At 65.5% G+C, this 56,438-nt stretch carries 49 protein-coding genes, 1 pseudogene and 1 riboswitch (1 of these 51 running past the window's edge); of the genes and pseudogenes, 15 read left to right on the top strand and 35 right to left on the bottom strand.

The window, feature by feature from the left end; genetic code table 11:
* From B0E41_RS15825 to B0E41_RS15805, 5 genes are all read right to left on the bottom strand, one after another.
* A protein-coding gene (locus B0E41_RS15825; RefSeq protein ID WP_077332123.1) for a branched-chain amino acid ABC transporter permease crosses the window boundary here: on the bottom strand, positions 1 to 862 show its 5' portion. The gene continues 431 nt to the left of window position 1, outside the view; only the first 862 of its 1,293 coding nucleotides appear in the window; its start codon is at positions 860 to 862; the stop codon falls past the left edge of the window.
* Positions 863 to 868: 6 nt separating this feature from the next.
* Positions 869 to 1,891 (bottom strand): branched-chain amino acid ABC transporter permease, encoded by a 1,023-nt coding sequence (locus tag B0E41_RS15820; RefSeq protein ID WP_077332122.1) that lies wholly within the window; start codon positions 1,889 to 1,891, stop codon positions 869 to 871.
* Between the two features lie 232 nt (positions 1,892 to 2,123).
* Positions 2,124 to 3,356, bottom strand: a complete 1,233-nt coding sequence (locus B0E41_RS15815; protein ID WP_077332121.1) for a branched-chain amino acid ABC transporter substrate-binding protein — start codon at positions 3,354 to 3,356, stop codon at positions 2,124 to 2,126.
* Positions 3,357 to 3,489: 133 nt separating this feature from the next.
* On the bottom strand, positions 3,490 to 4,719 hold the full coding sequence (locus B0E41_RS15810) for an ABC transporter substrate-binding protein (RefSeq protein ID WP_077332120.1): 1,230 nt from the start codon (positions 4,717 to 4,719) through the stop codon (positions 3,490 to 3,492).
* A gap of 149 nt (positions 4,720 to 4,868) precedes the next feature.
* A complete protein-coding gene (locus B0E41_RS15805; RefSeq protein WP_077332119.1) occupies positions 4,869 to 6,512 on the bottom strand; it encodes a 3-(methylthio)propionyl-CoA ligase in 1,644 nt (547 codons plus the stop codon).
* 200 nt (positions 6,513 to 6,712) lie between these two features.
* Between B0E41_RS15805 and msrB the strand changes: the two genes are divergently transcribed.
* Genes msrB through B0E41_RS15790 form a run of 3 tightly spaced genes read left to right on the top strand, consistent with a single transcriptional unit; the run spans position 6,713 to position 8,291 of the window.
* Complete coding sequence (gene msrB, locus B0E41_RS15800; RefSeq protein ID WP_077332118.1) at positions 6,713 to 7,123, top strand: peptide-methionine (R)-S-oxide reductase MsrB; 411 nt, start codon at positions 6,713 to 6,715, stop codon at positions 7,121 to 7,123.
* Between the two features lie 18 nt (positions 7,124 to 7,141).
* Entirely contained in the window at positions 7,142 to 8,062 is a 921-nt protein-coding gene (gene cysK / locus B0E41_RS15795) for a cysteine synthase A (RefSeq protein ID WP_077332117.1), read from the top strand.
* A 16-nt stretch (positions 8,063 to 8,078) separates the two neighbouring features.
* Positions 8,079 to 8,291 (top strand): SlyX family protein, encoded by a 213-nt coding sequence (locus B0E41_RS15790; RefSeq protein ID WP_077332116.1) that lies wholly within the window; start codon positions 8,079 to 8,081, stop codon positions 8,289 to 8,291.
* Positions 8,292 to 8,313: 22 nt separating this feature from the next.
* Here the strand turns inward: B0E41_RS15790 and B0E41_RS15785 are convergent, their stop codons facing one another.
* From B0E41_RS15785 to B0E41_RS15765, 5 genes are all read right to left on the bottom strand, one after another.
* Positions 8,314 to 9,042, bottom strand: coding sequence for an ABC transporter ATP-binding protein (locus tag B0E41_RS15785; RefSeq protein ID WP_077332115.1), 729 nt, complete (start codon positions 9,040 to 9,042; stop codon positions 8,314 to 8,316).
* A 3-nt stretch (positions 9,043 to 9,045) separates the two neighbouring features.
* Entirely contained in the window at positions 9,046 to 9,849 is an 804-nt protein-coding gene (locus tag B0E41_RS15780; RefSeq protein ID WP_077332114.1) for an ABC transporter permease, read from the bottom strand.
* 183 nt (positions 9,850 to 10,032) lie between these two features.
* Positions 10,033 to 10,611, bottom strand: coding sequence for a TMEM165/GDT1 family protein (locus tag B0E41_RS15775; protein ID WP_077332113.1), 579 nt, complete (start codon positions 10,609 to 10,611; stop codon positions 10,033 to 10,035).
* 5 nt (positions 10,612 to 10,616) lie between these two features.
* Positions 10,617 to 10,794: riboswitch (yybP-ykoY riboswitch) on the bottom strand.
* Positions 10,758 to 11,507, bottom strand: coding sequence for a hypothetical protein (locus tag B0E41_RS15770; protein ID WP_143433863.1), 750 nt, complete (start codon positions 11,505 to 11,507; stop codon positions 10,758 to 10,760). It overlaps the preceding riboswitch by 37 nt.
* Positions 11,508 to 11,550: 43 nt before the next feature.
* The gene (locus tag B0E41_RS15765) at positions 11,551 to 12,384 is read right to left on the bottom strand and encodes a hypothetical protein (protein ID WP_077332111.1); all 834 of its coding nucleotides are present in this window, start codon (positions 12,382 to 12,384) and stop codon (positions 11,551 to 11,553) included.
* A gap of 115 nt (positions 12,385 to 12,499) precedes the next feature.
* Between B0E41_RS15765 and B0E41_RS15760 the strand changes: the two genes are divergently transcribed.
* Positions 12,500 to 14,779, top strand: a complete 2,280-nt coding sequence (locus B0E41_RS15760) for an ATP-dependent DNA helicase (RefSeq protein WP_077332147.1) — start codon at positions 12,500 to 12,502, stop codon at positions 14,777 to 14,779.
* Between the two features lie 131 nt (positions 14,780 to 14,910).
* On the opposite strand, the gene B0E41_RS15755 is transcribed toward B0E41_RS15760, so the two are convergent.
* Positions 14,911 to 15,816, bottom strand: a complete 906-nt coding sequence (locus B0E41_RS15755; RefSeq protein WP_077332110.1) for a DUF6502 family protein — start codon at positions 15,814 to 15,816, stop codon at positions 14,911 to 14,913.
* Between the two features lie 71 nt (positions 15,817 to 15,887).
* Complete coding sequence (locus B0E41_RS15750) at positions 15,888 to 16,307, bottom strand: Lrp/AsnC family transcriptional regulator (RefSeq protein ID WP_077332109.1); 420 nt, start codon at positions 16,305 to 16,307, stop codon at positions 15,888 to 15,890.
* 152 nt (positions 16,308 to 16,459) lie between these two features.
* Between B0E41_RS15750 and B0E41_RS15745 the strand changes: the two genes are divergently transcribed.
* A complete protein-coding gene (locus tag B0E41_RS15745) occupies positions 16,460 to 17,566 on the top strand; it encodes an ornithine cyclodeaminase (protein WP_077332108.1) in 1,107 nt (368 codons plus the stop codon).
* A gap of 40 nt (positions 17,567 to 17,606) precedes the next feature.
* A complete protein-coding gene (ctlX, locus tag B0E41_RS15740; RefSeq protein WP_143433862.1) occupies positions 17,607 to 18,533 on the top strand; it encodes a citrulline utilization hydrolase CtlX in 927 nt (308 codons plus the stop codon).
* Between the two features lie 21 nt (positions 18,534 to 18,554).
* Here the strand turns inward: ctlX and B0E41_RS15735 are convergent, their stop codons facing one another.
* From B0E41_RS15735 to B0E41_RS15710, 6 genes are all read right to left on the bottom strand, one after another.
* On the bottom strand, positions 18,555 to 19,091 hold the full coding sequence (locus B0E41_RS15735; RefSeq protein ID WP_077332106.1) for a pseudouridine synthase: 537 nt from the start codon (positions 19,089 to 19,091) through the stop codon (positions 18,555 to 18,557).
* 94 nt (positions 19,092 to 19,185) lie between these two features.
* Positions 19,186 to 19,503 carry a hypothetical protein gene (locus B0E41_RS15730; protein WP_253194915.1) on the bottom strand — a complete coding sequence of 106 codons (318 nt, stop codon included), beginning with the start codon at positions 19,501 to 19,503 and terminating at the stop codon, positions 19,186 to 19,188.
* A gap of 19 nt (positions 19,504 to 19,522) precedes the next feature.
* Complete coding sequence (locus B0E41_RS15725) at positions 19,523 to 21,880, bottom strand: nitric oxide reductase activation protein NorD (RefSeq protein WP_077332105.1); 2,358 nt, start codon at positions 21,878 to 21,880, stop codon at positions 19,523 to 19,525.
* 6 nt (positions 21,881 to 21,886) lie between these two features.
* A complete protein-coding gene (locus B0E41_RS15720) occupies positions 21,887 to 22,690 on the bottom strand; it encodes a CbbQ/NirQ/NorQ/GpvN family protein (protein ID WP_077332104.1) in 804 nt (267 codons plus the stop codon).
* A gap of 259 nt (positions 22,691 to 22,949) precedes the next feature.
* Positions 22,950 to 23,303: a ribulose bisphosphate carboxylase small subunit gene (locus B0E41_RS15715; protein WP_077332103.1), complete on the bottom strand. Its 354-nt coding sequence runs from the start codon at positions 23,301 to 23,303 to the stop codon at positions 22,950 to 22,952.
* A 32-nt stretch (positions 23,304 to 23,335) separates the two neighbouring features.
* Complete coding sequence (locus tag B0E41_RS15710) at positions 23,336 to 24,757, bottom strand: form I ribulose bisphosphate carboxylase large subunit (RefSeq protein ID WP_077332102.1); 1,422 nt, start codon at positions 24,755 to 24,757, stop codon at positions 23,336 to 23,338.
* A gap of 180 nt (positions 24,758 to 24,937) precedes the next feature.
* On the opposite strand from B0E41_RS15710, the gene B0E41_RS15705 reads away from it, so the two are divergent.
* Complete coding sequence (locus B0E41_RS15705; protein WP_077332101.1) at positions 24,938 to 25,852, top strand: LysR family transcriptional regulator; 915 nt, start codon at positions 24,938 to 24,940, stop codon at positions 25,850 to 25,852.
* An 11-nt stretch (positions 25,853 to 25,863) separates the two neighbouring features.
* Here B0E41_RS15705 and B0E41_RS15700 read toward each other — a convergent pair whose 3' ends face one another.
* The gene (locus tag B0E41_RS15700) at positions 25,864 to 27,156 is read right to left on the bottom strand and encodes a hemolysin family protein (RefSeq protein ID WP_077332100.1); all 1,293 of its coding nucleotides are present in this window, start codon (positions 27,154 to 27,156) and stop codon (positions 25,864 to 25,866) included.
* 71 nt (positions 27,157 to 27,227) lie between these two features.
* Between B0E41_RS15700 and B0E41_RS15695 the strand changes: the two genes are divergently transcribed.
* Positions 27,228 to 28,067: a symmetrical bis(5'-nucleosyl)-tetraphosphatase gene (locus B0E41_RS15695; RefSeq protein WP_077332099.1), complete on the top strand. Its 840-nt coding sequence runs from the start codon at positions 27,228 to 27,230 to the stop codon at positions 28,065 to 28,067.
* A gap of 6 nt (positions 28,068 to 28,073) precedes the next feature.
* Here B0E41_RS15695 and B0E41_RS15690 read toward each other — a convergent pair whose 3' ends face one another.
* The 4 genes from B0E41_RS15690 to dcd form a co-directional block, all read right to left on the bottom strand.
* Entirely contained in the window at positions 28,074 to 29,543 is a 1,470-nt protein-coding gene (locus tag B0E41_RS15690) for a DEAD/DEAH box helicase (protein WP_077332098.1), read from the bottom strand.
* 109 nt (positions 29,544 to 29,652) lie between these two features.
* The gene (locus tag B0E41_RS15685; protein WP_077332097.1) at positions 29,653 to 30,555 is read right to left on the bottom strand and encodes a neutral zinc metallopeptidase; all 903 of its coding nucleotides are present in this window, start codon (positions 30,553 to 30,555) and stop codon (positions 29,653 to 29,655) included.
* A gap of 113 nt (positions 30,556 to 30,668) precedes the next feature.
* A complete protein-coding gene (locus B0E41_RS15680) occupies positions 30,669 to 31,769 on the bottom strand; it encodes a fatty acid desaturase (RefSeq protein ID WP_077332096.1) in 1,101 nt (366 codons plus the stop codon).
* Positions 31,770 to 31,941: 172 nt separating this feature from the next.
* Positions 31,942 to 32,517: a dCTP deaminase gene (gene dcd / locus B0E41_RS15675; protein WP_077332095.1), complete on the bottom strand. Its 576-nt coding sequence runs from the start codon at positions 32,515 to 32,517 to the stop codon at positions 31,942 to 31,944.
* Between the two features lie 147 nt (positions 32,518 to 32,664).
* On the opposite strand from dcd, the gene B0E41_RS15670 reads away from it, so the two are divergent.
* Both B0E41_RS15670 and B0E41_RS15665 read left to right on the top strand, forming a co-directional pair.
* Entirely contained in the window at positions 32,665 to 34,068 is a 1,404-nt protein-coding gene (locus B0E41_RS15670) for an ATP-binding protein (protein ID WP_077332094.1), read from the top strand.
* A 54-nt stretch (positions 34,069 to 34,122) separates the two neighbouring features.
* On the top strand, positions 34,123 to 36,339 hold the full coding sequence (locus B0E41_RS15665; protein ID WP_077332093.1) for a PAS domain-containing sensor histidine kinase: 2,217 nt from the start codon (positions 34,123 to 34,125) through the stop codon (positions 36,337 to 36,339).
* Here the strand turns inward: B0E41_RS15665 and guaD are convergent.
* The 3 genes from guaD to B0E41_RS15650 form a co-directional block, all read right to left on the bottom strand.
* Positions 36,305 to 37,618 (bottom strand): guanine deaminase, encoded by a 1,314-nt coding sequence (gene guaD, locus B0E41_RS15660; protein WP_077332092.1) that lies wholly within the window; start codon positions 37,616 to 37,618, stop codon positions 36,305 to 36,307. The genes B0E41_RS15665 and guaD overlap by 35 nt on opposite strands.
* A gap of 97 nt (positions 37,619 to 37,715) precedes the next feature.
* Positions 37,716 to 38,825: a BMP family ABC transporter substrate-binding protein gene (locus B0E41_RS15655; RefSeq protein WP_077332091.1), complete on the bottom strand. Its 1,110-nt coding sequence runs from the start codon at positions 38,823 to 38,825 to the stop codon at positions 37,716 to 37,718.
* 88 nt (positions 38,826 to 38,913) lie between these two features.
* Entirely contained in the window at positions 38,914 to 39,921 is a 1,008-nt protein-coding gene (locus B0E41_RS15650; RefSeq protein ID WP_077332090.1) for an adenosine deaminase, read from the bottom strand.
* A 138-nt stretch (positions 39,922 to 40,059) separates the two neighbouring features.
* Between B0E41_RS15650 and B0E41_RS27155 the strand changes: the two genes are divergently transcribed.
* Genes B0E41_RS27155 through B0E41_RS15640 form a run of 3 tightly spaced genes read left to right on the top strand, consistent with a single transcriptional unit; the run spans position 40,060 to position 41,407 of the window.
* A complete protein-coding gene (locus B0E41_RS27155) occupies positions 40,060 to 40,443 on the top strand; it encodes a DUF6463 family protein (protein WP_171984784.1) in 384 nt (127 codons plus the stop codon).
* Between the two features lie 2 nt (positions 40,444 to 40,445).
* Positions 40,446 to 40,997 (top strand): TetR/AcrR family transcriptional regulator, encoded by a 552-nt coding sequence (locus tag B0E41_RS15645; RefSeq protein WP_171984783.1) that lies wholly within the window; start codon positions 40,446 to 40,448, stop codon positions 40,995 to 40,997.
* Positions 40,994 to 41,407, top strand: coding sequence for a hypothetical protein (locus tag B0E41_RS15640; RefSeq protein ID WP_077332088.1), 414 nt, complete (start codon positions 40,994 to 40,996; stop codon positions 41,405 to 41,407). Before B0E41_RS15645 ends, B0E41_RS15640 begins: the two co-directional genes overlap by 4 nt.
* A gap of 91 nt (positions 41,408 to 41,498) precedes the next feature.
* Here B0E41_RS15640 and B0E41_RS15635 read toward each other — a convergent pair whose 3' ends face one another.
* The 6 genes from B0E41_RS15635 to B0E41_RS15610 all read right to left on the bottom strand — a co-directional run bounded on the left by B0E41_RS15635 (position 41,499) and on the right by B0E41_RS15610 (position 48,564).
* Complete coding sequence (locus B0E41_RS15635; protein WP_077332087.1) at positions 41,499 to 42,566, bottom strand: aromatic ring-hydroxylating dioxygenase subunit alpha; 1,068 nt, start codon at positions 42,564 to 42,566, stop codon at positions 41,499 to 41,501.
* A gap of 186 nt (positions 42,567 to 42,752) precedes the next feature.
* Complete coding sequence (locus B0E41_RS15630; RefSeq protein WP_077332086.1) at positions 42,753 to 43,907, bottom strand: BMP family ABC transporter substrate-binding protein; 1,155 nt, start codon at positions 43,905 to 43,907, stop codon at positions 42,753 to 42,755.
* A gap of 50 nt (positions 43,908 to 43,957) precedes the next feature.
* The gene (locus B0E41_RS15625; protein ID WP_077332085.1) at positions 43,958 to 44,878 is read right to left on the bottom strand and encodes an ABC transporter permease; all 921 of its coding nucleotides are present in this window, start codon (positions 44,876 to 44,878) and stop codon (positions 43,958 to 43,960) included.
* Positions 44,879 to 44,880: 2 nt separating this feature from the next.
* Positions 44,881 to 46,068 carry an ABC transporter permease gene (locus tag B0E41_RS15620; RefSeq protein WP_077332084.1) on the bottom strand — a complete coding sequence of 396 codons (1,188 nt, stop codon included), beginning with the start codon at positions 46,066 to 46,068 and terminating at the stop codon, positions 44,881 to 44,883.
* The gene (locus B0E41_RS15615) at positions 46,055 to 47,593 is read right to left on the bottom strand and encodes an ABC transporter ATP-binding protein (protein WP_253194913.1); all 1,539 of its coding nucleotides are present in this window, start codon (positions 47,591 to 47,593) and stop codon (positions 46,055 to 46,057) included. The genes B0E41_RS15620 and B0E41_RS15615 overlap by 14 nt, the downstream gene beginning before the upstream one ends.
* A 17-nt stretch (positions 47,594 to 47,610) precedes the next feature.
* Positions 47,611 to 48,564 (bottom strand): LysR family transcriptional regulator, encoded by a 954-nt coding sequence (locus B0E41_RS15610; RefSeq protein ID WP_077332082.1) that lies wholly within the window; start codon positions 48,562 to 48,564, stop codon positions 47,611 to 47,613.
* A gap of 93 nt (positions 48,565 to 48,657) precedes the next feature.
* On the opposite strand from B0E41_RS15610, the gene B0E41_RS15605 reads away from it, so the two are divergent.
* Both B0E41_RS15605 and xdhB read left to right on the top strand, forming a co-directional pair.
* Positions 48,658 to 50,265 (top strand): FAD binding domain-containing protein, encoded by a 1,608-nt coding sequence (locus tag B0E41_RS15605; protein WP_077332145.1) that lies wholly within the window; start codon positions 48,658 to 48,660, stop codon positions 50,263 to 50,265.
* A complete protein-coding gene (gene xdhB, locus B0E41_RS15600) occupies positions 50,262 to 52,679 on the top strand; it encodes a xanthine dehydrogenase molybdopterin binding subunit (RefSeq protein ID WP_077332081.1) in 2,418 nt (805 codons plus the stop codon). The genes B0E41_RS15605 and xdhB overlap by 4 nt, the downstream gene beginning before the upstream one ends.
* Before the next feature lie 103 nt (positions 52,680 to 52,782).
* Here xdhB and B0E41_RS15595 read toward each other — a convergent pair whose 3' ends face one another.
* The 3 genes and pseudogenes from B0E41_RS15595 to B0E41_RS15585 all read right to left on the bottom strand — a co-directional run.
* Positions 52,783 to 54,126: a sigma-54 dependent transcriptional regulator gene (locus B0E41_RS15595; RefSeq protein ID WP_077332080.1), complete on the bottom strand. Its 1,344-nt coding sequence runs from the start codon at positions 54,124 to 54,126 to the stop codon at positions 52,783 to 52,785.
* Complete coding sequence (locus B0E41_RS15590; protein ID WP_077332079.1) at positions 54,123 to 56,021, bottom strand: ATP-binding protein; 1,899 nt, start codon at positions 56,019 to 56,021, stop codon at positions 54,123 to 54,125. The genes B0E41_RS15595 and B0E41_RS15590 overlap by 4 nt, the downstream gene beginning before the upstream one ends.
* A gap of 184 nt (positions 56,022 to 56,205) precedes the next feature.
* A pseudogene (locus tag B0E41_RS15585) lies at positions 56,206 to 56,438 on the bottom strand (amino acid ABC transporter ATP-binding protein); the annotation flags it as partial.

Raw genomic sequence — 56,438 nt, 5'->3', positions numbered from 1 at the left:
CCGCGGCCAGCACCATCAACACGCCGCCGATGATGGGACCGAAGAAGAAGGTGGCGCCACCCAGGAAGGTGAACAACAGGTAGCCGCCCGAGCGCGCCGCGCCCACCACCTCGGCCGTGACGATCTCGAAGTTCAGCGCGCCCAGGCCACCCGCGATGCCGGCGAAAAAGCCGGCGATCATGAAGGCGAGGTAGCGCACCTTCTGCGTGTTGTAGCCGATGAACTCCACGCGCTCGGGGTTGTCGCGCACGGCGTTGAGGATGCGGCCCAGTGGCGTGCGCGTGAAGGCAAACATGAGCCCCACGCTGACGAAGGTGTAGACCGCGATCAGGTAATACACCTGCCGCGGCGGGCCGAAGCTGATGCCCATGAAGGCCTCCCCCACCACCCGGTTGCCCGACACGCCGGCCTCGCCGCCGAAGAACTCAGAGAACATCAGCGACATGGCAAACACCAGCTCGGCCATGCCCAGCGTGATCATGGCGAACGGCGTGCCGGCCTTCTTGGTGGTCACGTAGCCGAACAGGATGGCAAAGAACAGCCCCGCCACGCCGCCCACCAGCGGGATCAGGCTGACGGGAATGGGGATCTGGCCATCCGTGGCGGCATTCAGCGCGTGCATCGCCATGTACGAGCCCAGGCCGGTGTACACCGCGTGCCCAAAGCTCAACATCCCGCCTTGCCCGAGCAGGATGTTGTAGGACAGGCAGGCAATGATGGCGATGCCCATCTGCGACAGCATGGTGATGGACAGGTTGCCACTGAACACCAGCGGCGCGCCCAGCAGCACCAGCGCAAACAGCGACCAGACGATCCAGCGGCCGACGTTCCAGGGTTTGAATTCGTAGTGGGTTTTGGACATGTCGGTTCAACCCTCTCTTGTGCCCAAGAGACCTTTGGGCCGGAAGATCAGGATCAGCACCAGGAACAGGTAGGGCAGGATCGGCGCCACCTGTGACAGCGTGAGCTTGAGCACCGAGTTGTCTTTCATGGCATCGCTCAACTGCATGCCCAACTGCTGCGCCACGCTGACGAACGAGTGGTCCAGCCCCACCGCAAAGGTCTGGATCACACCGATCAGCAGCGAGGCCAGGAAGGCCCCCGCAAGCGAGCCCATGCCGCCCACGACCACCACGACGAAGATCACCGAGCCCACGGTGGCCGCCATATTGGGTTCGGTCACGAAGGTACTGCCGCCGATCACGCCCGCCAAGCCCGCCAGGCCGGTGCCGGCGCCGAACACCAGCATCAGCACCCGCGGCACGTTGTGACCCAGGCTCTCCACCATCTCGGGGTGGGTCAGCGCCGCCTGAATGACCAGGCCGATGCGGGTGCGCGTGAGCAGCAGCCACAGCGCCAACAGCATCAGCAGCGCCACCAGCATCATGAAAGCGCGCGTGGCCGGGAACGGGGAGCAGATGGTGCCGGCGGCGCTGCACACGTCGCTGCCCACCGCGCCCCAGAACACCGAGAGCGTGTCCTGCGCGTCGTGCACCAAGGTGAAGGCCGGACCACGCAGCAGCTCGGGCGGCATGAACTCCACCGCGGTGCGGCCCCAGATCAGCTGCACCAGCTCCAGCACGATGTACGAGAGGCCGAAAGTCACGAGCAGCTCGGGCACGTGGCCAAATTTGTGCACTCGGCGCAGGGTCAGGCGCTCAAACAGCGCCCCCAGCGCCCCCACCACCAGGGGCGCGACGATGAGGCCAGGCCAAAAGCCCACCAGCTGCGCCACCGAATAACCGATGTAGGCGCCCAGCATGTAGAAGCTGGCGTGCGCAAAATTGAGCACTCCCATCATGCTGAAGATGAGGGTCAGCCCCGAGCTCAACATGAACAGCAACAAGCCGTAGCTGACGCCGTTGAGCATGGAGATGATGAAGAACTCCATGGATCAGGCCTTTCGAGGGCGATACGGGGGAAAGAAAGAAGTGAGCGAGAAAGCAGAACCGAGTATGGCCTGCCCGCATTCACGAGCACGCCGCTATCCGTGCTCCATGAAGGTCAAACACACCAGCGGAGCGACGTGCATCAGCCCAGAACGCGGCGGAACCGGCTCCGCCGGGCCGCTCGCGTTGCCCCCTGAAGGGGGTGACGCCGCAGGCGGCGCGGGGGTGATTCATCTACCCTGGCCGCTTCATGTCACAACTGGTCGGCGTGCTCGAGATGTAGGACGGGTATTCCTTGATCGGCGCCAGCGTCATGCCGGTGTTTTCCGGGCTGTAGGGGTACTTCTTGTCGGCCTTCTGCCAGACCGTGAGGTACAGCGGCTGCTGCAGCTGGTGGTCGTTCTTGCGCATTTCCACCTCGCCATTGAAGTTCATGACTTTCAGGCCTTCCATCGCCGCAGCCACCTTCACCGGGTCGGTCGACTTGGCCTTGGCCATGGCCGAACCGAGCACGTTGAACGCCGTCGGGATGGCGCCGGTGTACATGTCGTCCTTCACCTTGGCCTTGAATTCGTCGGCCCATTTGCCCATCTGGCCACCCATGTTGTAGTGCTGGTAGGCCACCTGGAACACGCGGCCTTCGCCACCGGTGCCCAGCGCGGTCGGGGTGCCGGTCACACCGGTGTAGTAGGTGTAGAACTTGCCGGTGTAGCCGCCTTCGTTGGCCGCTTTGATCAGCAGCGACAGGTCGGAACCCCAGTTGCCGGTGATCACTGTGTCGGCGCCCGAGGCCTTGATTTTGGCGATGTAGGGCGCGAAGTCGCGCACCTGGGCCAGCGGGTGCAGGTCTTCACCCACCACCTTCACGTCGGGGCGTTTGCGGGCCAGGGTTTCCTTGGCGAACTTCGCCACCTGCTGACCGTGCGAGTAGTTTTGGTTGAGCAGGTAGACGTTCTTGACGTCCTTCTGGTCTTTCATGAACGTCGTCATGGCCTCCATCTTCATGGACGTGTCGGCGTCGAAGCGGAAGTGCCAGTAGCTGCACTTGCTGTTGGTGAAGTCCGGGTCCACGGCGGCGTAATTGAGGAAGATCACTTCCTTGCCGGGGTTGCGTTCGTTGTGCTTGTTGACCGCGTCGATCAGCGCGCCGGCCACCGACGAACCGTTGCCTTGGGTGATGTAGCGCACACCCTGGTCCAGCGCGGCCTTGAAGGCATTGAGGCTCTCGGCCGGGCTGAGCTTGTTGTCGAAGGCCACCATCTCGAACTTCACGCCGGCCGGGTTGGTGGCGCTGAACTTCTCGGCAAAAAACTGCCAGCTGCGCAGCTGGTTCATGCCCACAGGACCCATCAGGCCGGTCTGCGGGTCGATCAGGGCGATCTTGACGGTTTCGCCCTTCTGGGCGTGGGCGCCCATCATGGTCAAAGACAGAGCAGCAACCGCAACAGCTTGAAGGGCAAATTTCACGTGAGGACTCCTTGAGCGGGTAAAACCGTCAGCGTAGCCGCTCTCCTTGTGGTGCCCCTCAGGGATTGCCCCTACCCCCTATCGCACAGGTGACTAAAACGGTCGACCAGCCTCCAGTGTGGCCAACATGGCCTCAGGGGCGCTCCATCTGGCAACCGCTGGGGCGACCGATCTGCGCGGCATTGAGCGCCATCACCGGCGCAAAGGTGTGGCCCGTGGCTTCGGCCGCCAGAGGGAAGCGCGCATCGGTTTTCTGCCAGCGCGACACGTACAACCCGGCCTGCAGCTGGTGATCTGCTGAGCGCAGGGTCACAGGGCCATTGGCGCCCTCGAAAACCATGCCGCTGAGTGTCCGGGCCACGGCCAAGGGCTCGATGGAGCGGGCACGCGCCATCGCGTCACGCAGCATCACCAGGCCATCGTGGCTGGACGACACCACGAAGTCCTCGCCGTGACGCGCGCGGAATGCTGTGGCCACACGCCCGATCTCGCCGCCGGTGTTGGTGTGGATCTGGGCCACCTGGTACACCGGAAAACCGGTCGTGCCCGCTGCCAGCTCGGTCGGCACCCCTTTGAGCGCGGGGTAGTAGGCCAGCAGGGGCAGCGTCGACTGCCGGGCCTGCAAACCGCGCACCAGGTTCACCATGTCGCTCCCCCAGTTGCCCGTCACCAGCGCCTGAGCGCCGGACGCGAGGATGCGGTCGACATGCGGCTTGAAGTCCTGGATGAGAAACGGCGGGTGAAGCTCGTCGCCCACCACCTCGATGGGCAGACGGCTCGCAGCGGCGGCCTCGCGAAAGAAGCGCGAGAACTGCTGCCCATGCGCGTAGTTCTGGTTCAGCAGATACACCTTGCGGATCTCGGGCTGTTGAGCGAGAAACAGCATGAACGCCTGCATCTTCATCGCTGTGTCCGGCTCGATGCGAAAGTGCCAGAAGCTGCACTTTTCGTTGGTCAGCGCGGGGTCCATCGCGGCGTAGTTGATCAGCACCACGGCTTTGTGAGGCAGGCGCTGGTTGTGGCGCGTGATCGCGTCAGACAGCGCGGCCGTCACCCCCGATCCGTTGCCCTGAACGACATAACGGAAGCCTTGATCGATGACCGCCTTCAGCACATTGAGGCTCTCCTGTGGCGAGCCCTTGTTGTCGAAACCGGCGATCAAAAACCGCACGCTGGCGCGATCTTCACCATCGTTCAGGCGCTGGGCAACGAACTGCCAGCTCTTGAGGCTGTTGCGGCCGATGTCGGCGGCCGGGCCTGACAGCGGATCGATGAAGGCGATGCGCACGGTCTGGCCCTGCTGGGCACACAACGCCAGCGGCCACCACAGCGCAGCCAAAAGCACGACACAGAACCGGCTCATGCCTTCAGTTTTCCACGGCGCCGGAGCGCCATCCGCCACGATGGAAACAACGCCAGGCAGAGGCACCGCCGGGCCGGCTTCGCCGGACGGCCAGTGCCGCCCCCCTGAAGGGGGGTGACGCGAAGCGGCGCGGGGGGTGCTTCATCACCTCACAGGCCGGGCAGCACGTAGTCCTTGAGCTGCTGGCGCAGCGTCATTTTCTGCATCTTGCCGGTGGCACCGAGCGGAATCGCGTCGACGAACACCACGTCGTCCGGGATCTGCCATTTGGCGGTCTTGCCTTCGTAGAACGCCAGCAGCGCTTCGCGCGTGAGCTCGGCGCCCGCCTTCTTCACCACCACCACGATCGGGCGCTCGTCCCACTTCGGGTGCTTCATGCCGACGCAGGCCGCCATGGCCACGGCCGGGTGCGCCATGGCGATGTTTTCCACGTCGATGGAGCTGATCCACTCGCCGCCGGACTTGATCACGTCCTTGCTGCGGTCGGTGATCTGCATGAAACCGTCGGCGTCGATGGTGGCCACGTCGCCGGTGGGGAACCAGCCCTTGCCCGTCGCGTCGTAGCGCAGCGGGTCACCGCCCTCGCCCTTGAAATAGCTGGCGATGATCCACGGCCCGCGCACCAGCAGGTCGCCGTAGGCCTTGCCGTCCCAGGGCAGTTCATTGCCCGTTTCGTCAACGATCTTCATGTCCACGCCGTAGACCGCGCGGCCCTGCTTGAGGCGCACCTGGGTCTGCTCTTCGGGCGGCAGCGCGAGCTGCGCGTTCTTCAGCGTGCAGACCGTGCCCAGGGGCGACATCTCGGTCATGCCCCAGGCGTGCAGCACCTCGACGCCGTAGGTGTCGTTGAAGGCGTTGATCATGGCCGGCGGGCAGGCCGAGCCGCCGATCACCGTGCGCTTCAGGGTGCTGAACCGCAGCCCGCCGGCCTGCATGTGGCCCAGCATCATCTGCCACACCGTGGGCACGCCCGCGGCCATGCTCACCTTTTCGGACTCGATCAGTTCGTAGACCGACTTGCCGTCCATCGCCGGGCCGGGGAACACCAGCTTGCAGCCCACGGCCGCGGCGGAGTACGGCAGGCCCCAGGCGTTGACGTGGAACATCGGCACCACCGGCAAGATGCTGTCGCGCGCCGAGCAGCCCAGCGCGTCGGGCAGCGCCGCGCCATAGGCGTGCAGCAGCGTGGAGCGGTGCGAATACAGCGCGGCCTTGGGGTTGCCCGTGGTGCCGCTCGTGTAGCACATGCTCGATGCGCTGTTTTCGTCCAGATCGGGCCAGAGGTATTTTTCCGATTGCGCGCCGATCCAGGCTTCGTAACTCACCAACCCGGGCAGGCCGCTGTCGGCCGGCAGCTTGTCGGCGTCGCACAGCGCCACCCAGTGCTTCACGCCCGGGCACTTGCCGGCCACCGCCTGCACCAGCGGCAGGAAGGTCATGTCGAAACAGACCGCGCGGTCGTCGGCGTGGTTGACGATCCAGGCCAGCTGTTCGGGGTGCAAGCGCGGGTTGAGCGTGTGCAGCACGCGGCCGGTGCCGCTGACGCCAAAGTACAGCTCCAGGTGGCGGTAGCCGTTCCAGGCCAGCGTGGCCACTCGGTCACCGGAGGCGAGGTGCAGGCTGTCGAGGGCGTTGGCCACCTGGCGCGCGCGGCGGGCGATCTGGCCCCAATTGCTGCGGTGGATGTCGCCTTCGACGCGGCGCGAGACGATCTCGGTGCTGCTGTGGTGGCGCTCGGCGTGGGTGATGAGCGACGAGATCAGCAACGGTTGGCTTTGCATCTGTCCCAGCATGACGGGGTCTCCTTGGATCGGGTTTCAGTAAAAACGAACGGTCGTGCACAAATTCACCCAGCATCATGCCTCAACTGACAGCGCCCCTCATAGCGGGTTGCTCCCGATAGCCGACCCTTCAAGGGGTACAAGTCATCCAGGGGACAATGTCCCACCGCCCTGCATGTTGCAACGCCCACACGGGCCTTCCGGAGATGCCCATGAGCACATTCCCTGTCCAGAAAACCGATGCCGAATGGCGCGCCCTGCTCACCGAGAAAGGCGCCGAACCGGCGGCCTTCGAGGTCACGCGCAAGGCCCACACCGAACGCCCGTTCACCGGCAAATACGAGACCGTCTGGGCCGACGGCAGCTACCACTGCGTGTGCTGCGGCAACACGCTGTTCGACGCCAGCACCAAGTTCGACGCCGGCTGCGGCTGGCCCAGTTTTTCGCAGGCGGTCCCGGGCGCCATCACCGAAATCACCGACCGCAGCCACGGCATGGCGCGCGTGGAAACCGTGTGCAGCCAGTGCGGCGCGCACCTGGGCCACGTGTTCGAAGACGGCCCCACCTCCACCGGCCTGCGCTACTGCATGAACTCGGCCTCCCTCGACCTGCAACCCAAATAACCCCCAAAGGAACCCACCATGAAAGCCCAGAACATCCTCCAGACCATCGGCCAGACGCCCCACATCCGCATCAACCGGTTGTTTGCCGGCGCCACGCAGCAGGTGTGGATCAAGTCGGAGCGCAGCAACCCCGGTGGTTCGATCAAGGACCGCATCGCCCTGGCCATGGTCGAAGACGCGGAAGCCTCCGGCGCGTTGAAGCCGGGTGGCACCATCGTCGAACCCACCTCCGGCAACACCGGCATCGGCCTGGCCATGGTGGCCGCCGTCAAGGGCTACAAGCTGGTGCTGGTGATGCCCGACAGCATGTCCGTCGAGCGCCGCCGCCTGATGCTGGCCTACGGCGCCAGCTTCGACCTGACGCCGCGCGAGAAGGGCATGAAGGGCTCGATTGCACGCGCTCAGGAGATCGTGGCGAGCACACCCGGCGCCTGGATGCCCATGCAGTTCGACAACCCGGCCAACACCGAGGTGCACGCCCGGACCACCGCGCAGGAAATTCTGGCCGACTTCCCCGACGGCATCGACGTGCTGATCACCGGCGTGGGCACCGGCGGCCACCTCAGCGGCTGCGCCCGCGTGCTCAAGGCCCGCTGGCCTCAGCTCAAGGTCTACGCCGTGGAACCCGCCGCCTCGCCGGTGATCTCTGGCGGCAGCCCGGCACCGCACCCGATCCAGGGCATCGGTGCGGGCTTCATCCCGGGCAACCTCGACACCGCGCTGCTCGACGGCGTGATTCAGGTCGACGCTGAGCCCGCGCGCGAGATGGCGCGGCGCTGCGCCAGCGAAGAAGGCATGCTGGTCGGCATCTCCTCCGGCGCCACGCTGGCGGCGATTGCGCAGAAGCTGCCCGATCTGGCGGCCGACGCCGTGGTGCTCGGCTTCAACTACGACACCGGTGAGCGCTACCTCTCGGTCGAAGGCTTCCTGCCCGCCTGAACGCGCGAAACGCCCCATGACCGACCGCACCGACGAGCGCCTCATGCAACTTGAGATCAAGCAGAGCTACACCGAGGACCTGCTCGACACACTCAACGACATGGTGGTGAAGCAGCAGGACCAGATCGACCTGCTGCTGCGCGAGCTGGTGCAGCTGCGCCGGCAGGCGAGCGACGACGGGATGCCCCGCCAGAGCTCGCTGCGCGACGAGTTGCCGCCGCACTACTGACATCCGGGATCGGCGGGCGGGCCTACGCCGTCACCGCTTCGCTGCGCTCGATCTCGCGCACGGTGCCGTGTTCCAGCCGGAAGAAGCGGTTGCAATAGCGCTCCACCAGCTCGTTGTTGTGGGTCGCGAAGACAAAAATGCCCACGCTCTGCAGCAGCGCTTCCATGCGTTTTTTCGCGTTGATCTGGAACTCGGCATCGCCCATGCCGAAGATCTCGTCCACCAGCAGGATGTCGGGCTGCACGGTGGTGGCCACCGCGAACATGAGCCGGGTCGACATGCCCGACGAGTAGGTGCGCACCGGCAGCTCCAGGAACTCGCCCAGCTGGCAGAAATCTTCGATGTCGGCGGTGTGCGCCTCAATCTCTTTCAGGCTCATGCCGAGCAACACCCCCATTCGGGTGATGTTCTCGTAGCCCGACAGCTCACCGTCGATGCCCGCACCCAGTTCCAGCATGGTCGACACCCGGCCTTCGCGCACGATGGTGCCCGAAATGGGGGTGTAGACCCCGGCCAGGGTACGCAGCATGGTGCTCTTGCCCGCGCCGTTGTGACCGATCAGCGCCACGGCGTCGCCGTTTTTCAGCTCGAACGACACGTCTTTGAGCGCGGTCACCACATTGACCTGGCCGGCTTCGCTCTCGATGCGCCCGCCCGTGCTGACCCGCACCAGGTGGTTGCGCAATGAAAAGCTCCGGCTGTTGTACACCGGGTACTGCACCGTCACATTCGACAGGGAAAGGCGTGCCATGAATCAGATCCAGAACGCGATGCGATCGCGCTTTTTGTTGAACAGCCAGAACGCCAGCAGCGAACCGCCCAGCAACAGGGCCAGGTTGACCCAGATGACGAAGAGCGGCGGGGCATGCCCCAGCATGGGCGAGCGCACCAGCTCGATGCCGTGAGACAGCGGGTTGAACCAGAGGATGCGCTCGCTGAACGGCAGGTAGTTGGGCCGGTAAAACACCGGGCTGATGAACATCAACAAGGGCAGCACCGCGCCGACGATGTGCTCCAGGTCACGGAACCGCGCGCCCAGCACGCTGATCACCACGCAGATCCAGTACAGGTTGGCGATGAGCAACGCCAGTGCCGGCAGCAACAGCAGACTGGCCCAAGACACGGGCACTCCATACACCAGCGCGACGATGAGAAAAATGGGCAGGTTGTGCAGCAGGTTCACCACGTGCCGCAGCAACAGCTGCGGTGGGTAGATGCTCAGCGGCAGGCTCAGGTTGCGGATGATGGACGCCTGGCGCACATAGACCGTGGTCGACTCGCTCAGCACCCCGGCAATGAACTGCCAGAGGATCAGGCCGCCCGTCAGCGTCGGCACGAACTGCGCTGCCGGCACATTCATCAACTCGCTCCAGAGCAGCCCCAGGCCCATGGACCCGATGGCCGTGCCCAGCGTGAGCCACAAAGGCCCCAGCACGCTGCGCTTGTAGCGTGCGCGCACGTCGCTCAGGGCCATGAAACTGATGATGGGCCAGCACTTCAGGCCGGCCGTGAAATCGAGGATCGCGGGCGATTGCCGCCACCCCTTGCTAGCACTCATGAAAACACCTCATTCTGGTCAACGGTCCCGGCGCATGTGCGCGCTCACGTGGGGTCGCGCCAACGTCCAGCGCTCTGGAAATGCGCTCAGCAACCGGGGCATCTTTTATCCACGTGCCCGACCGGTCAGGATCCCCTGAAGAGGCTATCACAGGCCCGCTGGACCAATGGGGTGGCAAAAGCATCAGATGCCCAGGCTCGCGCCAGCCCCGAGCAGGGTCGCCACACCCAGCACCGCGAAGATTGCTGCGGCGATGCCGTGCACCAGCTTCATCGGGATCTTGTTCGCCAGCCGGTCGCCGACAAACACCGCCGGCACGTCGGCGATCAGCATGCCCAGTGTGGTCCCGATCACAACCAGCACCGGCGTGGCGTAGTGCGCCGCCATCGCGATGGTGGCGATCTGGGTCTTGTCGCCCATCTCGGCCAGAAAGAAGGTGATCAGCGTGGCGCCGAACACGCCCAGTTTGTGCGCCACCTTCGATTCTTCCTCCTCGATCTTGTCGGGGATCAGGGTCCAGATCGCCATGCCGATGAACGAGGCGCCGAGCACCCAGCGCAATATCTCGGGACTGACCTGCGCCGTGATCCAGGCACCCAGCGCACCGGCCAGACCGTGGTTCACGATGGTGGCGAGCAGGATGCCCGCGATGATGGGCAAGGGTTTTTTGAAGCGGGCGGCCAGGATGAAGGCCAGCAATTGCGTCTTGTCGCCGATTTCGGCCAGGGCAACGACACCGGTGGAAACGAGCAGGGATTCCATGGGGGATTTCCATTGGGCCGGTACAAGGACGATTGACCACAACACACCCCCGGCCGCATGCGGGGCGTTGTGGTCAAAGGTCTTGCCAGGTTCGGGAACTGTGTGCGCCATGGTCCGAGGGACCAAGTGTGTTGACGCAAACCTCTTCAGGGTGAAGAGCGGCTACTCCCCAATGACTGCGCGATTGTAGTGGGTGGTCCGGCCCGCTCCCGCCAGCCGACCCGAATGTCCGGGACGAATTCGGCCAGGTAGCGGCACAGTGCGTTCATGAAAAAGATCATGCCCGCCATCTCCAGAGCCTCCTCCAGGTCGCTCATGAGGTGCACGGCCAAGTTCACGGCGCCATGGGCCTCCAGGTACCGACCGGCCAACATCTCCATGCCCAGGCAGCCACCGAGAAACAGCATGGCCGACACGAGGAAACGAATTCGGTGGGCCAGCGGCAAGCGCCAGAGAAAACCGGTCAAAGTGATGCCCACCATCAGCGTGATCAGCAAACCAGGCACCACCCAGGCGAAATAGAACAGACCGAACTGGTCACCGCCCAGCATCTGGCGCATGGGGTGCACCCAGTTTTCGTGCACATGAAAGCCTTCATCGAAAGCCAGGTATAGAAACCCCACCACCAACACCTTCCAGCACCAAGCGTCACGCTGTCCATGGCGAAACCGCGCAATCAGACTCAGCAACACCACGTTGCCGAGAATGAGCAGCAGGCTGAAATAGGTCGGCAGGTTCTGCTCAATGCCGACATCGGTCATGCGCGCGACCTGCCAGACGTCAGTCCAGCCCCACACAAAATGACCCACCTGCCCGAGCACGCTGGCACCCAGGAAGACGGCGGCCACGGCGCTCAGCCCCCAGGTCAACTTGCGAATGGTTATCGTTAGCTCCATGTCGCCAAATGTAACTCGGCGAAAAGTCCACCCGAGGGGTGGTTCAGGGCGCATCTCGCAGCATGACCTGCGCGGCCTCGTCCTCCCGCCAGGCCGGCCCCGCCTTGGCCAGCGCCATCCAGACATGAAACGGCAGGCGCTCCATCGCGCGGCGCGGCGCCTCGCGCGCCACCTTGAGCACGCCCTCTTCCATCAGCATCACACCGCACTCGGCCGGAATCTCGTCGGGCGCGCCAATGGGCCGACCTTTGGCGTCCTGCCCCAGCACGTACCAGCAGGCGCCGGCCATGCCCAGGTAGGCCGCCCGTTTAGCCGGTTTTTTGAGGTCGCCCAGCAGGTCGGCGCGGTTCACCTTGATCTCGTGCACCACCGGTTGCAGGTAGGCCTCGACCGAGCTGTGGCGGATCGAGAACACATCGGGGCAGGCCATGCACCAGGCGTGGTCTGCGGCCACCGCAGCTTCGCTCAGCTCGTCCCACAGCGGGTGAATGCGGGCCGTCGGCTCGGCGACCCCCATCGCGGCATCGAGCTCGCCGATCAACAAGGCCCGGGGCAATGCCACCCGCAAGGCCAGACCGCGCCAGGCCAGGCGCCCGGCCCGCCCCATGGCAGTGGCCACCTGCTCGACCAGCGCCTCGTGCGGCGAGCGAGCTGCCTTGTTGCTGGCAAACACCTGGGCCAGCCGCGCGATGCCCGCGTCGGTGACCCGCAAGGTCTCGTGCACGCCGCCGGAAATCCGCCGTTCCACCAGCCCGGCCGCCAGCAGCTCGACCTCGATCAGGTCCTGGCAAGGCCAGCCCGCCGAGCGGTAGATCTCGCGCAGGCGGCGGTGGTGGAGGCGGCTCCAGGCGGTGGGGTTAACAACAGGCTCAGACATAAAGACTGACTGTATATCCAGTAACATGCCTGTCAACCCAGGCCCGGCGTGAGGGCCGTGCAGGACCCGCTTGAACACGCCCACCCTCCCACTGCCCGACACACCCACCACCGATCTGCCCATCGCCGTGGCGGTGCGCACGCTGTGCCACTTCACGGCACGCAGCGGCGACCTCGACCTGCGATTCACGCCCTCGCCCAGCGGGGTCGAGGGCATCGCCGGTCACCAGAGCGTGACCGCGCGGCGCGGCCCGGGCTACCAGCGCGAGCTGCCGTTGAGCGCCCGCTTCGGCGGCCTGACCGTGCAGGGCCGCGCCGACGGTTTCGACACCGCCGCCCTGCGGCTCGAAGAAATCAAGACCCACCGTGGCGACGCGGGCCGCATTCCCGCCAACCAGCAGGCCCTTCACTGGGCGCAGGCCCAGGTCTACGGTTGGATGCTCTGCGAGCAGCTCTCGCTGCCCAGCATCGAGCTCGCGCTGGTGTACTTCAACATCGACAGCGCCGAAGAAACCCTGCTCACGCGCCGCTGCGATGCCGCCACATTGCAGGCCTTCTTTGCCGACCTCTGCACCCGCTACATGGCCTGGGCGCGCAGCGAGCAGGCGCACCGCCGCGCGCGCGATGCAGCGCTCGCTGAGCTTCGCTTTCCTTTTGCCGCGTTCCGCACCGGGCAGCGTGACATGGCCGCCGGGGTCTACCGCGCCCACACCAGCGGCCGGCACCTGCTGGCACAGGCGCCCACCGGCATCGGCAAGACCATGGCCTCGCTGTTCGGCTCCCTGCGCGCCGCGCCCGCGCAAGGCACGGACAAGCTGTTCTACCTGACGGCCAAGACCACCGGCCGCCAGCTCGCGCTGGACGCGCTGCAGCACTTGGGCGCGCCCGTGGCGATGCCGCTGCGGGTGCTGGAGCGCGTGGCCCGCGACAAGGCCTGCGAGCACCCCGACAAGGCCTGTCATGGCGACGCCTGCCCGCTGGCGCGGGGCTTCTACGACCGCCTGCCGGCCGCCCGCGAAGCCGCCGCCCGCGCGAGCTGGCTCGACCAGGCCGCGTTGCGCGACACCGCGCTGGCACATGGCATCTGCCCCTACTACCTTGGCCAGGAGATGCAGCGCTGGTGCGACGTGATGGTGGGCGACTACAACCACTTCTTCGACATCGGCGCGCACTGGCACGCGCTCACGCAGGAACACGCCTGGCGCGCCACACTGCTGGTCGACGAGGCCCACAACCTGATCGACCGCGCGCGCCAGATGCACAGCGCTGCGCTCGACGCCGCTGCCTTTCAGCGCCTGCGCCGTGACGCGCCGCCCCACCTGAAAAAACCGATGGACGCGCTGCAGCGGCGTTGGAGCGCCCTGGCCCGCGACCACGCGGGCGAGCACGCGCTGCTCGACGACGTGCCAGGGGAATGGCTCGCCGCGCTGCAGACCACTTGCGCGGCGCTCACCGAACACATGGCCCTGCACCCGACCGAGGCGCCCGACAGCCCGCTGCAGCGCTGGACCTTCGACGCGCTGCACTTCTTGCGCGTGGCCGAGACCTTTGGCGACCACTCGCTGTGCGACCTCACCCGCGGCACCGCGCCGCAGATCGGCCGTGGCCGCCCGCTGCCGACCGTCAACATCCGCAACCTCGTGCCCGGGCCGCTGCTCGCCGACCGCTGGAAAGCGGCGCACAGCGCCACCCTGTTTTCCGCCACGCTCACGCCCATGGACCACGTGACCGACATGCTGGGCCTGCCCGAGACCACCGCGCGGATCGACCTGCCCTCGCCCTTTGCGGCTGAGCAGCTCGACGTGCGCATCGCGCCCTGGATCTCGACCCGCTACAACGACCGCAGCGCCTCGCTCGACGCCCTGGTGCGGGTGATCGCCACGCAATACACCGAGCGACCGGGCAACTACCTGGCCTTCTTCAGCAGCTTCGACTACCTGCAACAGGCGCTGGACCGATTGACGACCCGCCAGCCCGGCATGCCGGTGTGGTCGCAGTCACGCGGCATGGGTGAACCCGAACGCAACGCCTTCATCGCACGCTTTGTCGACGGCGGACAAGGCATCGGGTTCGCGGTGCTGGGCGGGGCGTTTGGCGAAGGCATCGACCTGCCCGGCGAGCGGCTGGTGGGCGCCTTCATCGCCACGCTGGGCATGCCGCAGGTCAACGCGGTGAACGAGCAGATGCGCGCCCGGCTGCAGGCACGCAGCGGGCACGGCTACGACGACACCTACCTGTTCCCCGGCCTGATGAAGGTGGTGCAGGCCGCCGGGCGCGTGATCCGCAGCGAGCAGGACCGGGGCAGCCTCTGGCTGCTGGACGACCGCTTCGCGCGCGGCGAGGTGCGCCGCCTGCTGCCGACGTGGTGGCGGGTGACGCTGGCGCCACCGCCCTGAAACGACCGGTCAACACCCCACGAGGCCAGTGGCACCTTGGCCACCAGCGCCCACACATGCCCAACGGCCCGGCCGTCCATGGCGCGCTTCAAGCCAAGCTCAAAACGGCGGCGGGGTTGACACCGGGTGTCTCATGCCGCCCCCGGCTCCTTGGCCCGGGGTTCATGGAAACGCTCGGTGTAGACATACAGCCCCAAGGTGAAGCGCTGATCGGGCGCGGGCAGCCCTGCCTGCGCGGCGGCCGCGGCGTCCTGTGCTTCGGCCTCCATCGCGGCCTGGTCGATGGCCAGCAGCACCTTCATGCCCATCTGCTCGGCGAGTTTGTTCAGCCGCTCCACCGACGCCGGGCTCAGCGAGTTGTGGTGCACGCTGCGTTCCATGAACGGCGGCTGACCAGCGAGCATGTTGTGCACGGCGGCGGCGGCGTGGGCGTGCAGGTTGTGGCCCAGATAGAACGCTCTTTCATCGGCCGCGCGGGAGGGCACGAAGGCCCCGGTGTTCAGGCGCACCAGGCCTTTGTCGTCCAGATGCACCAACCCCAGGTTGAGCCACTCGTCGAGCACCACGCGCGAACGGATGTCGCTGTTGACGCTGCTCACCAGCGCCTCGAACGACAAGTCGCCGCCTTCGCTGATCAGGCGCGCCAGCGGTCGGGGTTGACCGCCGTCCATCAGGTAGCGGGGGTGGCTCATCCAGTGCGCCACGAGCTGGGCGCCGCGGGGCACCACCGCGGTTTTGATGTGCTCGGCACTGTCCAGCAGGCTGCGCAGGCGGCTCACGTCTTTGCGGTGCACGCCGCTGACCAGGCTCACCCGGCTGTCGGTCGGGGGTTTGCCGTCGAGGCGGAAATCCTGCTCGGCCACCTCGACAAACAGGCCCTTGAGCAGATCAGACAGATAGGGATAGGTGATGCCCTGCGACAGCATCAGCTTCACCAGCGGGCGCAAGAGCTTGCGCAAAGCCCGCACCAGTGCGGGCGAAGGGCCGCCGGGGGCTGCGCCCCGGAGAGTGGGAGATGGTTCGCTGGGGCTGGACATAAGCGCTGCAGGTGCCTCGGTGAGCCACGAAGTTTAGCATCTAATGTGGGAAAAAATCACACAACCAGGTGTCACCGGTAGCTGGCCAGGTGGATGCTGGTCTCGGTGCCACGGATGCCGCTGATCAGGCGCACGCGCTCCAGCACCGCCGACAACTCGCCCATCGAACCCACCTCCAACTCGGCCAGCAGGTCCCAGCGGCCGTTGGTGTCGTGCAGCGCGGCCACGCCGGGTTCACCGAGCAGGCTGGCGATCACCAGCCGGGTCTGGTTGCCCTCCACCTGCACGCTCATCCAGGCCTTGATGCGCTCGGGCTGCGCCTCGGGTTTGAGGCGCACGGTGTAGCCGACGATCACCTGCGTGTCTTCGAGCTTGCGCAGCCGGTTGGTGACCGTGCCGCGCGACACCTTGAGCTTGTGCGCGAGGTCGGCCACCGAGAGCCGGGCGTCCTGCCGCAGCAGGGCGATGAGTTGCTGATCGAGCTGATCCATGGTCAAAACGCCAATCGAAGTTGCCGAATTGATTGATTTTCTGCCATTTCTCTACTTTGTTGCCGATTTTCATTGTCATGCCCCAGCGGCAAACTTTTGGGATCGGTTGGCGAACCCCTTTCGCCCCGTTTTCCGCACCACAAGAGACGACCATGAACAACACCGCACAAGCCGCCCAACTGAGCCAATTCCGCGACGCCGGCACCCTGTACCTGAGCGCACCCGAAGCCGCCGAACTGATCCGCCGCCAGGGCCTGCCGTTTTGTCTGCAGCACATGGCCGAGCACATCCGCGCCGACTTCCTGCGCTGGGCCGATTTCGACAAAACCGCGCGCGTCGCCGCGCATTCGAAAGACGGCGTGATCGAGCTCATGCCCGTGGCCGACGACCACCGCTACAGCTTCAAATACGTCAACGGTCACCCCGGCAACACGCGCTTCGGGATGTCCACCGTGATGGCCTTCGGCGTGCTGGCCGACGTGGACACCGGCGCGCCGCTCTTCCTGAGTGAGCTCACACTCACCACCGCGCTGCGCACCGCCGCCATGTCGGCCCTGGCCGCGAAAACGCTGGCCCGGCCCGACAGCCGCGTGATGGCCCTGATCGGCAACGGCGCGCAGAGCGAGTTCCAGGCCTTGGCCTTCCAGCACCTGGTGGGCATCACCACGCTGCGCGTGTACGACGTGGACCCCGCCGCCAGCGCCAAGCTGGTGGCCAACTTGCAAGGCAACGGCCTGCAGGTCACGGTGTGCGCGAGCACGGCCGAAGCCGTACGCGGCGCCGACATCGTGACCACCGTCACCGCCGACAAGGCCATGGCCCTGATCCTCACACCCAACATGATCGAACCCGGCATGCACCTCAACGCCGTGGGTGGCGACTGCCCGGGCAAGACCGAGCTGCACGGCGACATTCTCGACGCGGCCAAGGTGTTTGTGGAATACGAGCCGCAGTCGCGCGTGGAAGGTGAGATCCAGCACAAACCGGCCGACTTCGCCGTCACCGAACTCTGGCAGGTGCTGCGCGGCGAACGCGCCGGGCGCGACAGTGCCGATCAGGTCACCGTGTTCGACTCGGTCGGCTTTGCGCTCGAAGACTTCTCGGCCCTGCGCTTCATGATGGACAGCGCCATCCGCCTCGGCATGGGCGAGCGCATCGCGCTGATCCCGCAGCTGGCCGATCCGAAGAATCTGTTTGGCATGCTGAATGCGGCATCGCCGGTGGCGTCCCTCAAAGCGCCCTTTCGCCTCGCGGCCTGAGCACGCACGGCGCCTTCGAATGCCTCACAGCGAACCCCCCATGTCGATCCAGGCCCCGTCGGCCGTGGTGATGGTCCGGCCCCGGCACTTCACGCCCAACCCCGATACGGCGGCCGACAACAGCTTCCAGTCAGCCCCCGACAGCCCCGCCGACGAAACCGCGCGCCGCGCGTTCGACGAAGTGAGCCGCGCGGCCGACACCCTGCGCGAAGCCGGTGTGACGGTGCACCTGTTCGACGACGACGGTCGACACCAGACGCCCGACTCCGTGTTCCCCAACAACTGGTTCTCCACCCACCCCGGCGGGCATGTGGCGGTCTACCCCATGTACAACGCCAGCCGGCGGCGTGAGCGGCGCACCGACGTGCTGGAGTACCTGAAGCAGCACTACCGCGTGCAGGACGTAATCGACTACAGCGGGCTCGAACATGACGGCCTGTTCCTCGAAGGCACCGGTGCCATGGTGCTCGACCACCTGGCGCGCGTGGCCTTCACCGCCCGCTCGAACCGCGCCGACCCGGTGGCGCTGGAGCGTTTTGCAACGCACTTCAACTACGAGCCGCTGGTGTTCGACACCGCCGATGCGCAAGGCCAGCCGATCTATCACACCAACGTGCTGATGTGCATCGCCACGCAGTTCGCACTGGTCGCTTTGGACACCCTGGTGAACCCGCGCCGAGCGGCCGAAGTGCGCCAGCGTCTGGAAGAAACCGGGCGCGAGGTGCTGCCGATCACGCAGCAGCAGGTGGCAGACTTCGCGGGCAATGCGATCGAGCTCTCGTCACCGCAGGGTCGCGTGCTGGCGCTGTCGGCGCGCGCGGCGGCCAGCCTGAGCGCCGAACAGCGCCGTGTCATCGAGCGCTCGGCGCGCTTGCTGCCGCTGGACGTGCCCACCATCGAACTGGCCGGCGGCTCGGTGCGCTGCATGCTGGCGGGTGTGCACCTGGCACCGCGACGCGCTGTCTGACTGCGCAACCCCACAGGCGACTCAGCCCGCCCAGGCGCCAGGCGCCAGCCCGTCGAGCGTGTGCGGCCCGATGGCCGCGCGGATGAGCCGCAGCGTGGGATGACCCACTGCGGCGGTCATGCGCCGAACCTGGCGGTTGCGGCCCTCGCGGATGATGAGTTCGACCCATGCGGTGGGGATGGCTTTGCGCTCACGGATGGGCGGGTGGCGCGCCCACACCGCCGGGGGCGGCTCCAGCAGGCGCGCCCTGGCGGGCAGCGTGGGGCCGTCGTTGAGCACCACACCGCTGCGCAGCGCCGCCAGCGCGGCTTCCCCCGGGAGGCCCTCCACCTGCACCCAGTAGGTTTTCTCCATCTTGAAGCGCGGGTCTGCAATGCGGGCCTGCAACCGGCCATCGTCGGTGAGCAGCAGCAGTCCCTCGCTGTCGGCATCCAGCCGCCCGGCCACGTACACACCGGGCAGGTCGATGTGGTCTTTGAGACCTCGCCACTGGCCCTCGGCCGTGAACTGGCTCAACACGCCATAGGGTTTGTTGAAACGGATCAGACGGGCGGTCATGAGGGGGGTGGGTCGGGGTCGGCGGTGGGACTGCCGAGCATAGCGACAGCGCCTGCGCTGGCCCGTATCCAGCGTTGGGCGCCGGACAGCGGCCTCAGTCGTCGTCGCCCAGTTCGGCATCCCAACCCATGGCCCTGGCGCGCTCCACCGCCTCGGCGTGGATGCGCGCGTGCCGCTCCGCCAGCTCGGGCGGCAAATGGCTGGGCAGTTGGCCATAAGGCTCCCAGGCCTTGTGCACCGCCTCGAACAGGTTCTGCAGATCGCCCGGGCCCTTGCCGGCAAAGCCCTCGCCCTCGGGCAACAGTCCGAACACCCAGGCGTCGCGGATGATTCGCCCGGTCATGGTCATGCCGTGGTGCTCTTCGTGGGCTATGCCGGCGTAGGTCTGCTGGCGGCTGTGGATCATGCTCATGGTGGGGTTCCGGTCCTGGTTATCGGGTCAGGCCAGCGTACAGCACCGGCAGTTTCTCGGGCAGCTTGTCCACCTTGTCCACCACCAGGTAGTGGCGCTCGCCGAAGATGCGGCGCACGTACTGGTCGGCGCGCGGGTCAAGGCTCATGCAGTAGGTCATCACGCCGTGGCGGCCGGCCTCTTCCACCGCCTTCTTGGTGTCGTGGCGCAGGTACTGCGGGTCGCGCACGTCCACATCGGCCGGTTCGCCGTCGGTGATGACGAGCAACAGCTTCTTGCTGCTGCGCTGTGCCTTCAGCGCAGCAGCAGCGTGGCGGATGGCCGCGCCCATGCGGGTGGAGAGTTGCCCTTCCATGCCGGCCAGGCGCGCCTTGGCCAGGTCGTCGTAGGGCTGGTCGAAGTCCTTGAAGCGCCAGTAGTTCACGTCGTGCCGGCCGTCGGAGCAGAAGCCGTGGATGGCGAAAGGGTCGCCCACCTTCTGGATCGCATCGGCCAGCACCGCGCAGGCGGATCGCGTGAGTTCCAGCACCGTTTGGTCCTGCCCGGCCACCTTGTCGTTCGTCGATTGAGACAAGTCGAGCAGCACCAGCACCGAGATGTCGCGTGTCTTGCGCACACTGCGCATCATGATGCGCGGGTCGGGCTGGCGGCCCAAACGCATCTCGATCACCGAGGCCAGCGCGGCGTTGAGGTCGATCTCATCACCATCTTCGAGCTTGCGGATGCGCTGCACGCCCTGCGGCTGCATGGCATCCAGGATGTGTTTCATGCGCCCGATCAGGCGCCGGTGCTCGGCGAGGATGCCGTCGATCACCGCCACGTCGCCGGCCTTGGGGCGGCGCTCCTGCACCGTGGCCCAGGCCGGGCGTTCGAGCTGGATCATGTGGTCCCATTCGGCGTAGTGCACCGGCGGCAGCACCGGCTCGCGGCCTTCGCTCTGATTGAACGACACGCCCAGGTCTTCGTAGGGGAAGAGCTCGGTGCCGAGCACCCAGATTTCCTGCGCGTCGTCGCCGGCACCTTCCACTTCCAGCTCGTGCACGAACTCCATCAGGCTGACTTGTTTGCGCAGTTGCTGCGGCGGCTCGTGGCCGGCGGCGATGCTGCGCTCGAAGTCAAACCCGTCGAAGGCCCAGAAGTAGCGGTTGTCGTCGCGGTAGGCCGCCGTCTGCAAGTCTGTGCGCGGCTGGAAGGCCGGACCCTGCGTGAGCTCGCGATAGCTGTGCGCCAGCTGCACGCCCAGTTCCCACGACACGCTGTTGTCGTGCGGATCGGCCTGCATGCGCGGCAGGGCCTCGGCCAGCAGCGTGCGGCCCTGGGTGATCCAGGGGTGGGTGTCGTCGTACGCGGGGTCCAACAGCGCGCGCGCGAGGCGGCCCAGCCAGTCGCCGGCCGTCCTGCCTTGTGATGCCTGCGCGGTGTGCAGGCTGGCCCACAGTGGGCGCAGGCCGGGAAATCGCGCGAGCGTCAGCGACTCCACCCGCGCGTCTTCCACCAAACCGATCAGCGCCATCTGCCACGGGCTCAACGACTCGGCCGAGATCGGCTGGCGCGTGAACACCACGTGCGCCGCGGCGTGGGCGGCGGCGGCGCGGTACAGCTGCGTGGCGTCCACTGGGCCGGCGTTGCCATCCACCGCGTCGTAGGCGTCGGGCAGGTGGATGAAGTGGTCCTCGATGAAAGGCCGGTAGCCGTCACGGGTTTCAAAATCGCCGGCGGTCGGCTTCATGTAGAAGTTGCGGCCCCAGAGCGCGCGCAGGTACATGTTGATGCGCCGCTGCACGTCCACCAGCAGTGTGCCCTTGCGCTCTTTCTGCAGCATGGCCAGCGACTCTTTGGACTGCAGGCTGAAGTAGGCGATCTGCTCCTCATAGTTCGTGCGGTGCGCCTGTGCGCCCCAGGTGGCCCAGCGCCGCAGGCCGCCGAGCGTGAGCTGGCCGAACAACGCGTCAAGCTGGCCCAGCATGGGCCGCAGACCGCGCGGCGCCTGCGCCACCAGGGTGTTGAGGAACTGCAGGTACTGCAGGAACAGCGTGCCATCGGCCAAGCGGCGCGCAGCGGTGGGCGCGGTGGCGAGCACCAGTTCAATCACGGCGCCCGAGGTCTTGGACGCCAGCATCAGCGCGGTGGTCGCGAGTTCTCCCACCACGTCCTCGCCGATCTCCTGCGCCACCTGCGGCGCGCCGTCGATCCACGCGTCCACCAGTTCGTGGCCGCGGCCCAGGCCACGCAACGCGGCGGCGCCTTTGACGTAGTTGTCCAGCCCCCGCCCCGAGAACACCTTGGTCGCGTCCGGCCAGCGGTGCTCCAGCAGTTCACGCGAAGCGGGTTCCAGCTGGTCGGTCCACTCGACGTGGTCGTGCAGGTGCACGCTCATGGCATCTCAGAAAAACGTCGACACGGCGGCATCGAGCGCGTCGCACATGTCCGGGTCGTCCGTGATCGGGCGCACCAGTGCCACACGGCAGGCGGCCTGCGCGGCCACGCCTTGGGCGATGAGGCTGCCCGCGTAGATCAGCATGCGGGTGGAGATGCCTTCGTCCAGGCCATGGCCCTTGAGGTTGCGCGCGCGCTCGGCGATGCCGACCAGCTTGCCCGCCACGTCGGCGCTGACGCCGGTTTCGTGGGCCACGATCTCGGCCTCGATGGCGTGTTCGGGGTAGTTGAAATCCAGCGCGCCGAAGCGCTGCTTGGTGGACTGTTTGAGGTCCTTCATCAGGCTCTGGTAGCCCGGGTTGTAGGAAATGACGATCTGAAAGTCCGGGTGGGCCTTGACCAGTTCGCCTTTCTTCTCCAGCGGCAGCACGCGGCGGTTGTCGGTCAGCGGGTGGATCACCACGGTGGTGTCTTGCCGCGCCTCAACGACTTCATCGAGGTAGCAGATGGCCCCGTGGCGCGCGGCCGTGGCCAGCGGGCCGTCTTGCCAGCGGGTGCCCTGCGCGTCGAGCAGGAAGCGACCGACCAGGTCGCTCGCCGTCATGTCTTCGTTGCAGGCCACGGTGATGAGGGGCTTGTTGAGCTTCCACGCCATGTACTCGACGAAGCGTGTCTTGCCGCAGCCGGTGGGGCCCTTGAGCATCATGGGCATGCGCACCGAGTACGCAGCCTCGTACAGCTCGACCTCGTCGGCCACCGGGCGGTAGTAAGGTTGCTGGGCGACGCGGTAGGCGTCTAGTGGGTCGCTCATGTTCGTCTCCGTTGCTTCGTTGGCCTGCACCGCGTGGCACGGCGCGGCCGACTCCGTTCGTGTCCACCGCCGGCCTGCGGCCGGCTCCTCCTTGACCTCACTGCGTCGGCCACCCCGCACCACGCTCACGAGCACACCGAGAGGAATCTCCACAGTGCGTCCGGAGCGCGTGCAGTGACCGGGGATGCCGTGGAACTGGCTTTGCCAGGCCACAGGCATCGCCCCCTTGGGGGGTGACGCCGCAGGCGGCGCGGGGGGATTACACAGTCTTCCCGCGGAAGATCACCATGCTCGCGCCTTGCGACTGCGTGAAGTTGTTGTAGCCAATCAGGCGGATGTGGTTGTCCGGGTTGGCCTGGCGGCAGGCCTCGCACTCGGCCAGCACCTTGTCCACGTCGGTCTCGCCGAACATGGGCAGCTTCCACATGTACCAGTAGGAGTCCATCAGGTACTGCGGCTCGGTGTGTTCGATGGCCGGGTTCAGGCCCTTCTTCACCAGGTACTCGACCTGTTTGCGGATCTCGTCCTTCGTCATCGCAGGCAGGTAGGAGAAGGTCTCGAACTTGCGGCTGGACGGGTCGGAGAGGCGGGAGTTGTAGTCTTGCATGCTCATGGTGGGTTCCTTTCAGAATCGGTGGGGCGTGATCACTTGTGGGCGATGTCGAGCTTGTCCACCGTGTCGAACTCGAACTTGATCTCTTTCCAGGTTTCCATGGCGATCCTGAGTTCAGGCGAGTGCTTGGCAGCGTCCATCAACACGGTCTTGCCTTCCTTCTCCACCGCCACGCCTTCGTTGCGTGCTTTGACGCAGGCTTCCAGCGCCACGCGGTTGGCCGCAGCACCGGCGGCATTGCCCCAGGGGTGACCCAGCGTGCCACCGCCGAACTGCAGCACCGAGTCGTCACCGAAGATGTTGACCAGCGCCGGCATGTGCCAGACGTGGATGCCGCCAGAAGCGACCGGGATCACACCGGGCATGGAGCCCCAGTCCTGGTCGAAGAAGATGCCGCGGCTGCGGTCTTCTTTGATGAAATCGTCGCGCATGATGTCGATCCAGCCCAGTGTGGAGGCGCGGTCGCCTTCGAGCTTGCCCACCACGGTGCCGGAATGCAGGTGGTCGCCGCCGGAGAGGCGCAGCACCTTGGTGAGCACGCGGAAGTGGATGCCGTGGTGCGGGTTGCGGTCGAGCACGGCGTGCATGGCACGGTGGATGTGCAGGAGCATGCCGTTGTCGCGGCACCAGTTGGCTAGGCCGGTGTTGGCGCACAGGCCGCCGGTCAGGTAGTCGTGCATGATGATTGGCGAGCCCAGTTCCTTGGCGTACTCGGCGCGTTTGTACATCTCTTCCGGCGTGGGCGCGGTCACGTTGAGGTAGTGGCCCTTGCGCTCGCCGGTTTCGCGTTCGGCCTTCTCGATGGCTTCCTGCACGAAGTCGAAACGCTGGCGCCAGCGCATGAAGGGCTGGCTGTTGACGTTCTCGTCGTCCTTGGTGAAGTCCAGGCCACCGCGCAGGCACTCGTACACGGCGCGGCCGTAGTTCTTGCCCGACAGGCCAAGCTTGGGCTTGATGGTGCAGCCCAGCAGCGGGCGGCCGTATTTGTTCATGATGTCGCGCTCGACCTGAATGCCGTGGGGCGGGCCGCCGCAGGTCTTGACGTACGCGATCGGGAAGCGGATGTCTTCCAGGCGCAGGGCCCGCAAGGCCTTGAAGCCGAACACGTTGCCCACCAGCGAGGTCAGCACGTTGACCACCGAGCCCTCTTCAAACAAGTCGATCGGGTAGGCCACGAAGGCGTAGAAGCAGGTGTCGTCGCCCGGCACGTCTTCGATGCGGTAGGCGCGGCCCTTGTAGTAGTCCAGGTCGGTCAGCAGGTCGGTCCAGACCGTGGTCCAGGTGCCGGTGGACGATTCGGCGGCCACAGCGGCGGCCACTTCCTCGCGGTCCACGCCCGCTTGCGGGGTGATCTTGAAACACGCGAGGATGTCGGTGTCTTTGGGGGTGTAGTGGGGTTCCCAGTACGTGCTGCGGTATTCCTTGACACCGGCGCTGTAGGTTTTCGTGGCCATTGCGGGTTGCTCCATTTCGGGTGGTCGAACGTCTCACTGTGGTGCCCAAAGCGCCCCGCATGTTTCTTGAAGGGGCGTGTTTGCTCTGAACTGGTGCAGATTGTTGGCCGCCACAACAATAAATAAAAGTAAAATGTTTTTACTGTTATGTTTTACTTTTATCTATCAATAGAGTTCACCATGAACCTGCGACACGCCACCCTCCACCAGCTGCGCATCTTTCACGCCGTGGCGCAGCACAACAGCTTTGCGCGCGCAGCGGAGGCTTTGCACCTCTCGCCGCCCACGCTCTCGCTGCAGGTCAAGCAACTGTCTGAAACCGTGGGCCAAGCGCTGTTTGAGCAACTGGGCAAGAAGATCTACCTGACCGCTGCGGGCCACACCTTGGCCGAAGCCTGCGCCGACATTGAAACGCGCATGGATCGTCTGTCAGAGGATCTGGAAGCGCTCCGGGGCGTGGAGCGCGGCAGCCTGAAGCTGGCCATCCTCACCACGGTGAAGTACACCGTGCCCAAGCTGCTGGGCGGCTTCTGCGCAGCGCACCCGGGCATCGACGTGGCGATGGTGGTGGGCAACCGCGAGAACCTGCTGCAGCGCCTGGCGAACAACCAGGACGACCTCTGCATCATGGGTCAGCCTCCCGAGCAGCTGGACGTGGTGAGCGAGCCGTTTGCCGACAACCCGCTGGTGCTGGTGGCGCCGCCCGACCACCCGCTGGTGGGCAAAAAGCGCATCGCGCCGAAGCGCCTGGCGAGCGAGCCGTTCATCCTGCGGGAACCCGGTTCGGGCACGCGACTCACCTCGGAAAAATTCTTCGCCAGCCAGAGCGTGACGCTGAAGAACCGGCTGGAGGTGGGCAGCAACGAGGCCATCAAACAGACCGTGGCGGGTGGGCTCGGCCTGGCCGTGCTCTCCACCCACACGGTCACGGCGGAGCTGGCGCTGGGCGAGCTGGTGCAGCTCGATGTGGTGGGCTTCCCACTGATCCGCCGCTGGTACGTGGTGTACCCACGCGGAAAGCGCCTCTCCGCGGCGGCGCTGGCGTTCAAGGACTGGATGTTCGAGCACCAGCCGAAAGCGGGCCGAGCGCGCTGACGTTCAGGCCATCAGTCAGGCTCTGCCGCGCCGGGCTGGATCAGCACCTGATCGATGCGGCGCCCTTCGAGCACCAGCACCTCAAAGCGCCAGCCGGCGCACTCGACAGCGGCGCCCTGCTCCAGCAGCTCGCCGGCCACCGTCTGCATCAAACCCGCCACCGTGGCGTAGCGGCCCTTGTCTTCGTCGGGCAGCTCGTCAATGCCCAGGCGCGACTTCAACTCAGGCACCGGCATCGCGCCATCGACCAGCCAGGCACCGTCTTCACGCTGCGTGGCCCAGGCCTCCACGTCTTCGTGCGGAGAGAGCTCGCCGGTGATCGCTTCCAGCATGTCCAGCGGCGTCAGCACACCCTGCACCACGCCGTATTCGTCCACCACGAAGACCATGCGCGTGGAACGTTCGCGGAACTGCTCTAGCAGCTCCATGCCGGTCAGCGTCTCGGGTACGAACACCGCCGGCTGCACATGGCGAATGATCGCGTCTTCGACGCCATCGGCTTGCAGCGCCAGCATCTGCGGCAGGTGGATCACGCCCACCACATCGTCCAGCCCGCCCCGACAGACCGGGTACCAGGAGTGGCCGGTGGTCCAGGCCTTCTGCACCGCCACCGACACCGGGTCTTCCGCATCCAGCCAGGCAATGTCATCGCGAGGCACCATGATGGAGGTGAGTTGCCGATCATCGAGCAGGAACACGTTGCGCACCATCTGGTGCTCGTGCTCTTCGATGATGCCGGCGTCCACGCCCTCCTCCAGGCTGGCGTTGATCTCTTCTTCCGTCACATGCTGCTGTGCGTTGGTGTTGATGCGAAGCAGTTGGAGCACCCACTGTGTGGTGTGCGTGAGCAGCCACACAAAGGGCTTGGCCGCCTTCGCCACAAAGGTCATCGGGCGCGCCACGCCGCGGGCCACGGCTTCCGGGTATAGCTGCCCGATGCGCTTGGGCACCAGCTCGCCAAAGACGATGGTCACGAAGGTGATGACCGCCACCACGATGGCGGTGGCGCTGACTTCCGCAGTGCCGGGTGTCAGACCCCAGCCCTGCAAGGCCTGCGACAGATCACCACTGAACGCCGCCTCGCCCACGATCCCGTTGAGCATGCCGATGGAGGTGATGCCCACCTGCACCGAAGAGAGGAACTGCGTGGGATGCTCCAGCAGCATCAGCGCGGCCTGCGCTCCCTTGTCGCCCGATTCGGCCATCGCGGCGAGCCGCGCCTTGCGGCTGGCCGCGAGCGACATCTCGGACATGGCAAAGGCGCCGTTGAGCAAGGTGAGAAAGATGATGAGCAGGGTGTCCATGGCTTGTGCGGAATTGTCCCCCAGAAAAATGCAGCGCCTGTTCCGATGGCCGGGACATGGACAATCGCCCCATGGCCACCTACCTCATTGGCGACATCCAGGGCTGTGACGACGCACTTGGACGCCTTCTCGACAAGATCGGTTTTTCCCCCAGCCGCGACACGCTGTACCTGCTGGGCGACCTCGTCAACCGCGGGCCTGCTTCGCTGGCCGTGCTGCGGCGCCTCATCGCGCTCGGAGGCTCCGCGCACAGCCTGCTGGGCAACCACGACCTGCACCTGCTGGCCGCGGCACACGGCGTGCGCAAGCCACACCGCAACGACACCGTCGCCGACATTCTCGACGCCCCCGACCGCGAACAGCTGCTGGACTGGCTGCGCACACGCTCCGTCGCGCTGCACGCCCACGGATGGCTGATGGTTCACGCTGGCGTGCTGCCGCAATGGGACCTGGCGCAGACGCTGGCGCTTGCCGGAGAACTCGAGGCGGTGCTGCGCAGTCCAGATTGGGCCCGCTTTCTGTGGGACATGTACGGCAACCAGCCCGACTTCTGGAGCGACAGCTGGCGGGGAACTGATCGACTGCGCGTCATCGTCAACACATTCACCCGCCTGCGCTTCTGTTCGGCGCAAGGGGTCATGGAGTTCGAGACCAAGGATGACGCCAACGCCGCACCCGAGGGATTCATGCCCTGGTTCGATGTGCCAGGACGGCACACGGCCGGCGTGCCGATCGCCTTCGGTCACTGGTCCACGCTGGGCGATGTGCAGCGGCCGAACCTGCTGCCGCTGGACACGGGTTGCGTGTGGGGCGGGTGTCTCACGGCGGCACGGCTAGGCGCAACGCCAGCCGAGGTGGAGCGCATCTCAGTCAAATGCGTCCAGGCCCGGAAACCGGGCAACACCCCCTGACGGCGTTCAGCCGTTCTCGGCCACCGGCGCACTCTTGAACAGCGCGGGCACCTTCTTGCGGGGCTTGATGTTGGGTGACAGGCGGCTGGCCGGCTTCTGTGCCGTTTCCCACGACGGCGTGGCGTCAGCGCTCAGGGTCGGCTCATACGGCTTGTCAAACAGCGGATCGGCGGGTGCGCGGGCCGGGCGCACGGGAGGGCGGCTGGACGGCGCTCGCGCTTCACGTTCGGGGCGACTGCCCCGGCTTTCACGGATCTCGCGCTGTTCGCGGGCCTCTTCGGGCTGTTGCCAGACACGTTGACCGTCGTTGAAGTGCCCGGCAGGCCGTTTGTCCGCCTCCAGTTCCAGGGCTTCCAGCTCCAGCTTTTTGCCCAGCAGCTTCTCCAGGTCGCCCATCAGACGCGCGTCGCGCGCGCTCACGAACGACACGGCCAGGCCCGAGGCGCCCGCACGGCCGGTGCGGCCGATGCGGTGCACATAGTCTTCGGCGTTGAACGGGATGTCGAAGTTGAACACCGCCGGCACGTCCTTGATGTCGAGGCCGCGCGCGGCTACATCGGTGCAGACCAGCAGGTCGACCGCACCACTCTTGAAGGCTTCGAGCGCCTTCAGGCGCTCGTCCTGGCTCTTGTCACCGTGCAGGGCCGTGGTGTTCAGGCCTTCGCGCTCCAGCGAACGCGCGAGCCGCGCGCAACCGAGCTTGCTGTTGACGAACACAAACGCCTGCTTGATGCCGCGCTCTTGCAGAATCTTTTTCAGCGTGCCCCGTTTGTCGTCGTCGTCCACGCGATAGAAATGCTGCTCCACCGTGGACGCTGTGGCGTTGGATCGGGCCACCTCGATGGTCACCGGGTCTTGCAGGTAGCTGTTGGCCAGCCGCTTGATCTCGGGCGAGAAGGTGGCCGAGAACAGCAGCGTGGTGCGCTGCTTGGGCAGGAAACTCAGGATGCGCTGCAGGTCGGGCAGGAACCCGATATCGAGCATGCGGTCGGCCTCGTCGAGCACGACGTATTCGACCTGGTTCAGCACGCAGTTCTTGGCTTCAATGTGGTCCAGCAGCCGACCGGGTGTGGCGACCAGCACCTCGACACCCTTTTTCAGCTCAGCGGTCTGCGGCTTCATGTCCATGCCGCCGAACACCACGGTGCTGCGCAGATTGGTGTATTTGGCGTAAAGCTTGACCTGCTCGGCCACCTGGTCGGCCAGCTCGCGCGTGGGCAGCAGAACCAGCGCACGCACCGGGTGGCGGGCCGGCGACGTGGACGCGTTATCGTGTTTCATCATGCGCTGCAGCAGCGGCAGCGTGAAAGCGGCGGTTTTGCCGGTACCGGTCTGGGCAGCGCCCATCACGTCACGGCCCTGCAGCACCACCGGGATGGCTTGCGCCTGGATCGGCGTCATGTTCTCGTAGCCCATTTCGGCCACGGCACGCTCCAGCAGGGGAGACAGGGAGAGTTGTGAGAAGGATTGGGTCATTGCTGTGCGTGCGGAACAAGACCGTCCGCTGGATACGCGTTAACCCGGTATTGTCTCACTTTGGGTGCTTTTCACCCAGTTTTCGCCCTGCACCAGGCGAAGCACCCTTTCAGATGGCCCGCGCGTTGAACGTGTCACACGCCTTCACGCTGCCCGACTGCAGCCCTGTGTTGAACCAACGCTGGCGCTGTTCGCTGGTGCCGTGGGTGAAGCTGTCGGGCACGACCTGGCCCTGGCTCTTGCGCTGCAGGGCATCGTCACCGATGGCGGCGGCGGCGTTCAGTGCTTCTTCCACGTCACCCGGTTCCAGGATGGCCTTGCTCTTGTGGTTGTGGTGGGCCCAGATGCCGGCAAAACAATCGGCCTGAAGCTCCAGCCGGACCGACAGCGCGTTGTATTCCCGCTCACTCACGCGCTGACGGGCCTGTTCCATCTTGTCCGTCAGCCCCATCTGGTTCTGCACGTGATGTCCGACCTCGTGGGCCACCACATAGGCCTGTGCAAAGTCACCAGGCGCGCCCAATTGCCGGCGCATGGTCTCGTAGAAACTCAGATCGATGTAGACCTTCTGGTCGCCTGGGCAATAAAACGGCCCCATGGCGGACTGGCCCGTGCCGCAGGCGGTGGGTGTGGCACCACTGAACAACACCAGGCGGGGTTTCTGGTACTGGGAACCGCTCTGCTGGAACACGGTGGTCCAGACATCTTCGGTTCCCGCCAGAACGGAAGAGACGAACTGGCCCATCTGGTCTTGCGGCTTCCCTGTTCCGGCCGGTGCCGGGGCGCTCTGCGTGGTAGGGGACATGAGATCACCGCCACCACCCAAGAAACCCAGAATGGTCATCGGGTTGATGCCGAAGATCCAGCCAGCCAACAAGGCGATCACGATGGTGCCGAAACCAATGCCCCGACCGCCCACACGCCGCTGTCCTCCGCCGCCGAACATGCCACCCCCGGCCGAGTTGCGCCGGTCTTCAACGTTGTCCGATTGGCGGTTGTTTTCCCATTTCATGGCGAGTCTCCAGGAAGGCGTTGTTCAGGGGTACAACGCATTATGCAAAGGAAGCAGCCAATAAAAAAAGCGCTGCCGAGGCAGCGCTTGCGAAAGTACCAGTCGGCAGGTGCTCAGGCCACAGCGGGCTTGAAATCGCTGGTCGGCTGCCCCTGGAAATCGGTCCAGCATCGGCGAGTGAAGTCGTACAGCTTGCACTTGCGCGCCGTTTCAAAGTACCAGCGCCAGGAGAAGTGTTGAATGATGATGCGCCCGGGCAGCGTGTCTTCCAGCATCTTCTGGGCATTCTTCAGCTTGTACAGCGGGATGCTCATGTCCACGTGGTGGGCCGTGTGTTCCATGATGTGGTGCATCATCGCGCCCATTTTCATGGGGAAGGTCATGTGCACTGTGGTCGAGACGAACGGTGCGGCCTTGGCCCACGCGTGCTTGTCGTCGTGCCACTGTACCGAGGTGTGGGTGTGGTGCACATAGACCACGAAGCCGATCATGGCGTTCCAGAACAGGAAGGGCACCACAAAGCCAAAGCCCACAAGAGCCCAGGCCGACTGCTCGGTCGCATAGGCCGCACCAATCAGGGAAGCAATCCACAAAGCGGCCATCGCCGTGACAAACACGCCATCCCAGGTGAACTCGGCGCGACGGGTGCCCATGTAGCTCTTGCGGGGGAAATACATGCGGTTCCACCACATCTCCACCAGGTAATACAGCGCCGGACCCCAGCCACTGCGGTAGATGCGCTCCATCAGGCGACGACGCGGTGGCAGCGCCTCGAACTCTTCCTTGGTCAACGGCGCCCACACAAAATCGACGCCCTTGAGGTTGGTGTAACCGTGGTGCACCACGTTGTGACCGACTTCCCACAGGCTGTAGGGAGTGAGCGAGGGGATCATGGCAATGCGACCAAGCACCCGATTGAGACCACGGTGCGGGGTGTAGCTCTGATGGCAGGCGTCGTGTCCGATGATGAACAAGCGGCCAATCACGAAGCCGGCCGCAAGGCCGCACAACAGCTTGGCCCACCACGCGTCAAACAGCACCACACCAACGATCAGCCCGGAAAACACGGCCAGATCCAACACCAACAACAGCACGGCAATCGCAGTGCGACGCTCTGAAATCGGCGTGAGCCAGCTGCGGATGACCTTGCGGTGAGGCAGGGGTTGCCCGAGCGGGATCGGTTCGGGTGAAACGGCGGCAGAAGATTGAGACATGCGGGTCGAGAGGATCAAAAATCCATACAGCGCAAGATGGCGCTCCAGATACGTTGTGCGGTTCGGCAGAACGAGATCGACAAATTCAAACTGATTTTACCCAATCAACCCATGTCCCGCATGACAGATGTCAATGCAGGAAATGACCACGAGGGGCCTATGGGCTCCTCGTTCAGGTCTTGGGTAGCGTCACGCCGACCTGGCCCTGGTACTTGCCGCCTCGGTCTTTGTAGCTGGTCTCGCAGACGTCGTCCTTGTCGCTTTCAAAGAACAACACCTGGGCACAGCCTTCGCCCGCATAAATCTTGGCCGGCAGCGGTGTGGTGTTGCTGAACTCCAGCGTCACATAGCCTTCCCACTCGGGTTCGAAGGGCGTCACGTTGACGATGATGCCGCAGCGCGCGTAGGTGCTCTTGCCCAGACAGATGGTCAGCACGTTGCGCGGGATGCGGAAGTACTCCAGGGTGCGCGCCAGCGCAAAGCTGTTGGGCGGGATCACGCAGACATCCTTGTTGATGTCCACGAAACTGTTTTCGTCGAAGTTCTTCGGGTCCACCACCGTGCTGTGGATGTTGGTGAAGACCTTGAATTCGGGAGCGCAGCGGATGTCATAGCCGTAGCTGCTGGTGCCGTAGCTGACGATCCTTTCGCCAGCGGCGTTTTGCCGGACCTGGCCTGGCTCGAAGGGCTCGATCATGCCGTGCTGCTCGGCCATGCGGCGGATCCACTTGTCGCTTTTGATGCTCATGGGATGGGGCTCCTGTTGTGGCGGCGATTGTAAGTTGGGGTTGATGCCTCATGCTCTTTGACACACCCGTCTGGAAGCAACAATACCGGCCCTCAAGAGGTAAATCTGCTCTAATGATTCTGAAGACTGACACCCGGAGGACCAGCGATGAAGACCCCGCAAAACCGTCGCATCCTATTGGTGGATGACATGCCTTCAATCCATGAGGATTTTCGAAAAATCCTCATGCCGCAGGCGCCGGAGCACGAGGAGCTCAGCGCTGTAGAAGCCGCATTGTTTGGCGACGAAGACCGGGCACCCACCCTGCTCAGCTTTGAACTCGATTCTGCCTACCAAGGGCAGGAGGGTCTGTCAAAAATAGAGGCATCCCTCCGGGAAAACCGACCATACGCCATGGCCTTCGTGGATATGCGCATGCCACCCGGCTGGGATGGTGTGCAAACCATTGAACATTTTTGGAGCAGTGACCCGCGGTTGCAGGTTGTCATTTGCACCGCATATGCCGACAGCTCGTGGGACGATATCTTGGCGCGGCTGGACGTGCGCGACCGTCTGCTCATCCTGAAAAAACCCTTTGATTCGATTGAGGTCTTCCAGCTGGCCACGGCGCTCACCACCAAGTGGCAAATGACGCTGGATACAGCGGCGCAGCGCACGCGGCTGGAGGATGCGGTACAAGAACGCACCAGTGAACTGCGCACCGTCAATGAGGTTTTGCAAAACGAGATCAGCGAGCGAAAGCATCTGGAAGGGCAATTGGTTCAATCCGAGAAACTCGCTTCGATCGGTCAGCTCGCCGCAGGTGTTGCCCACGAAATCAACAACCCGATTGGTTATATCTTTTCAAACTTCGGCACGCTGGAGGGCTACATCGAACAGCTGTTTGAGCTGCTCACGGCATATGAAAAGGCCGAAACCAGCGTTCACGCACCCGAGATCGTCGAAGGCCTGCGAGCTCTGCGCGAACGCGTGGAACTGGATTTCTTGAAAGAAGACATTCCCGTTCTCATGCGGGAGTCCAAACAAGGCATTGTGCGGGTGCGTCAGATCGTTCAGGACCTGAAGGACTTTTCCCGTGTGAACTCCAAGCAAGAATGGGAATGGGCCGATCTGCATCAAGGCATCGACTCAACGCTGAACATCGTGGCCAGCGAAATCAAATACAAAGCCGATCTGGTGAAAGAGTACGGTGCCATTCCCGATATCGAATGTCTGGCATCTCAGATCAACCAAGTGGTCATGAACCTGGTCGTCAACGCGGCACACGCCATGGGTGAAAAGCGTGGATGCATCACCATTCGCACCGGAACCGAAGGGGAGCAGGTGTGGCTGGAGGTGGCCGACACGGGCTCTGGCATCCCGCCCGAAACGCTCAAACACATCTTCGAACCCTTCTTCACCACCAAACCCATCGGCAAAGGCACGGGCTTGGGCCTGTCACTGTCTTACGGCATCGTGCAAAAACATCACGGACGCATTGAGGTGGCCAGTGTGTTGGATCAGGGCACCACGTTCCGCGTCATCTTGCCCATACGACAGGTCAAAACGTAAGCCGAGATGCCATTGTTCGTTATCTGATTACCGCTTCATGCAAGGCGCTCCACCATGAAAAAACGATCTGCTCCAAGCAAAGGCCGCATTCTTTTCGTGGACAGCTGCAACGACACTCATGGCAGCTTGCGCAATACGCTCATTGAAAATATCAACGCGAATGGATCATTCGAATTAGAGGGTGCCAACGAAGGGCAAGCGTGCCTTGCGCTGGTGCAACAGGCTCTTCAGGCAGCGGACCCCTACGCCTTGGTATTCATCCGCGTTTCTCAAATGGCTGGTTGGCAAGAGATCGAAACAGCGCCTCGCATCTGGGCACTCGATCCAAGGGTCCAGATCGTGCTTTGCGTGGATCATTGGGATATTTTCCCCCGCGATCTGCTCGCCACACTGGGGGCAACGAACAGTCGATGGCTGGTCCTCAAAGAACCTGTTGATCCAGTAGAAATCGTTCAGGTGGTGCATTCCTTGACAGAGAAGTGGCATTTGCAACAACTCACCCCCTACGGCCTGAACTCCGGGGCAGATGCCACTGGTGAGGAAGGCCCGATAGACGCGTCGCAGATCAACGAGCAGGATCTGTTGCGCACGCTTCTGGACAACGCGCCCGATCACATCCACTTCAAAGATGCGCAGTCCCGCTTTCTCAAATGCAGCAGCGCAATGGCACTGCAATTTGGGGCCGCATCACCAGCGGAACTGGTAGGCAAGACGGATTTTGATTTTTTTTCCGAAGAGCACGCCCGCCATGCCTACGAGGATGAACAGAAAATCCTGCGCACAGGTCAGCCGATCATCGGCAAAGTGGAACGGGAGATCTGGAAAGACGGGCGCGCTGAGTCGTGGACGTTGAGCACAAAAATGCCGCTGCGCAACGATGTCGGGGTCATCATTGGCACTTTTGGCATCTCCAAGGACATTACTGCTCTGAAGCAATCAGAAGCTGCGTTGGCGTATCACCATGACCTGCTGAGCACGTTGATGGAAAACTCTCCGGATTCCATCTTCTTCAAGGACTTGGAATCACGCCTCGTCAAAGCCAGCCGTTCGGAAATTCAAAATCTCCTGCGACTGTCGATCAGCCGTTATCGCGCAGCACATCCCGACACGGATGAAGACACACTGCCTTCGCACATGGCCAGCGTGGAGGCGTTTGAGGCGTATGTGGTCGGGAAAACCGATGCCGATATCTATGGCCAGGATCGAGCGGGTGAGTTTTGTCGCGATGAAGAGGAAATCATTCGCACGGGAAAACCCATTGTCGAAAAGAGCGAAAAGACCGTTCACCCTGATGGACGTATCGTCTGGTATCTCACCACCAAAGGCCCTTGGAGGGACAGAAATGGCCAATTGATCGGAACCTTTGGAACGTCGAAGAACATGTCCGAACTGAAGGAAGCGGAGCGACGGATTGAAGAGGTTCAAGCCCAGTTGCTGATGACAGCGCGCCTGGCAGGCATGGCAGAGATCGCCACCAACGTGTTGCACAACGTGGGCAATGTGCTCAACAGCGTCAACGTGTCGGCCGACCTGATTGGCACGCAGTTGCGCACATCCAAGCTCAAGGGGCTCGCTCGCGCTGTGGGCCTGATGGATACCCATACCGAGGATTTGGGTGAGTTCTTGACGCAGGACGCCAAAGGCAAGCTGTTACCCACCTATCTGCGCGAATTGGCCCGAACATTGGAGGTCGAACACGAAGCCATGGCGACGGAACTTGGCGCGCTGTGCAGCAGCGTTGACCACATCAAACAAGTCATTGCAACCCAGCAGTCGTACGCGGGCACACCGCGTGTTGTTGAATCCGCAAAAGTGGACGAACTGCTGGACGACGCGCTGCGCATGCATGCGGACGCGCTGACACGGCACAAAGTGGACGTCATCAAAGACCATCTGACCTTGCCCTCTCTGTTGCTGGACCGGCACCGTGTGCTGCAGGTGCTGGTGAACCTGATCAGCAACGCCAAGCAGGCCATGGACACGGTGACCGACAGACGCCACCTCATCACATTGAATGCGGCTTTGCTGGAAGGGGTGGAAGGTGCCGTGCTGCGCCTCACGGTGACGGACAACGGGGAAGGCATTGCGCCGGAGAACCTGACGCGCGTGTTCTCCCATGGTTTCACCACGCGCAAGAACGGGCATGGATTTGGTCTGCACAGTTGTGTTCTGGCCGCCCAGGAAATGGGGGGCAGTCTGCATGTCCACAGCGACGGCCCCGGACAAGGGGCCTCGTTCATCCTGGAGGTTCCCGTCGCGCTCGCGCGCTAACGGCCTGCGAAACGACGGTGCGCTCGATCAACCGGTCGTCGCCCAGCACGATCAGCGCAAACAGCAGCTCATCCAGGCTGTGGGCCTGCGCGGTCTTGCGCGCCAGCAGCGGCGTGGCTTGCGGGTTGATCACCACGAAGTCGGCTTCATGCCCTGGTTGCAGGTTGCCCACCACGCCGCCCAGCCCCAGCGCCTGCGCGGCACCCGCCGTGTGTTGCCACCAGAGCTGGCCGGGTGTGAGGCTCAGGCCGGTCTTGCTCTGGCCTTCGCGGCCCACGCAATAGGCCGCGAGCATGGTGTGGAACGGCGAGAAGCTGGTGCCGCCGCCTACGTCGCTGGCCAGGCCGTAGCGCATGCCTGCAGTATCGGCGGCCACGTAGTCAAAAAAGCCGCTGCCGAGAAACAGGTTGCTCGTGGGGCTCACGGCCGCCGCCGCACCGGTCTCGCGCATGAGCGTGCGGTCGGCCGCGTCCAGGTGGATGCAGTGCGCGTAGATGGCGCGGTTTCTCAGAAGTCCGAAGTCGCCGTACACGCTGAGGTAGCTGCGCGATTGCGGGAACAGCTCGGCCGCCCACTTCACCTCGTCCAGGTTTTCGGCCACGTGCGACTGGATCCACACATCGCTGTACTTCGCGGCCAGTTCGCCCGCGCCACGCAATTGCGCCTCGCTGCTGGTGGGTGCAAACCGTGGCGTGATCGCGTATCCCAGGCGGTCCACGCCGTGCCAGCGCTGAATCAGCGACTCGGTGTCGATGAGGCTCTGTTCGGTGTCGTCGCGCACACCGTCGGGGCTGTGGCGGTCCTGCAGCACCTTGCCGGTGATGAAGCGCAGGCCGCGCACCTGAGCCTCTTTGAACGCGGCGTCCACCGACTGGGGATGCGAGGTGGCAAACGTGAGCGCGGTCGTGACGCCGTGGCGCTGGAGTTCATCAAAGAAGAAGCCCGCCACTTCGTGCGCATGGTCCTCGTCGCTGAACCGCGACTCGTGTGGAAAGGTGTAGTTCTCGAGCCAGGGCAGCAGGCCGGCAGCGGGCGCGCCGATCACGTCGGTCTGCGGGTAGTGGATGTGCAGGTCCACAAAACCGGGCGCGATGATCCGGCCACGCAGGTCTTCCACGGCCACACCGGGGAAACGGTGAATCAGGCTGGCATGGTCACCGGCGGCATGAACGACCTGGCGGCCGGTGGCGTCGGGGCCGATGACCAGCAGCCCGTCGCTGTCGTACACGGGCTGCTGCAGCTCATCAAATCTCAGGAGGGCGGCGCGGTAGGCTTTCATGTGCGGCCGAGCTTAGCCGCGCCGCCCTGGACCGGTATACCGATGGGCCAATAGCCTCCATTCGGCGTGACACAAGTCACGCTCCGGGCGCCCGCCTTCAGCGCGCGATCTGGCCGATCACACCCTCGGCGAGCCAGTTCATCCCCAGGATATCGGCGTCGCCCAGGGCCTTGCCGGCCGGGATCGCCAGCTGGCCCGTGTTGTCCTTCACGCCGGCCTTGCCGCCCGCAAACACCGGCAGTTGCCCGGCGGCCATCTCGGCTTGGCGCTTCTGCACCTCGGCCTGCACCGCAGCGGGCACCTTGCTGCCAAAGGCATCGACGCGGATCATGCCGTCCTTCACGCCACCCCAGACGCTCTCGCTCTTCCAGTTGCCGTCGATCACGGCCTGGACGCGGCGGGTGTAGTAGTCGCCCCAGAGGTGGGTCACGGCGGCGATCTGTGCGTCGGGCGCCACCTTGCGCATGTCGGAGTGGTAGGCCACGGCCAACTTGCCGCGTTCCTGCGCCGCCACCATCACGGCGTTGGAGCCGGTGTGAAAGGCCAGCACCTCGGCGCCCTGGTTCATGAGCGACATCGCGGCGTCGCGCTCACGCGTGGGGTTGAACCACTCACCGAGCCAGACCACACGCACCGTGGCCTTGGGGTTCACCGAGCGCATGCCCAGCGTGAACGCGTTGATGCCCTGCACCACCTCGGGAATCGGGAAACCCGCCACGTAACCGGCCTGCGTGGCCAGACGTCCGGCAGCGATGCCGGCGAGGTAGCGGCCTTCGTAGTAGCGCGCGTTGGACGTGGCCACATTGGGCGCCGTCTTGTAGCCGGTCACGGACTCGAACTTCACGCCGGGGAACTCGCGCGCCACCTTGAGCGTGGGCTCCATGTAGCCGAAGCTGGGGGTGAAGATGATCTGGTGGCCCTGCATCGCCAGGTCGCGGATCACGCGCTCGGCGTCCGGGCCTTCGGCCACGTTTTCCACGTAGGTGGTGACCACCTTGCCGGGCAATGCCGCCTCCACGGCTTGGCGGCCCTGGTCGTGCTGGCGCACCCAGCCGGCTTCGGTGAGCGGTGCCACGTAGACGAACGCCGCCTTGAGCGGTGCGCTCGCCGTGGCGGCCGTCTGGGCCTGTGCGGTGAATGAAAAAGAGAAAAAAAAGCTGGTGACCGCCAAGGCGCAGGCGCGCCGGGCCACGAGGTTTTTGTACATGGTGTTCCTCTACATGGCTTCCGGTTGAACAAAAAAGCGAGCCGGGGAAGCACCGGCTCGCTGGGCTGCTGATTTTACCGCCCGGCGCTCAGCCCTTCACGGCCTTGCTCAAGGCTGCCAGGCAGTCCGCGCGCCGCTCGGCGCTGATGAAGCTGGCCTCGAAGCTGTTCTTTGCGAGCTGGACCACGTCCTCCCGGCTCAAGGCCAGCGCCTGGGTGGTCTGCTCGAAGTTGGCGTTCATGTAGCCACCGAAGTAGGCCGGGTCGTCGGAGTTGATGGTGACGCACAAGCCGGCGTCGAGCATCTTCTTCAGCGGGAGGTCGCGCAGGTCGTCCACCACGCAGAGCTTGAGGTTGGACAGCGGGCACACCGTGAGCGGCAGGCGCGTGTGGGCTAGCTCGGCCATGAGCAGCGGGTCCTGCAGCGCGGCCACGCCGTGGTCGATGCGCTGCACCTTGAGCAGGTCGATGGCCTGCCACATGTACTCGGGCGGCCCCTCTTCGCCCGCGTGGGCCACCAGGTGCAGGCCCAGCTCGCGGCAGCGCGCGAACACGCGTTCAAACTTCTCCGGCGGGTGGCCCATCTCGCTGGAGTCCAGCCCCACGCCGATGAAGTGCTCACGGTACGGCAACGCCGCCTCCAGCGTGGCGAAAGCATCGTCTTCGCTCAGGTGGCGCAGGAAGCACAGGATCAGCGCCGAGCTGATGCCCAGCTCCGCTTCGGCCTTTTGGCACGCGCCCGACAGGCCTTCGATCACGATGCCCATGGGCACGCCGCGCGCGGTGTGGGTCTGCGGATCAAAGAACAACTCGGTGTGGATCACGTGGTCCGCCTTCGCGCGCAAGAAGTAGGCCCAGGCCATGTCGTGGAAGTCCTGCGCCTGCAGCAGCACGCTGGCACCGGCGTAATAGATGTCCAGAAAGCTCTGCAGGTCGGTGAAGGCATAGGCCGCGCGCAGGGCCTCCACGCTAGCGTAGGGCAGGCTCACGCCGTTGCGCTGAGCGAGTTCGAAGATCAACTCGGGTTCCAGCGATCCTTCGATGTGGATGTGCAGCTCGGCTTTGGGGATGGCGCGGGCGAGTTCGATGGCGTTCATGGCAGGGCGTCTCTCTGGAAGGGTGTGCTCCGCAGATGATACGCAGAGAGATCTTTGAACCGTTCTTTGAGGATGCGTCATGAATACCATACCATATGGTATGTTTCGTCTTTTCAATCCATCGAACGGGGGGTTTTCATGTGGGCATACCGACGTGGTGGCTGGCTGCTCGCGGCCATTGGCGTGATCCATTGCGCGATTGGCCTGCTGCTCAGCTGGGGCATCCTGGCGGCGTGGGGCGAGGCGGGCTGGTGGCACAGCATTGAGCGCTCGGGCGTGATGCACATGGACCGGTTCGCCGCCCTGTGGTTTCAGGTGGCGGGCGTTTCATGGGTGTTGCTGGGCTGGCTGATGCAGCAATGGCTGGACCGTGTGGGCACCGTCGCGTCCTCGTTGGGCTGGGCGCTGTTGCTCATGGGCCTGCTTGTGGCCTATGTGCTGCCCATCTCGGGTGCCTGGCTGTTTGTCGCGCTGGGCCTGCGCATGGCCTGGCCGCCCCGCCAGCCCCAGAGCGCCACCTGAACATGGCCGCACCCCTCACCCGCAACGACTGGCTGGAAAAAGGCCTGCATCTGCTCGGCGATGGCGGTCCGCAGCAAATCCGGATCGACACTCTGTGCCACGCGCTGGGTGTGACGAAAGGGTCGTTCTATCACCACTTCGCCAGCCAGCCCGCCTACGTGAGCGCCCTGCTCGCCCACTGGAAAAACACCTACACGCAGCAGCTCATCGATACGGTGGCCGTGCTCGACGACCCGCGCTTGCGCAGCGAGCGTCTGAGCCAGCTGGTGTTCAGCAAAGACATGAGACCCGAAGTGGCCTTGCGGGCCTGGGGCAACAGCCATCCCGAGGTGGCCGCCACGGTGCAGGCCGTCGACGCCCAGCGCATCGCCTACCTGACGGACCTCGCGCAAGGCATGGGGGTGGCTCCGTCACAGGCCCGTTTGATGGCCAGGATGGGCTACGCGCAACTGATCGGCATCCAGCACCTGCCGACCCTCGTCACGCCCGAGGACGCGACGCAGATGGATCACACCCTGTACCTGCTGCTGGCAGCCCAGGGGAAGCCGTCGTGACCCCCTCGGCATGGGCCGCTGGCCTGGACTTTCTGGCTGCGGCCCTGCACATCGCCATCATCATCGGCGGCCCCGCCTGGTACCGGTTCTTTGGTGCCGGCGAGCGGATGGCGCGGTGGGCAGAGCAAGGCCGCCCCGGACCCGCGCTGCTCACCGCAGGCATCGCGTTGGCACTGGCAGGCTTTGGGCTCTACACACTGTCGCTGGACGGGCGCTTCGAAGCCCTGCCGTGGCGCCGCGAGGTGGTGTGGGCGATCACCGGGGTCTATGCCGTTCGCGCCGTTGCGGTGATGGGGTTGGCACCCTGGATGGCGACGATGCGCACCCCCTTCATGCTCGGCTCATCGCTGATCTGCGGCCTGTACGCGCTTGTCCACTGGTGGGCGCTTCGCGCCACGGTCCAGCTGTGAAAAGCACTCAAGAACTTGTTTCCCGGGGCAGTCAGCAGGGTCACGCCTCCGACCGATGCACCCGGTGGCGTGCCTCCGATTTTCAGGAGGTTCAGCACACGCCCAACGAGACGCCGAGTCGGGTCAGGTAGCGGCGGTAGGCATTGGACATTCGGTCGGCCGGGCCGTGCACCTCACCGATCCCGCTGTCCTTGCCGATGGGCAGGGTCTTGGGTTGCTGCGATTCGACGATGGGCCGGTCCTGCGCGAACACGGCGTCCTGGAAAGCACGCAGCTCTTCGTCGTCCGACAGGTCGCCCAGCGTGGCCATGGCGAACCAGGCGGTGCAGGCCTCGGAGCCGTCGGGGCGGATGAAGAGCGCGATGGCGTTGCTCACCGGGTCGCCCTCGGTCGCGTCCTTGTGCAGGATGGCCGAGAAGGGGTGGGGCACCTCATACCGGTAGGCCACCCAGCCACCCTCTTCGGCGCCGGCGTAGCCCTTGGGCTGCCAGGCCTTGCAGTCGCGCACCGCCACGCCAGCCCCGCCCTCTTCCACGCGCCCGGTGTCCACCTGCGCGTGGCTGCGCGCGCCCAGCCAGCCCTCGTGCACAAAACCAAAGTGGCTCAGGTCAAGGAAGTTTTCCACCAGACGCGGTGCGCTGGTCTGCACCTCGTAGGGGCCGCAGATGAGCTGGCGCCAGACCGGGTCGGTCCAGGGCTCGAACACCGGGGGTTCCGTCAACACCGCGGGCACCAGGGTGCGGTCCGGGCGCTCCAGTCGCACCCACACCAGGCCGTGGCGCTCGACCGCCTCAAACGCCGTCGCGCAGTGCGAGGCGGGCGGCTCGAAGGTGGGCGACGCCGGCACGTGCACGCAGCGACCGACCGCCAGCGACTCACCGTGCGCCGGGCGGGCCGCCATGTCGCCAGCAAATTGCCAGCCGTGATAGGGGCACTCCAGCCGGGCACCGTGCAGGTGGTTCAGCACCCGCCCCAGCGACAGCTTCGCACCCCGATGCGGGCAGCGGTCGACCCAGGCGTGCACGACAGGCTCGTGCGCGTGGTCGTGCGCAGGCTCGCGCCAGAGCACCAGCGAGGTTCCCAGCAGCTCCACCGCCGCGGGCTCCTCCCGCAGGTGCATGCACGCCATCACCGGGTGCCAGAGTTGCTTCTCGATCATGCAAAGCTCCCATGAAAAAAGCCGCTGCAGGGCAGCGGCTTGGATTGTCGGCGCCACCGACCCGGCTGTGTTGGTTTGGCACCGCGTCCGACGCGAGATGCCTTGCCCAGGATGCGGTGGAACCGGCTCCGCCGGGCCACTCGCATCGCCCCCTCGGGGGGTGACGCGAAGCGGCGCGGGGGGGCCTCAGTTCGGCAGCTTGCCTTCAACACCCTTCACATAGAACTTCACGCCGCCCAGGAACTTGTCGTCGGCGACCACATCCTTGGCCAGCACTTCCTTGCCCGCCTGGTCCATGATCGGGCCCTTCCAGATCGAGAAGCTGCCGTCCTTCAGGCCCGCCTTGATGGTGTCGATCTTGGCCTTGGTGTCGGCCGGCACGTCTTCAGCAATGGACACCATGTCGATCGCGCCCTCTTTGTGGCCCCACCACACGCCACCGGTGCTCCAGGTGCCTTCGAGCGCGTCTTTGACGGCCTTCTTGTAGTAAGGCGCCCAGTTGATCACGGCCGAACCCAGGTGGGCCTTGGGGCCGTAGGCGGTCATGTCGGAGTCCCAGCCAAAGGCGCGCTTGCCCTTTTCTTCGGCCGTCTTGAGCACGGCGGGCGAGTCGGTGTTCTGCATCAGCACGTCGGCGCCGCCGTTGATCAGCGACGTCGCGGCTTCGGTTTCTTTCGGTGGGTCGAACCAGCCGTTGACCCACACCACCTTGGTCTTGACCTTGGGGTTGACCGACTGTGCACCCAGCGTGAAGCTGTTGATGTTGCGGATCACTTCGGGAATTGGGATCGAGGCCACCACGCCCAGGGTGTTGGTCTTGGTCATGGAGCCGGCGATCACGCCGGCCATGTACGCGCCTTCGTAGGTGCGGCTGTCGTAGGTGCGCATGTTCTCGGCCGTCTTGTAGCCGGTGGCGTGCTCGAACTTCACGTCCTTGAAGTCGGGCGCCACTTTCAGCATGGGCTCCATGTAGCCGAAGGTGGTGCCGAAAATCAGCTTGTTGCCCTGGGTCGCCATGTCGCGGATCACGCGCTCGGCGTCGGGGCCTTCTGGCACGCCTTCAACAAAACTGGTCACGATCTTGTCGCCGAACTCGGCTTCCACCGCCTTTCGGGCGTTGTCGTGGGCAAAGGTCCAGCCACCGTCACCCACCGGGCCCACGTAGGCAAACGCAATCTTCAAAGGCTCGGCCTTCGGTGCCTCAGCAACGGCCGGCGCCGGTGCGGGCGCAGCGGCCGGAGCGGCCGCTTCTTCCTTCTTGCCGCAGCCGATCAGCGTGGCACTGGCCAGCGCGGTCAGCGCGAAGGCCTTGATCAGGGAACGTTTGCTCAGTTCTGTCATGGAAACCTCTTGTTGGAGATGGTGGTTTGGGAAACGGAAACAGGGAGAAATTATGCGCCCGGGTAGAAGGGCTTCCCGATCGAAGTCGGCATGTTGATGCGGATCCAGGTCGGGTTGCGCGAGATCAGCACCAGCACGACGATAGTGGCCAGGTACGGCATCATGGTCAGGAACTGGCTGGGCACGTTGACACCGATGCCCTGCAGGTGAAATTGCAGCATGGTCACGAAACCAAACAGGTACGCACCGAGCAACACGCGTGCCGGTCGCCAGGTGGCGAAGGTGGTGAGCGCCAGCGCGATCCAGCCCTTGCCGGCGATCATGCCCTCGACCCACAGCGGTGTGTAGACGGTGGACACATAGGCCCCGGCCAGGCCACAGAGCGAGCCACCCGCCATCACGGCCATGAGGCGGATGCGGCGCACCGGATACCCCAGCGCGTGGGCCGACTCCGGGCTCTCGCCCACGCTGCGCAGCACCAGCCCGGCGCGCGTGCGGTACAGGAACCAGATCAGTCCGAACACGATGCCCACACAGAGGTAGACCATGGGGTGGTGGCGGAACAGCATGGGGCCGAGCAGCGGGATGTCGGCCAGCACGGGAATCGCGAACGGCGTCAGCGAAGGCAGCTTGGCCTGCACGAAGCTGGTGCCCGCGAAGGCCGAAAACCCCGCGCCGAAGAGCGACAGTGCCAGCCCGGTAGCGTACTGGTTGGTGTTGAGCCAGATCACCAGCACACCGAACACACCGGCCAGCAAGGCGCCCACCGCCATGCCAGCCGCAAAACCGGCCACGGTGCTGCCGGTGTGCACCACGGTGGCAAAGCCGGCCAGCGCCGCGCACAGCATCAGGCCCTCGGCGCCCAGGTTGACGATGCCGGCTTTCTCGTTGATCAGCAGGCCCAGCGAAGCGATGGCCAGCACCGTGCCCGCGTTGAGTGAGGCGCCAATCAGGAGTGCGATGGATTCCATGATCACTTCTCCCCTGTCTGAACGGCACTCGAAGCCGTGGTCGTCTGAGCAGCAGATGCCGCACCCAGGGGCACCGCAGAACCGGCTTCGCCGGGCTGCTGGTGCCGCCCCCTTGAGGGGGTCGCGCGCAGCGCGGCGGGGGTGAATCTGACCCTGTAGGCGATCAGCGTGTCGCAGGCCAGCAGCGCAAACAGCAGCAGCCCCTGGAACACCCCGGTGATCGATTTGGGCAGACCCATGCGCGACTGCGCCAGCTCACCGCCGATGTAGAACATGCTCATCAGGATGGCCGAGAACACGATGCCCACCGGGTGCAGCCGCCCCACATAGGCCACGATGATCGCGGCGAAGCCGTAGCCCGCCGGCACGTAGGGCGTGAGCTGGCCAATCGGCCCCGCCACCTCCAGCGCACCGGCCAGGCCGGCCGCGCCGCCTGAGGTGAGCAGCGCGATCCACAGCGCCTTGCGTGAGGAGAAGCCGGCGTAACGCGCCGCCGCCGGGGCCAGGCCCCCCACCAGCTGTGCGAAACCGGCGTAGGTGCGGAACAGAAACACCCAGACCGCGGCCACGCCGGCCAGCGCCAGCAGCAGGCCGATGTTCACGCGCGAACCCTGCATCAGCTTGGGGATCTGCGTCACTGCGTCGAAGGTTTTGGTCTGCGGGAAGTTGTAGCCCAGCGGGTCTTTCCAGGGGCCGTAGACCAGAAAGTTCAGCACCTGGATCGCCACGTAGACCAGCATCAGGCTGACCAGGATTTCGTTGGCGTTGAAGCGGTCGCGCAGCAGCGCGGTGATGCCAGCCCAGAACATGCCGCCCAGCACGCCCGCGAGCAGGATGGCCACCACGATCCAGCGCCCGGTGTCGGGCCCGGCCAGCAGCGCCACGCCAGCCGCGAACACCGCGCCGATGACGAACTGCCCTTCGGCGCCGATGTTCCACACGTTGGAGCGGAAACACACCGCCAGCCCGAGCGCGATGATCAGCAACGGCGTGGCCTTGACCATCAGCTCCGAAATCGCATAGCCGCTTTTGAGCGGCTCCCAGAAGAACACCTGCAGGCCACGCACCGGGTCTTTACCCAGCAGCGCAAACAGGATCACACCGATCACCACCGTGATGGCCAGCGCCAGCAGCGGCGAGCCATAACCCCAGCGCGCCGACGGTTGGGGACGGACTTCAAGCCGCAGCATGGGCGGTCTCCTTCTTGTTGTTGTGGCTGGTGTCCCAGAGGCCGGACATCCACTCACCGATGCGCTCAATGGTGGCCTCGGCCCGGTTCAGGCTCGGCGAGAGCCGGCCTTTGGCGATCACGTGCAGGCGGTCGCTGATCTCGAACAGCTCGTCCAGCTCTTCGCTCACCACCAGCACCGCGCAGCCCGCGTCGCGCAACGCGAGGATTTCGCCGCGGATCTGCGCCGAAGCGCCCACGTCCACACCCCAGGTGGGCTGGCTCACGATGAGCAGTTTCGGCTTGGCTTCGATCTCTCGGCCAACGATGAACTTTTGCAGGTTGCCGCCCGAGAGCGACTTGGCCGCCGCGTCCGGGCCGTTGGCCTTGACGTTGTAGCGTTGGATGATGTCGGCCGCCTGGGCCTTGAGCGCGGCGAGACGGAGCCAGCCGCCTGCGCCCAGCGTGTCGCGGCGCGAGAGCAGCAGGTTGTGCGCGAGCGAGAGCGTGGGCACGGCCCCGCGGCCCAGGCGCTCTTCGGGCACGAAATGCAGGCCCAGCGCGCGGCGGCGCCCGGGTGCGAAGCGCGAAACGTCTTTGCCGCTCACTGAGATGCTGCCGGCCGGCGCGTGGGTGTCTTCGCCCGAAAGGGCAAACAGCAGCTCGGCCTGGCCGTTGCCCGACACGCCCGCGATACCCACCACCTCGCCCGCGCGCACGGTCAAGGCGATGTCGTGCAAATCGGTGCCGAACGGATCATCGCTGGGCATGCTGAGGCCTTTGACTTCCATCACCGTGGCACCCACCTTGAGTTCGCGCACGTTCAAAGCCGGTGGCTCGGCACCGATCATCAGGCGCGAGAGCGAGGCGTTGCTTTCTTCGCGCGGGTCGCACACGCCGGTCACCTGGCCGCCGCGCAACACCGTGCAGGCGGTGCACAGCTCGCGGATTTCGTGCAGCTTGTGGCTGATGTAGAGGATGCTGCAGCCCTCGGCTGCCAGCTTGTTGAGCACGATGAAGAGCTTCTCCACCGCCTGCGGCGTCAGCACCGAGGTGGGCTCGTCGAGGATCAGCAGTTGCGGGCGGGTCAACAGTGCGCGGATGATCTCCACGCGCTGCATCTCGCCCACGCTGAGCGTGTGCACCGGGCGCTTGGGATCGATGTCCAGCCCGTACGCCGATGCGGTGACGTCGATGCTCGCGCTGACCTCGACGAGCGTGAGCGACTTGTCCAGCCCCAACCACACGTTTTCGGCCACGGTCAGCGTGTCGAACAGGCTGAAGTGCTGGAACACCATGCTGATGCCGAGTGCCCGCGCTTCCTGCGGGTTGCGCACGTGCACCGGCCGGCCGTTGAACATGACCGAGCCCTCGTCGGGCTTGACCGAGCCGTAGATGATCTTCATCAGCGTGGACTTGCCGGCGCCGTTCTCGCCCAGCACGGCGTGGATCTGGCCCGGTGCCACGCTGAGCGAGACGCCGCTGTTGGCCACCACACCGGGGTAGCGTTTGGTGATGCCGGTGAGTTGCAGTCGGGACGTGGTCACAGGTTCTCCTCTGGTGTTCAAGCTGCAGCCGCGTCGGCTTCTGGGCGGCGCAGCGAAGCCGCCACGCTCTTGATCTGCTCGCGCAGCCAGCGCCCGGCGTTCGACGCGTGGGTGCGCTCGTGCCAGAGCTGGTAATACATCATTCGGGGGAACGGCACGGGGCAGCTCAGCACCTTCACCGGCAACACACCGGTGAAACGCTCGGCGTACTGCCGCCCGGTGGTGAGCACCAGCAAAGTGCCCGCCACCATGGCCGGGATGAGACCGAAATGCGGGCAGCGAGCGGTGATGTTGCGCACCAGGCCCTTGGCGGCCAGGTGGTCGTCGATCACGCCGCGCGCGCCCGGGTGGGTGGGCGTCGGTGCGATGTGTTCGGCCGCCAGCCAGGCCTCCACGTCCCAGCCTCGGCGGGCCGCCGGGTGCTGGGTGGACACCAGGCTCACCACCTCGTCGCCAAACAGGCGGCCCAGGTGCAGGTCGTCGGGCGGCTTGGGCCAGTTGCCGATCACCACGTCGTAATGCCCCTGGGCCAGGTGGTTGCGGTAGTCGGCGTCGGCGGAGAGCGGGTGGATCTCGATGGAGCAATGGGGCGAGAGGGTCTTGAGCTGCGTCACCAGCTGCGGCAGGAACAGCGGGTCCAGGTAATCGCTGGCGGCCAGGCTGAAGGTGTGGTGCGCCGTGGCCGGGTCGAAGGCGCGCGCGTCGGAAAACAGCATCTCCGCGTTGCGCAGGATGTCGGCCGCCGGTTCGATCATGCGAAGGCCCGCCACGGTGGGCACCATGCTGGCACCCGAGCGCACCAGAAGGGGGTCTCCGGCCAGCTCGCGCAGGCGCTTGAGCGCCGCACTGACCGCCGGCTGGTACATGCCCAGGCGCAGCGCCGCGCGCGACACGCTGCGCTCGGTGAGCACGGTGTGCAGCACGCGGATCAGGTGCAGGTCAATCTTGTCGAACATGGACACGTATTTCATACCCAAGACTATGCGTGCGGATGGTGGTTAGGGCATTCTGCTCATACGGCTGAGCATATGTTGTGCCATGGGGTGAGCGCTATGCTGGCGCGCATGAATTCCAAAATCTCCGCACAAACCCTGAGATTCATCCGCCGCGGCCAGGCCGTGACGCTCCACCATGTGGCACCCGACCGCACCCTGCTGGAGGTGCTGCGCGAGGACCTGAACCTCACCGCCACCAAGGAGGGCTGTGGCGAGGGCGACTGCGGCGCCTGCACCGTGGTGCTGGGTGAATCGGTCAACGGAAAACTGCAATACCGGGCCATCAACAGCTGCATCCGGCTGGCCGCTTCGGTGGATGGCATGGCGGTGTGGACCGCTGAAGACATCGCCTCACCTGCTGGCGAACTGCATCCCGCGCAGGAGGCCATGGTGCAGTGCCACGGCAGCCAGTGCGGCTTCTGCACGCCGGGTTTCGTGATGAGCCTGTTTGGCATGTACCAGAACCACCAGAACGGTCAGGCCATTTCCAGGGAGCAGACGCAGATCGACCTGTCGGGCAACCTCTGCCGCTGCACCGGCTACCGCCCCATCCTCGACGCCGCTGAAAAAATGGGCAGCCTGCCCTTGCCCGCCGGCTGCGGGGTGGACGAAGCGGCCACACTCGCCGCGCTCAAGACGCTGAAACCCAAACAAACCGGCGACGAGGCCTACCTGCGCCCCACCACCCTCGCTGCGCTGCTGCAACAGCGCGCGAAGTTCCCCAAGGCCCAGGTCGTGGCCGGCTGCACCGACGTGGGCCTGTGGGTCACCAAGCTGCACAAGCGCTTTGACCGCGTGCTCGACGTGACGGCCGCACGCGAGCTACAGCGGGTGGAGACCTATCCGAACCACATCGCCATCGGCGCGGCCGTTTCGCTGACCGACGCCTTTGCCGCGCTGGTGAAAGAGCGCCCCCAGCTCAAGACCTTCGGCCAGCGCTTCGCCGGCCTGCCGGTGCGCAACTCGGGCACGCTGGGCGGCAACGTCGCCAACGGTTCGCCGATTGGCGACTCGATGCCGCTGCTGATCGCGCTGGGCGCCAGCGTGGTGCTGATGCGCTGGAAAAAGACCGCCGCGGGCGGCAAGATCGTCCACCGCGAACTGCGACTGGAAGATCTGTACACCGGGTACCGAACCAATGTGATGCGGGCGGACGAGCTGCTGTGCTGGATCAAGGTGCCTCGGCCGGGAGCCCCCTCACCCCAACCCTCTCCCGCCAGAGGGAGAGGGGGCCATTCACTCCCTCTCCCTCTGGGAGAGGGCGGGGGTGAGGGCTCGCCCGCCTGCCCGCCGGCCGAAAGCCAGGAATTCATGCGCGTCTACAAAATCAGCAAACGCTTCGACGACGACATTTCCGCAGTCTGCCTCGCCATCCAGATGACCGTGAAAGCGGGCGTGGTGCACCAGGTCTCCATCGGCGCCGGCGGCGTGGCCGCCACGCCTGCCCGCGCGCACCAGACCGAAGCCGCCCTGCTCGGCCAACCCTGGAACGCCGACACCGTGATGGCCGCCGCCGCCGCGCTGCGCGCCGAGTTCCAGCCCATCAGCGACATGCGCGCCAGCGCCGCCTACCGCCAGACCGTGCTGGGCAACCTGCTGCAGCGCTTCTGGCTGGAGAGCCAGGGCCGGCAAGGCATCAACCTGGAAAACCTCAAGACACTGGAGGTGCTCGCATGAACGCGCCCGATCTGAAACTCGTGGCCAACAACACCCGGGCCGCCGGCCAATCGCGTGTTCACGAAAGCGCCCGCGCCCAGGTGGCCGGCGCCGCCACCTACATCGACGACATCCCCGAAGTGCGTGGCACGCTGCACGCGGCGCCGGTGTGTTCGCCCGTGGCACACGGCGTCCTGCGCAGCGTGGACGTGTCCGCCGCGCTGGCCCTGCCCGGCGTGCGCGCGGTGATCGACGCGGGCGACATCCCCGGCGACACCACCTTGGCCGCCTTCGCACACGACGAACCGGTGTTCGCCACCGACACGGTGATGTTCATCGGCCAGGTGGTGGCGCTGGTGGTGGCCGACGACGTGATGACCGCGCGCCGTGCCGCCCGGCTGGTGAAGCTGCACATTGAAGAACAGCCCGCCGTGCTCAGCGTGCACGAAGCGCACGCGCTGGAAAGTTATGTGCTGCCGCCGGTGCACGTGAAACGCGGTGACGCGAAAGCGGCTTTGAAACGTGCGCCCCACCAGCTCGAAGGCCGCTTCGAGGTCGGTGGCCAGGAACACTTCTACCTCGAAGGCCAGATCGCCTACGTGCTGCCGCTGGAACAGAACCAGTGGTGGGTCTACACCAGCACCCAGCACCCGGGCGAGGTGCAGCACTGGGTGTCGCACGCGCTGGGCCTGTCGAACCACGCGGTCACGGTCGAATGCCGGCGCATGGGCGGCGGCTTCGGTGGCAAGGAAACGCAGGCCGGCCACCTGGCCGTGTGGGCCGCCATCGCCGCGAACAAGCTCAAGTGCCCGGTCAAGCTGCGCCTGGACCGCGACGACGACTTCATGATCACCGGCAAGCGCCACCCCTTCGCCTACCACTACCGCGTGGGCTTTGATGACAGCGGCCTGCTCTGCGGGCTGGAGCTGGAGATGCTGGTCAACTGCGGCTTCAGCGCCGACCTCTCCGGGCCCGTGGCCGACCGCGCGATCTTCCACGCCGACAACGCCTACTTCCTCGAAGACGTGGCCGTGGCCAGCTACCGCTGCAAGACCCACACGCAGAGCCACACCGCGTTTCGTGGCTTCGGCGGCCCGCAAGGCGTGATCGTGATCGAGCGCATCCTGAGCGACATCGCGCGCACGCTCGGCCTGGACCCGCTGGACGTGCGGCTGCGCAACCTCTACAGCGATGAAGTCATCGCGCCAAAGAGCGCAATCGCGCCGGAACGGCGCCGGGATACCACCCACTACCAGATGAAGGTGGAGGACAACATCCTCGACCCACTCATCAACACCCTGGCCATCACCAGCGGCTACCGCGAGCGCCGCGAGCAGATCGAAGCCTGGAACGCGCAGAGCCCCGTCATCAAGAAAGGCCTGGCGCTCACGCCGGTCAAGTTCGGCATCAGCTTCACCGCCACGCTGTTCAACCAGGCCGGCGCGCTGGTGCATGTGTACACCGACGGCAGCGTGCAGGTGAACCACGGCGGCACCGAGATGGGCCAGGGCCTGAACACCAAGGTGGCGCAGATCGTGGCCGACGAACTCGGCGTGCCGTTCGAGAAGGTGCTCAGCACCGCGAGCGACACCAGCAAGGTGCCCAACGCCAGCGCCACCGCAGCCAGCAGCGGCACCGATCTGAACGGCCGCGCCGCACAGTTCGCGGCGCGCCAGGTGCGCCAGAACCTCGCCGCCTTCGTGGCGGGGCTGGACGGTGTGGGCGCCGGCGCCGTGCGCTTCGAGGGCGGCCATGTCATCACCGAAAAGAGCCTCCGCCGGTTTGAAGACGTGGTCGGCGCGGCCTACGCCAACCGCATCCAGCTCTGGAGCGACGGCTTCTACCGCACACCCAAGATCCACTACGACAAGACCACCCTCACCGGCCGGCCGTTCTACTACTTCGCCTACGGTGCCGCGGTGAGTGAAGTCGCCATCGACACGCTCACCGGCGAGTACCGCGTGCTCAAGGTGGACATCCTTCACGACGTGGGCAACAGCATCAACCCGGCCATCGACATCGGCCAGATCGAAGGCGGCTTCATCCAGGGCATGGGCTGGCTCACCACCGAGCAGTTGGTCTGGAAAGAACAAGAGCCCCCTGAGCTGACGCAAGCGTCAGCCCCCCCGGGGGGGACCATTTTTTCTTGGGGCGGCCCGGCGAAAAAATTACCAGGCTATTTACAAACCCACGCGCCCAGCACCTACAAGATCCCCGCCACCGGCGACGTGCCCGCGCACTTCAAGGTCGATCTCTGGCCCGAAGCCAACCGCGAAGACAACGTGCACGGCAGCAAGGCCGTGGGCGAGCCCCCGTTCATGCTGGCCATCAGCGTGTACGAGGCGCTGCGCGACGCGGTGGCGCAGGCGGGCTGCCGGCCCGAGACGATGAACGCGCCGGCCACGGCCGAAGAGGTGCTGCGCGCGCTGAGCTGAGGCACCGCTGCGCGTCTCCCCCTGGGGGAGGGGAAACGCAGCCTGTGGCCTGGCAAAGCCAGCTCCACGGCTGCCCTGAAGGGGCCCATGCAGCGCTGTGGGCCTACCTCAACCCGTGTTTCCTGATCTTGTCCACCAGGGTGGTCTTGGGCACGTTCAGCGCCTTGGCGGTCTGGCCCACGTTGCCGGCGTGGCGTTGCAGGGCATCGGCAATCAAACTGCGCTCGAACTGCTCGACCGTTTCGGTCAGCGTGGGCTGCGCATCGTCGCCTGACGCATCGGGTGCCGGCCCGTGGGGCGACACCCACTGCGGGCCGACGCCCAGCACCAGCGCATCGGCCACGTTGCGCAGCTCGCGCACGTTGCCGGGCCAGTCCCGCGCCATGAGCTGGCGCAGCTGGGCCTGGGGAATCGTCGGCTGGGGGCGACCATAGCGGCTGGCCGCCAGCAGCATGAAGTGCTCCAGCAGCATGGGGATGTCGTCGCGGCGCTCGCGCAGGGGAGGCAGCTCGATGTTGACCACATTCAGCCGGTACACCAGGTCGGCGCGGAAGCTGCCCTGCCGGGCCCGCTCCAGCAGGTCGTCCTTGGTGGCGGCGACCACGCGCACGTCCACCGGCTGACTCTGGTTGGAGCCCAGGCGCTCCAGGCTGCGTTCCTGCAGCACCCGCAGCAGCTTCACCTGCACGCCCTGTGGCATGCTTTCGAGCTCGTCCAGAAACAGCGTGCCGCCGTGGGCGTGTTCGATGCGGCCGATGCGGCGTTTCTGCGCCCCGGTGAAGGCGCCCGCCTCGTGGCCAAACAGCTCACTGTCGAGCAGCGAGTCGGGCAGGCCGCCGCAGTTCAGCGCCACATAGGGCGCCTTGCGGCGCCGCGAATGTTCGTGCAGGGCGCGGGCCACCACCTCTTTGCCAGTGCCCGTCTCGCCGCGGATGAGCACGTCCACCGGCGAGTCGGCCACCTCCATCACCAACTGGCGCACGCGGCGGATGGCGGGCGAATGGCCGACCAGTTGGCCTTCCAGGCCTTCGCTGAGCGAGAGCGCGCGGCGCAGGTTGGCCACCTCCAGCGTCAGGCGGCGCTTCTCCAGCGCGCGCTGAACCACCTCCACCAGTTGTTCGGGTGAAAAGGGCTTGGGGATGAAGTCGTAGGCGCCGCTGCGCATGGCCTGGACGGCGAGGTTCACGTCGCCGTGGCCGGTGATCATGATCACGGGCAGGTCCGGGTCGATGTCGCGCGCCTCGCAGATCACCGAGAGGCCGTCGGCCCCGGGCAGGCGCATGTCGGTCACGATCACGCCGGCCAGGCCGGGGCCGATGTGCGGCAACACGGCCTCGGCCGAATCGAAGGCGCGCACGGGGATGTCGGCCAGCTGCAAGGCCTGCACGCAGCCCAGCTGCACGGCGGCGTCGTCTTCCACCAAAAGCACGGTCAGGGCGCGGTTCATGGGGTCACAGGGGTTTTCGGGTGCATGGAAGCTGACCAGAGGGGAACGGTGAGCGTGAAACAGGCGCCACCACCGGGGACGTTGCGCGCCTGCAGTTCACCCTGGAATTCTGCGGCAATGTCGCGGCAGATCACCAGCCCCAGGCCCAGGCCCGCGCCACTGGCCTTGGTGGTGTAGAAGGGCTGGAACAGGTGGGCCAGGTCGGTTTCGCTCAGGCCTTTGCCACTGTCCTGCACGTGGATCGCCAGCGCGGGCGGCTGCGCCGCTGGCAGTGGTTCGGCCGTGATCTGCAGCCGCTTGTGCGGTGCGTCGCGCAGGGCATCGAGCGCGTTGCCGATCAGGTTGATCAGCACCTGCTCCAGCCGGTTGGCGTCGCACCACACCGTCCATTGCCCGGGCTGGCAGCGGTTGTCGGCCTCCACCTTTTCGTGGCGCAGGCGCAGCTGGAACAGGAACAGCGCCTGCTCCACCATGCGGCCGGCGTCGGTGGCCTCGGGACAGGCGGTCGATTTGCGCGAGAAGCTCTTGAGCGGGTCGATGATGCGCGCCATCTGGTCGACCAGCCGGGCCACGATGGACAGGTTCTCCTGCGCCGCGCCGTGGTTGCCGCGGCGCATGAACTCGGCCGCGTTGCCCGACAGGGTGCGGATCCCGCCCAGCGGCTGCGTGAGCTCGTGCGTGATGCTGGCCGCCAGCTGGCCCAGCACGGCCATCTTGCCCGCGTGCACCAGCCCGTCCTGCGCGGCGCGCAGGGTTTTTTCGGTCTGCTCGCGCTCGGCGACCTCTTTGCGCAGCAGGGTGTTGGCGTCGGTGAGTTCCTGCGTCCTTCGGCCCACCTCCTGCTCCAGCTCGGCGTTGGTCTGTTCGAGCAGGCGCTTGGCGCTCAGCTTCTGGCGCTCGATGCGCTGGCGCTGCGTCCAGTACAGCGCCAGCAGGATCACGAAGGCCACGGACACAGCGCCGCCCAGGCCGTCCAGCAGGGCCTGGTGCCGCACCGCGGCGAGGCTGGTGAAGATCAGCACCCGCCAGTCCATGCCATCGAGCGAACGCCCCAGGACCATGAAGTCCGCCCGGTTGCGCGCCTGCCCCAGCGCCGCAGACACCTTGGCCTCGTCGCCGTGCAGCAGGCCCTGCACCTCCTGCGTGTCGTCGTCCACCGAGAGTTCCACCTGCAACGGAAACAGGGGCAGGCGAAGGGAGCCGTAGGTCTGGGCCAACTGCAGGTCCACCCGCCGTTCGGTGGGCAAAGGCGCCAGTGAGGTGTAGCGCCACGCAGGCTGGGACGACAGGATCACCACCTGGTTGGCGTCGGCCACCAGCGCGGGCGCGCCCAGCATCGGCCAGGTCTGTTCCAGCGCCTCGAGACCGATCTTGATGGCCGCCACCCCGACCACGCGAGGGCCGTCGTAAATGGGGTGCGAGGCAAAGTAGCCCGCATGGCCCCCGCTGCCGATGGCGAAGTGGCGCGTCGAACGCCCGGCCAGCGCTTCCAGGTAGTAGGGGCGGTAGGAGACGTCTTCGCCGCGCAGGCTGTCGTCGCGCTGCACCGCGTTGCTGGAGGCCAGCACCACGCCACGCACGTCCAGCACAAACACCGCCAGGCTGCCCAGGTGGGCGTTCAGGCGGACAAGGTAGTCGTTGGCTGCAGCCGCATGCACCGTGCTGGGTGACTGCAGCAGGCGCACCACCGCGGGGTTGAGCTGGACGGTCGCCGGCACCGGCTCCAGGCGCCGCACACGGGCCTCCACCACCGAGGCGAACAGATCGAGCCGTCCGTTGGAGGCCGCCTTCAGGCTGCTCGCGCCCTGGGCGAAGCTGCGCTGGTAGACCCCATAGCCCGAGGCGGCCACGAGGGCCAGTGCCACCAGCGCCAGCAACGCGCGCCGCAGGGCCACCCCGGGCCGGCGGTGTGGCGGGGATGGTGGCGGACCGGACGGCTGTGCTGGGTGGATGGCGACCTCAGGAAGGAGAACTCATACCGTTTGCATTCAAAGTGAGAACAAGGCGCGAAGCCGCAGACAGTGCTATAGCACGGCAAGGCTTCAGCAACGCAGTTATCGCTTTGAAGGCAAATCGGTATCAATGGGCCAGGATTTTGGAGAGGAACTCCTTGGCTCTCGGCGAGCGCGCGTCCGGGTTCCCGAAGAACTCGTCGCGCCGGCAATCTTCGACGATTTTGCCGGCGTCCATGAAGATCACGCGGTGGCTGACCTTCTTGGCAAAGCCCATTTCGTGCGTCACCACCATCATGGTCATGCCCTCTTGCGCCAGCTTGACCATCACGTCCAGCACCTCCCCCACCATCTCGGGGT

The organism is Hydrogenophaga sp. A37 (genome assembly GCF_002001205.1).
GTDB lineage: Bacteria > Pseudomonadota > Gammaproteobacteria > Burkholderiales > Burkholderiaceae_C > Hydrogenophaga.
Note: the sequence above shows the minus strand (reverse complement) of the source record. Positions and strands in the feature narration are given on the sequence as shown.

What these genes read in the sequence shown, in the direction of transcription:
- B0E41_RS15820 (WP_077332122.1), bottom strand. Translation starts at nt 1,891, where the DNA reads ATGGAGTTCTTCATCATCTCCATGCTCAACGGCGTCAGCTACGGCTTG.
- B0E41_RS15810 (WP_077332120.1), bottom strand. Translation starts at nt 4,719, where the DNA reads ATGAGCCGGTTCTGTGTCGTGCTTTTGGCTGCGCTGTGGTGGCCGCTG.
- B0E41_RS15805 (WP_077332119.1), bottom strand. Translation starts at nt 6,512, where the DNA reads ATGCTGGGACAGATGCAAAGCCAACCGTTGCTGATCTCGTCGCTCATC.
- msrB (WP_077332118.1), top strand. Translation starts at nt 6,713, where the DNA reads ATGAGCACATTCCCTGTCCAGAAAACCGATGCCGAATGGCGCGCCCTG.
- cysK (WP_077332117.1), top strand. Translation starts at nt 7,142, where the DNA reads ATGAAAGCCCAGAACATCCTCCAGACCATCGGCCAGACGCCCCACATC.
- B0E41_RS15790 (WP_077332116.1), top strand. Translation starts at nt 8,079, where the DNA reads ATGACCGACCGCACCGACGAGCGCCTCATGCAACTTGAGATCAAGCAG.
- B0E41_RS15785 (WP_077332115.1), bottom strand. Translation starts at nt 9,042, where the DNA reads ATGGCACGCCTTTCCCTGTCGAATGTGACGGTGCAGTACCCGGTGTAC.
- B0E41_RS15780 (WP_077332114.1), bottom strand. Translation starts at nt 9,849, where the DNA reads ATGAGTGCTAGCAAGGGGTGGCGGCAATCGCCCGCGATCCTCGATTTC.
- B0E41_RS15775 (WP_077332113.1), bottom strand. Translation starts at nt 10,611, where the DNA reads ATGGAATCCCTGCTCGTTTCCACCGGTGTCGTTGCCCTGGCCGAAATC.
- B0E41_RS15770 (WP_143433863.1), bottom strand. Translation starts at nt 11,507, where the DNA reads ATGGAGCTAACGATAACCATTCGCAAGTTGACCTGGGGGCTGAGCGCC.
- B0E41_RS15765 (WP_077332111.1), bottom strand. Translation starts at nt 12,384, where the DNA reads ATGTCTGAGCCTGTTGTTAACCCCACCGCCTGGAGCCGCCTCCACCAC.
- B0E41_RS15755 (WP_077332110.1), bottom strand. Translation starts at nt 15,816, where the DNA reads ATGTCCAGCCCCAGCGAACCATCTCCCACTCTCCGGGGCGCAGCCCCC.
- B0E41_RS15750 (WP_077332109.1), bottom strand. Translation starts at nt 16,307, where the DNA reads ATGGATCAGCTCGATCAGCAACTCATCGCCCTGCTGCGGCAGGACGCC.
- B0E41_RS15745 (WP_077332108.1), top strand. Translation starts at nt 16,460, where the DNA reads ATGAACAACACCGCACAAGCCGCCCAACTGAGCCAATTCCGCGACGCC.
- ctlX (WP_143433862.1), top strand. Translation starts at nt 17,607, where the DNA reads ATGTCGATCCAGGCCCCGTCGGCCGTGGTGATGGTCCGGCCCCGGCAC.
- B0E41_RS15735 (WP_077332106.1), bottom strand. Translation starts at nt 19,091, where the DNA reads ATGACCGCCCGTCTGATCCGTTTCAACAAACCCTATGGCGTGTTGAGC.
- B0E41_RS15730 (WP_253194915.1), bottom strand. Translation starts at nt 19,503, where the DNA reads ATGAGCATGATCCACAGCCGCCAGCAGACCTACGCCGGCATAGCCCAC.
- B0E41_RS15725 (WP_077332105.1), bottom strand. Translation starts at nt 21,880, where the DNA reads ATGAGCGTGCACCTGCACGACCACGTCGAGTGGACCGACCAGCTGGAA.
- B0E41_RS15720 (WP_077332104.1), bottom strand. Translation starts at nt 22,690, where the DNA reads ATGAGCGACCCACTAGACGCCTACCGCGTCGCCCAGCAACCTTACTAC.
- B0E41_RS15715 (WP_077332103.1), bottom strand. Translation starts at nt 23,303, where the DNA reads ATGAGCATGCAAGACTACAACTCCCGCCTCTCCGACCCGTCCAGCCGC.
- B0E41_RS15710 (WP_077332102.1), bottom strand. Translation starts at nt 24,757, where the DNA reads ATGGCCACGAAAACCTACAGCGCCGGTGTCAAGGAATACCGCAGCACG.
- B0E41_RS15705 (WP_077332101.1), top strand. Translation starts at nt 24,938, where the DNA reads ATGAACCTGCGACACGCCACCCTCCACCAGCTGCGCATCTTTCACGCC.
- B0E41_RS15700 (WP_077332100.1), bottom strand. Translation starts at nt 27,156, where the DNA reads ATGGACACCCTGCTCATCATCTTTCTCACCTTGCTCAACGGCGCCTTT.
- B0E41_RS15695 (WP_077332099.1), top strand. Translation starts at nt 27,228, where the DNA reads ATGGCCACCTACCTCATTGGCGACATCCAGGGCTGTGACGACGCACTT.
- B0E41_RS15690 (WP_077332098.1), bottom strand. Translation starts at nt 29,543, where the DNA reads ATGACCCAATCCTTCTCACAACTCTCCCTGTCTCCCCTGCTGGAGCGT.
- B0E41_RS15685 (WP_077332097.1), bottom strand. Translation starts at nt 30,555, where the DNA reads ATGAAATGGGAAAACAACCGCCAATCGGACAACGTTGAAGACCGGCGC.
- B0E41_RS15680 (WP_077332096.1), bottom strand. Translation starts at nt 31,769, where the DNA reads ATGTCTCAATCTTCTGCCGCCGTTTCACCCGAACCGATCCCGCTCGGG.
- dcd (WP_077332095.1), bottom strand. Translation starts at nt 32,517, where the DNA reads ATGAGCATCAAAAGCGACAAGTGGATCCGCCGCATGGCCGAGCAGCAC.
- B0E41_RS15670 (WP_077332094.1), top strand. Translation starts at nt 32,665, where the DNA reads ATGAAGACCCCGCAAAACCGTCGCATCCTATTGGTGGATGACATGCCT.
- B0E41_RS15665 (WP_077332093.1), top strand. Translation starts at nt 34,123, where the DNA reads ATGAAAAAACGATCTGCTCCAAGCAAAGGCCGCATTCTTTTCGTGGAC.
- guaD (WP_077332092.1), bottom strand. Translation starts at nt 37,618, where the DNA reads ATGAAAGCCTACCGCGCCGCCCTCCTGAGATTTGATGAGCTGCAGCAG.
- B0E41_RS15655 (WP_077332091.1), bottom strand. Translation starts at nt 38,825, where the DNA reads ATGTACAAAAACCTCGTGGCCCGGCGCGCCTGCGCCTTGGCGGTCACC.
- B0E41_RS15650 (WP_077332090.1), bottom strand. Translation starts at nt 39,921, where the DNA reads ATGAACGCCATCGAACTCGCCCGCGCCATCCCCAAAGCCGAGCTGCAC.
- B0E41_RS27155 (WP_171984784.1), top strand. Translation starts at nt 40,060, where the DNA reads ATGTGGGCATACCGACGTGGTGGCTGGCTGCTCGCGGCCATTGGCGTG.
- B0E41_RS15645 (WP_171984783.1), top strand. Translation starts at nt 40,446, where the DNA reads ATGGCCGCACCCCTCACCCGCAACGACTGGCTGGAAAAAGGCCTGCAT.
- B0E41_RS15635 (WP_077332087.1), bottom strand. Translation starts at nt 42,566, where the DNA reads ATGATCGAGAAGCAACTCTGGCACCCGGTGATGGCGTGCATGCACCTG.
- B0E41_RS15630 (WP_077332086.1), bottom strand. Translation starts at nt 43,907, where the DNA reads ATGACAGAACTGAGCAAACGTTCCCTGATCAAGGCCTTCGCGCTGACC.
- B0E41_RS15625 (WP_077332085.1), bottom strand. Translation starts at nt 44,878, where the DNA reads ATGGAATCCATCGCACTCCTGATTGGCGCCTCACTCAACGCGGGCACG.
- B0E41_RS15620 (WP_077332084.1), bottom strand. Translation starts at nt 46,068, where the DNA reads ATGCTGCGGCTTGAAGTCCGTCCCCAACCGTCGGCGCGCTGGGGTTAT.
- B0E41_RS15610 (WP_077332082.1), bottom strand. Translation starts at nt 48,564, where the DNA reads ATGAAATACGTGTCCATGTTCGACAAGATTGACCTGCACCTGATCCGC.
- B0E41_RS15605 (WP_077332145.1), top strand. Translation starts at nt 48,658, where the DNA reads ATGAATTCCAAAATCTCCGCACAAACCCTGAGATTCATCCGCCGCGGC.
- xdhB (WP_077332081.1), top strand. Translation starts at nt 50,262, where the DNA reads ATGAACGCGCCCGATCTGAAACTCGTGGCCAACAACACCCGGGCCGCC.
- B0E41_RS15595 (WP_077332080.1), bottom strand. Translation starts at nt 54,126, where the DNA reads ATGAACCGCGCCCTGACCGTGCTTTTGGTGGAAGACGACGCCGCCGTG.